Source organism: Trujillonella humicola (genome assembly GCF_046233715.1).
Classification (GTDB): domain Bacteria; phylum Actinomycetota; class Actinomycetes; order Mycobacteriales; family Geodermatophilaceae; genus Trujillonella; species Trujillonella humicola.
In genome coordinates, this window is record NZ_JBJNRJ010000008.1 from 1 (window position 1) to 55,216 (window position 55,216).

The following is a 55,216-nucleotide window of genomic DNA, read 5'->3' on the forward strand; positions in this document are numbered from 1 at the left end:
CCCAGACGTTCCACCCCGCCATTCCCCCAGCTCAGCGGGCCATCCTCGATGCGCTACCGCAGGTGGAAGTCACGCACTAAGCAAATGATCAAAGTCGGGTCCCGCGCGACGGCCACGTCACCGGCCCCCCAGCGGCCCGCGCCGCCGTAGAGGTTCAGTGACCCGACCACGCGGTGGTCCACCGGCATCCCCACCGACAGCACCCGGCCGATCCCCAGCCGGCGTGCCACGGCGGCGAACTCCGGGTACACGGGCTCCTCGGCGGTGTCCTCGACGAGGACCGGTTCGCCGGTGACGGCGGCCTCCAGGCAGGGCCCGAAGCCGCGGTCGTACTGGCGCTCGTCCAGCGCCGCCGCGCGCCGGTCGGTCACCCCCATGCTGCGCACCCTGCGCCCCTCGACGAGGGTGACCGACGCCGCGACCGCGCCCGGGACGGTGTCGCAGGCGAGCAGCGCGACCCGCCGGAGGACCGCCGACAGCGGCTCGGACCGCAACGAGATGCGGGTCAGCTCCTCCAGCAGACGACCGCGGTCCGGCAGCGGTCCGTCCGGTCCGCCGACGTCCGTCATCCCGGCTCCCGCGGCGTGGGCATCGCCCCAGCCTGGCGGCCGGGGCGCACCCCGGCCGCGGGCCAAGGGCGGCCGGCGGAGGGCCGGAGGTCCCGCGCCACCGGTCCCTCCGGCCGCGGCGGGGCCCGGCCGGCCCGGACAGCATCGACGGATCCCGCGGGACCGCACCGAGGAGGACGCCATGGGCAGCAGCACCCGACCGGGCACCGGGCAGCGCTCGGTCGCCACCTGGACGGTGACGATCGACATCGACGAGCACGACGGCCACACCCGGGCGGTGGCCCGGCTGCACACGCGGGACGGTGACCGGCTGGCCGGGGTCGGGCTGGCCCGCCTGGACCCGGCCGACCGCGACGTCCCCGAGATCGGCGACGAGATCGCCGCGGGCCGGGCCCTGACCGACCTCGGGCACCGGCTGCTGCGGACGGCGACCGAGGACGTCGAGCAGAACACCGGCGCGCCCGCACACCCGCTGCGCTGAACCCGGCTGCCGCGTCATGGAGCGCATGAGCCCGCTGGACGCCGCCTTCCTCCAGCTCGAGGACGCCCAGCCGGGCACGTCGCTGGCCATCGGGTCGGTCGCGGTCTTCGAGGGCCCGGCACCCCGGTTCGCGGAGTTCCGGGCCGTCCTCGCCGGCCGGCTGCCCCTGATCCCGCGCTACCGGCAGCTGGCCCGCGAGGTCCCGCTGGACCTCGGGCCGCCCGTGTGGGTCGACGCGCCCGCGTTCGACCTCGACGACCACCTGCGCCGTTCGCTGCTGCCGCCACCCGGCGGCGACCGGGAACTGGCCGCGCTCGTGGGGCGGGTCATGTCGGCACCGCTGGACCGGTCCCGGCCGCTGTGGGAGTACCGGCTGGTGGACGGGCTGGCCGGCGGCCGCTGGGCCCTGCTGTCCAAGGTGCACCACTGCATGGTCGACGGCGTCTCGGGCACCGACCTGTACCGCGTCGTCCTCGACACGACCCCGCAGCCGGCGCCCGGCGTGCCCGACCGGTGGTGCCCCCGCGAGCCGCCGTCGGCGCTCCGCCTCGCGTCGCTGGCCGCGCTCGACCTGGCCCGGCTGCCCGCGGCGCAGCTGCGCGGGCTGGCCTCCCTGGCCCGCCACCCGGTGTCCGTGGGCCGGCTCGCGGGGGCCACCGCGCGCGGCGCCGCCGCTCTGGCCACGGCGCTGCGCCCGACGTCGCGGTCGTCGCTGACCGGGCCGCTCTCCGGCAGCCGCCGGTTCGCGCTGGCGCGCGGCAGCGTCGACGACGTGGCGGCGGTGCGGCACCGGCTGGGCGGCACCTTCAACGACGTGGTGATCGCCGCGGTGACCGCCGGCTTCCGCGAGCTGCTGATCGGGCGGGGCGAGCGGCCCACCGGCCACCGCATCCGGTCGCTGGTGCCGGTCGACGTGCGGGCACCGGGCGAGGAGAGCATCCGGGACAACCGGGTGTCGTGCATGCTCGCCGACCTGCCGGTCGACGTCGCCGACCCGGCGGAGCGGCTGGCCGCCGTCCGGGAGCTGTTCGGCCGGCTCAAGGCCGAGCACGAGGCCGAGGCCGGGGCCGTGCTGGTCCGGCTGGCCGGCGCCGAGCCGTTCGCCGCCCTCGCCCCCGGGCTGCGGCTGGTCTGGCACCTGCCGCAGCGGAACATCACGACGGTCACCACCGACGTGCGGGGTCCGAGCGAACCCCTCTACGCGCTCGGCCGCCGGTGCGTGGAGATGATCCCCTACGTCCCGATCGCCTCCCGCCTCCGCACGGGGGTCGCGGTCTTCTCCTACGCCGGGCAGCTCACCGTCGGCATCACCGGTGACGCCGTCTCCGCGACCGACGTGTGGGCGCTGGCGCGGGGCACCGAGCGGGGCCTGGCCGAGCTGGTGGAGCTCGGCCGGGCCGTCGACCGGCCCGCGCCGGCCGGGGACGGCGCCCGGTGAGCCGCCGCCGGATGCCGGTCGAGGACTCGTTCTGGCTGACCCTCGACCGGCCGGAGAACCTCATGGCGGTCACCTCGCTGCTGTGGACCAGCGAGCCGGTCGACCCCGGCCGGCTGCGCGCCCTGGTGCAGGCGCGCCTGCTCGACCGCCACCCGGTGCTGCGGCAGCGGCCGGTCGTCCACCGCGGCCCGCTGCGCTGGGCCTCGTGGGTCGACGACCCGGCGTTCGACCTCGACCGCCACCTCGTCGTCCGCCCCGCCCCGGGCGGCGGCGACCGGGCGGCGCTGCAGCGGTTCGTCGGCGAGCAGCGCGGCACCCCGCTGGACCCGGCCCACCCCATGTGGCGGCTGTACCTCCTGCAGGGCGCCGGCGGCGGCAGCGCCCTGGTCTGCCGCTTCCACCACTCCCTCGCCGACGGCATCCGCGCCACGCAGCTGCTGCTCGGGCTCCTGGACCCCCTGGACGGGGCGGCGCCGGAGCTCAGCGCCCGGGTCGGCCGCGCGCGGCCGCTGCCGACCGGCTCCGGCCCGGCCGGGGCGGTCGGGACGCTGCTCAACACGCTGGTGTCCGTGCTCACCGTCGGGTTGTGGACCAATCCCCGGACGGTGCTGGAGGGCCGCCCGGGCGCGGCCAAGGCGGTGGCCTGGAGCGACCCCGTCCCGCTGGACCGGCTCAAGGCCGTCGCCGCGCGCACCGGGACGACGCTCAACGACGTCTGCACCGCCCTGGTGTGCGGCGCCCTGGCCCGCCACCTCGCGAGCGCCCCGGGGAGCGGGCCGCTGCCGCCCGGGGACGACCGGGTGGCCTGGATGGTGCCGGTCAACCTGGCGCCGCCGGGCCCGCTGCCGCCGCGGGAGCTGGGCAACCACTTCGCCCTCGTGCTGGTCCCGCTCCCCCACGGCCCGGCCGGGTTCCCCGACCGGCTGGCCGCCGTGCACCGGGCCGTCGCCCGCATCCGCGACTCCTGGGAGCCGGCGCTGACCTACGCGATCAGCCGCGGCATCGCGCTGAGCCCCACCCCGGTCGGGACCGCGCTCAACCGGTTCTTCGGCGCCAAGGCGGTCGGTGTCCTGACCGACGTCCCCGGCCCGCGACGGCGGATGGCGCTGGCCGGGGCGCCGGTCACCGGGATGGTCGGGTGGGCGCCGACGAGCATGCGCCAGGCCCTCACCGTGACGATCTTCAGCTACGCCGGCGCGGTCACCTTCGGTTTCGGCACCGACCGGGCGGTCGTGCCCGACGCCGACGCGCTGGTCACCGCGCTGCGCCAGGAGCTCGCCGCGGCCCTCCCCGCCGCCGAGGACGGCCCGGCGCGGCGCGCCGAGGACGGGGCGGCGCGGCGCGGCGGGTGAGGGCCGTTGGTCCCCGCCGGAGACGTCCTCCGGCTCCTGTCCCGCGGCGGCGTGCGGCCGACCCTGGTTCCCGGCAGCCCCACCGCCGACAGCGACCCCGCGGCACACCGGAGGTCCCCGTGGCCGTCCCCACCCCCGGCACCGACGACAGCATCCGGCTGGACCTGCAGGACGCCCGGGGGCGACTGCTCGCCGCCCGGTCGGCCCAGCGCGCCGCCGACACCCCCGCCACCCGCATCGAGGTGGAGCTGTGCCTGGCGCGGCTCGACCGGCTGCTGGACACGTGGAACGAGCGCGCGACCGCGGCCGGCCGGGGAGCGGCGCACGAGACGGTGACCGCGAGGTGACCGGGGGCGACCGCGGGGTGACCGCCTCCCCGCCGGACGTGCGGCCCGAGGGCCGACCGGTGGTCGTGGGCGTCGACGGCTCCCGGTCGGCCGGTGCCGCGGTGCGCGTGGCCGCCGCGGAGGCCCGTGCCCGGGGTGTCGGCCTGCGGCTGGTCATGGTCTTCCCCCGGGGGTTCGGCGAGCACGTGCCCGCCGCGGCCGGGGTCGATCCCCGGGTGGTGCTCCGGACGGCCGGCGAGCTGGTGCTCGACACCCTCGAGGCGGAGGTGGTGCGCGACTTCCCCGGGGTGCCGGTGGGCACCGCGCTCGTCGAGGGTCCGGCCGCCGAGGTCCTCGTCGCCGAGGGCGACGGAGCGCAGCTGCTGTGCGTGGGGTCGACGTCCTCCGGTGGCCTGGATGACCTCCTGCTCGGTTCCACCGCCGCGGCGGTGGCCGCGCACGCCCGGTGCCCGGTGCTGGTGGTCCCGCTGCGGCCGGCGACCGCGGTCACGGGCCGCTCCGGCGTCGTCGTCGGGCTGGCCGGGGACGACGGGGACGACGAGCTGCTGGCCTTCGCGGTGCAGGCGGCGACCAACCGGCGCAGCTCGGTGATCGCCGTGCACACCTGGCAGCACACCGTGCCCGGCCTGCTGCACCTCGCGCTCGAGCCGCTGGTGGACGAGCAGACCGCGCAGCGGCGCGAGGAGGCGCTGGTGACCGACGTGCTCGACCGCGCCGGCGAGCCCCCCGTCCCCGTGCACACGGTCGTGCGGCGGGCCGGTGCGGCCCAGACGCTGCTCGCGGCCGCGTTCACCGCCGAGCTGCTCGTCGTCGGGCACCGCCACCGGGTCGGCCCGATCGCCCGGTTGCGGTCGGTGACGTCGGCGGTGCTGCACCGGGCGGCGTGCCCGGTGGCGGTGCTGCCGCTCGGCGCCGGTGTCCCCGCGGCGGCACCGGCCGGGGGCTGACCGACCGGCGTGATCAGCCCGCGCCGGGCGGCGCGGTCACCCGTGCCCGGACGTCGAGGGCGAGGCAGCCGCCGCCGTCGACGCGCAGCGGGTTGATCTCGACCTCCGCGAGCCCGGGCAGCGCGTCGGCCAGCCAGCCGACGCGCCGGACGCAGTCCGCGACGCCGGCGCGGTCGAGGGTGCTCCCGTGGGCGGTGCCGAACAGGCCCGTCGCCGTCAGCATCGCCGCCGCCTCGTCCCCGGTGAGCGGAGCGAGGCGGTGCACGCGGTGCCCCAGGGCGTCGGCGGCGCGCCCGCCCGGACCCAGGGCCACCACGGCGCCGGCCGAGGGGTCCCGGACGGCGCCGACGAGCAGCTCGTCGCCGGGCGGCACGACCGGCTGCACGAGCGCCCCGCGCCAGTCCGGCCCGGCGCTCCGCGCCCACGCGGCGACCGTCCCGGCCACCTCGGCGGGGTCGGTGACCGGCATGCGCAGCAGGCCGGCGTCGCCCTTGTGCACCACCCCGGCCACCGTTCCCTTGACCGCCACCGGGCCGCCGAGGGCCGCGGCGGCGGCCGCCGCCTCCTCGGGGGTGGCCGTCCACCGGGTCGCGACCGCCGGTAGTCCGGCGGCCGCGCACAGCTGCCCGACCTCGTCGGGCAGCAGCCAGTCCCCGCCGGGCGCGCGCCGGAGCACGGTCTCCAGCACCGGGCGCGCCGCCCGGACGTCCACGGCGTCGGGGACCTCCACGGCCCCGGCGGGCCGAGCCAGCCAGTCCCGCCGCGCGACCGCCGCGGCGAGGGCGCGGGCGGCGGTCGCCGGCTCGGCCACCGAGACCAGGTACCGCCCGCCGGGCAGGTGCAGCCGCTCGAGCAGCGTGGCGCGCCCGAAGCGGACGTCGACGACCGGCGCGCCGTCCTCCACCGCGGCCGACGCACCCCCGACGACCCCGGGCGACGGGTCGCCGACGCCGGTCGCGACCGCGGAGGTGACCACGGCGGCGACCGCCGGGGATGCCCGCAGCAGCGACAGGGCGGCGGCGAAGGCGGCGGCGGAGACGGCGGCGCCGGTGTCGACGGGGTTGCCGGTCTCGGCCAGTGCGGGCAGGACGGCGGCCAGCGCCTGCCGGAGGTCGGCCGGCAGCGGGTCCACCGGCGCCCCGGCGGCGGCGCAGGCGTCGGCCAGCAGCACCCCGAGCCCGCCGGCGTTGGTGAGGACGGCGACCGTGCCCGACCGCGGCGGCGGCTGTCCCGCGAGCAGGGCGGCCGCCGCCGCGAGCGAGGCCAGGTCCGGGACCGTCTGCACCCCCGCGGCGCGGTAGGCCGCCTCCCGGACCACGGAGGGGGTGGCGGCGCGGGCCGTGTGCGAGCCGGCGGCCCGCGCACCGGCGCCCGAGGTCCCCGACGCGACGGCGAGCACAGGCACCCGGCGGGCGAGGTGCGCCGCCGTCCGCACCAGGCCGCGCAGGTCGGGCTCGGACTCGGCGTACAGCACGACCAGCCCGGTGCCGGGGTCCTCGTCGAACCAGGCGAGCAGGTCGCGGACGCCGACGTCGACGGCGTCGCCGATCGCCACCCCGGCGGCCAGGCCGAGGCCCAGCCGCTGCCAGGAGGCCAGCGCCGCGATGGCGATCCCCCCGGACTGCGCCACCAGGCCGACGTCCCCGGCGGCCGGCACCCGCCCGGCGAAGGACGCCACGAGGGACGAGGGCACCCCGGGCACGGCCAGGCCGAGGCTGTTGGGGCCCACCAGCCGCAGGCCGTACCGGTCGGCGAGCGCGCGCAGGCGGCCGCGGGCGGCGGCCAGGCCACCGCTGAGGACCAGGACGCCCGGGACACCGGCCTCGCCGCAGTCCGCGACGACGTCGGGCACCTCGGGCGCCGGCACGCACACCACGGCGAGGTCGACCGGACCCGGCAGCGACCGCACGTCCGGGGCGCACGCCACCCCCTCCACCGGGGTGCCGGCGGCGGCCGCCGCCGGGTTCACCGCGTGCACCGGGCCCGGGAAGCCGCCCACCCGCAGGCTGCGCAGCACGGCGCGGCCCACGGAGGCCGGCGACCGCCCGGCGCCGACGACCGCGACCGAGCGCGGTCGCAGCAGCGGCCGCAGGCTCGCCGCGGCGGCGGCCCGGAACCGGTCCTCGACCGCGTCCCGGTAGCGCTCCCCCGGCTGCAGGGCGAGCTCGATCCGCTGCGCGGTCCCCTCGCGGGTCGTGGCCAGCGGCAGGCCCAGCTCCTCGAGCACGCGCAGCATCGGCCCGTTCTCGGCCAGGACCAGGGCGACCAGGCGCCCGATCCCCAGCGGGAGGGCCCGGGCGGCGAGGTGCTCGAGCAGCGCGGTGGCCACCCCGTCGTGCCGGTCGGCGGCGTCCACCACGGCCGCCACCTCCGCGACCCCGTCCCCGCAGGGCAGCAGCTGGACCACGCCGACGAGGCGGCCGCGGACGCGCGCGCCCAGCGTGAGCGCCCCGGAACCGGGGTCGAGGGTGCGCTCGACGTACCCGGGGAGGTCCGCCGGGTGCGACGACGCGAAGCGGAGGTAGGTGTCGCGCTCACCGAGGCGGCGGTGCAGCTCGAGCACCTCGGCGGCGTCCCCCGGACCGAGGCCGGCGAGGACGGCGGTGCTGCCGTCGCGCAGCAGGGCGCGCTCCGGCCGCGCCTGCGGGACGGGCGGATCGCCGGGCCCGCTCACGCGCCGGCGTCCACCGGCCGGGGGGCCCGCGCGCGGAGGAAGGCGCGGGTCAGGCGGTCCATCACCGCCGCCTCGTCGACCGGCACGGCGAGCACCCGGACCCCGCTGGCGGACAGCCGCTCGCTGGGCGCACCGCTGAACCGGGCGGTGCCGGGCCGCAGGGCCAGCAGCCGCTCGCACACCCGCTCCCGGATCTCGCCGGAGTGCACCCCGATCCCGCCCGTGAAGACCAGGCCGTCCCAGGCGTCCAGTGCGGTGACCGCCGCGGCGACGGCCATCGCGACGTCGCGCACGAAGACCCGCAGCGCCAGGCCGGCGGCGGGGTCGTCGGCGGCCAGCAGCGTGCGGACGTCGCTGCGGCCACCGGACATCCCGGCCAGCCCCGACCGCCGGTCCAGCAGCTCGCGGACCTCCGCGACCGATCCGTCGTGCAGCTCGACCAGGCGCAGGACCACCTCGGGGTCCAGGTCGCCGCTGCGCGTCGGCGACGGGATCCCGCCGGCCGGGCTTAGCGCCGCCGTGGTGGATCGCGGGCGTCCGGCCTGCACCGCGGTCACGCTGCAGCCGCTGCCCAGGTGCACCACCACCGCCGACCCGAGGCCGGGGAGCAGGTCGACGACGCTCTGCACCGCCAGCCCGTGGGATCCCCACCGGCGCAGCCCGGCCGCGCGCAGGTCCAGCGGCAGCGGCAGCGTGACCGCCTCGTCGGGCAGTGCGGCGTGGAACCCGGTGTCGGGCACCAGCACGACCTCGGCGTCCGGCCACCACGTGCGGGCCTCCTCGACGACGGCGAGCTGGCGCGGCAGGTGCAGCGGATCGAGGTGCTCCTCGGCGCGCAGCCGGATGAGCAGGGCGTCGTCGGCCCAGCACGGCGCCCGCACCAGCGCGCTGCCGTGCACGACGCGGTGCGCCACCACGGCCGGCCGCAACCCGCGGCGGGCGATGGCCCCGGCGACCTCCGTCAGCGCCTCGGACCACCCCGTGTGCAGCAGGGCGTGCTCCACGAAGGAGCCGGTGCCCTCGATGGTCAGCCGGGCCTCGTCACCGTCGAGCCCGGAGATGTGCAGCTGCATCCGCAGGTCCGGGTCGCGCAGCGCCGCCCGCAGCGACGAGGAGCCCACGTCGAGGGTGAGCACGACCGGCGGGTCGAGCGAGGCTCCCGGGCGGGCGGTCCCGGGTCCCGGCGTCTCCAGCACGCCAGCAGACTGGGCGCTCGCGGTCGGCGCACGCAGGGCCGAACGGCCCGACCTGGCGGGTCCTGCGCAGGGACGCGCGGGCCGGGGCCGCGACCGGGGACTCCCGGCGGCCGACCGGGGACCATCGACCCGCTCGGTCCGGACGACCCGCCCGGCAGGGTCGGGCCATGCCCGTCAACGGATGGACCCACCACCCGGCGCCGACCCGGCCGTTCGCCTCCTCCTCGCGACCGCCCCTGCTCGTCGCCTTCGACGGCTCGGCACCGGCCCGCCGCGCCGTCCACTGGGCGGCCCGGGAGGCCGCCGCGTCAGGCCGGCGGCTGCGGCTCGTGCACGTCCTGCCGGCGGTCGCGCCCGCCGACGCCGCCCCCGGCGGCACACCTGCGGCCGGTGCCGCGACGGACACCGCACTCCTGCGCCGCGCCGCCGAGAACGGGCTGGCCGTCGCGGTCACCCGCGTGCGGCGCCAGGCGCCCGCGCTGCACGTCCTGCCCGAGGTGCGCACGGGCGATCCCGTCGAGGCGCTCGCGGAGCTGGCGACCGGCGCGGGAGCCCTGGCGCTGGGCGCCAGCGGCCAGTCCGGGTGCGACCGGGTGCTGCTGGGCTCCAGCGCCGCCGAGCTGCTGCGCGGTGCGACCGGCACGACGGTGGTCGTCGTGCGCGCGGCGCCGGCGGCCCGGCCGCGATCCGTCGTCATCGGCGTCGACGGCTCGGCGGCCTCCCTGGCCGCGCTCCGGTTCGGGTTCGCGCACGCCGCGCGGCTGGGGCTCCCCGTCGCCGCGGTGCACGCCGCCTCGGACCTGCCGCTGGCCGCGCTGGCGGGCACCGCCGATCCCGACAGCGGCGCGCTGCGGGAGCGGGGGTGGCCGCGCTCTCCTCGGCGGTCGCCGACGTCCACCACGAGCACCCGGAGGTGCCGGTCACCACCGTGGCCGTGCCGGACCGGCCGGTGGAGGCGCTCCTCGCCCGCGCGGAGGACGCCGAGCTGCTCGTCGTCGGCCGGCACGGCCGCGCGCGGTCGGCCCTGCCCCTGGGCAGCGTCGCGCACGCGGCCGCGTACTACGCGGCGTGCTCCGTCGCCGTGGTGGGTGCGCGGTGAGCCGCGGCCGGCATCACCGGACCCGCTGGGGCGACCTGCCCCGCGGGCGCCGGAGGGCGCTGCTGGTCCTGGCGGCCCTGCAGCTGGCGCTCGCCGTGGCCGCCTGGACCGACCTCGCCACCCGCCCCGCGGAGCAGGTCCAGGGACCGAAGGCGCGATGGGCCGCGGTGATCGCCGTCAACTGGGTCGGGCCGCTGGCGTGGTTCCGCTGGGGACGGCGCGCCCACCCGCCCCACGCGTGAGCGCGGCCGGCTCACCCCACCAGGGACCGGAGCGTGGTCGCGGCCAGCAGCCGGGCCCACCACGGGCGCCGGCCGGCCGGGATGCTGCTCCCCGGATGCCGGCGCCACAGCCGCCGGGCCGGACGGACCGACATGGCGCCGCCCTTCATGCTCACCCAGCCGCCCGGCCCCATGGTCACGTCGGCCCGCGCGCCGCTGGGACGCGCCGCGAGCTGCCGCGCGACCAGGACCGCGCCGACGACGACCTCGGCCGTCGTCAGCACCCGGGTCGCGTCGACGGCGGGATGCCAGCGCACGCGCCCCCCGCGGATGACGAAGGCGCCCAGCGGCCGGCCACCGGACAGCGCCGCGTCGAGGCCGCGCCCCCCGCGGCCCCCGCGGTCCCCGTCCGCGCTCCGCGTCGCGGTGTGCGTGCGCAGGACGGTCGCGGGGATCACCGTGGCACCGTCCCGCTCGACCGCCTGCTCGAAGCCCAGCAGCCGGCGGTCGCCGTCGGGACCGGTACTGGTCCGGGTCATGGGAACTCCTCGGTCTCGGCGGGACGGGTCCGAGGCTGGCAGACCATCGCCCGCCCCGCCCGGGCCGGAGGTCCCGGCGCCGGGGTCCGACGGCCGTCGCGCTCCGGGCCCCGGGTCCTTCCGGCCCTCCCCGGCGGGTCCTTCGCCCCGTCCCGCCCCCGCCGGTTCCCCCCTAGCGTCGGCCGGGACCGCACCACCACATCGAGCAGGGAGCAGCGATGAGCCGGGCCCTCGTCGTCTACGAGTCCGTCTTCGGTGACGCCCGGACGATCGCGCAGGCGGTCGCCGCCGGGCTGTCGGCCGCCGGGCTCGCCGCCGAGGTCTCCGACGCGGCGGGAGGTCCCGAGGAGGTCGGCCCCGACGTGGCCCTGCTCGTGGTCGGCGGTCCCAACCACGCCCTGTCCATGCCCCGGCCCTCCAGCCGCGAGGGGGCCGTGGCGCAGCACGGGGCGCAGATCGCCGACACCACGCGGGGGCTGCACGAGTGGCTCGACGCCGTCCGGATCACCGGCAGCGGCACGCTCGGCGCCGCCTTCGACACGCGCAGCGACCACCCGAAGCTGCTGGTGAAGCTGGACCACGCGGCCAGGACGGAGGAGAAGCTGCTCCGCGGCCACGGCCTCACGATCCTCGCGCCGGCCGAGCACTTCTCCGTGACCGGCACGAAGGGCCCCCTCGCCGCCGGTGAGGAGGACCGTGCCCGCCGGTGGGGAGCGGTCCTGGCCCAGCAGCTCGCGACCCGGCCGGCCGCGCGCGGCTGACCGGGAGGGACCGGCACGGGTCGGGGCCGGGCCGCCGCGGCCCGCCCGGCCGGGTCAGGCCGTGCTGCTCGGGAAGGCCGCCGGTCGCTTGGCGAGGAACGCGGCGACGCCCTCGCGCCCGTCGGGGCTGGCCGCCCGGGCCCGGATGGACAGGGTCTCCCGGCGCAGCGCCGCCTCGGCGCCCGGCGTCGCCGTCTCGCGGAGCAGCCGCTTGGCCGCCACCTGCGCGTCCCGGGACCCCGAGCGCAGCCGACCGACGACGTCCTCGACCGCCGCGGGCAGGTCCTCGTCGGGGTGGACCGCGGCGACGAGGCCGAGGGCGTGCGCCTCGCCGGCGGACAGGACCGGGTTGAGCAGCGCCAGGGCCAGCGCGCGGTGGAGACCGACCGACGCCGTCAGCAGGGAGCTGCCGCCGTCCGGCGAGAAGCCGATGCCGGTGTAGGCGAGGGTGAAGCGCGCGGACTCGGCCGCGAGCACCAGGTCGGCCGCCGCGGCCAGGGGGACGCCGGCCCCGGCGGCCGTGCCCTGCACCACCGACACGACGACGGCGGGCATCCGCTGCAGGTCGCTGACGACCCGGTGCAGCGCCTCCGCGAGGTCGTCGACCAGCTGCTCGGTGTCGTCGGCGGCGGCGAAGGCCGCCACGTCGCCGCCCACGCAGAAGGCCTTCCCGTCGGCGGACAGGACCACGACGTGCACGTCGTCGGCCCGCGCCCGCCGCACCGCCGCGGCCAGCTCGGCGACGCTCCCGGGACCGATGGCGTTGCCGCGCGCGGGGTCGGACAGGCGGATGCGCGCCACCCCGTCGCGCTGCTCGTACCGGACCGCGGTCATCCCTGCACCCGCGCCTGACCGGCCAGGTGCAGCCAGGTGTCGACGACGGTGTCGGGGTTGAGCGACATCGACCCGATGCCCTGGTCGAGCAGCCACCGCGCCAGATCGGGGTGGTCGCTGGGCCCCTGGCCGCAGATGCCGACGTACTTGTCGCGCTCCCGGCAGGCGCGGATGGCCATCTCGAGCAGGGCGAGCACGGCCGGGTCGCGCTCGTCGAAGCCCGCGGCGACCAGCGCGGAGTCGCGGTCCAGCCCGAGGGTCAGCTGGGTCATGTCGTTGGACCCGATGGAGAACCCGTCGACGTGCTCGAGGAAGTCCCCGGCCAGCAGCGCGTTGGACGGCAGCTCGCACATCATGACCACGGACAGGTCGTTCACCCCGCGCCGCAGCCCGTGCTGCCCGAGCAGCGCGACGACGGCCTCGATCTCCGCGACGGTCCGCACGAACGGGATCATGATCTCGACGTTGGTCAGGCCCATCTCGTCGCGGACGTACCGCAGGGCCTCGCACTCCATCGCGAAGCACTCGGCGAAGTCGGCCGACAGGTACCGGGAGGCCCCCCGGTAGCCCAGCATCGGGTTCTCCTCGTGCGGCTCGTAGACCTCCCCGCCGAGCAGGTTGGCGTACTCGTTGGACTTGAAGTCGCTCATCCGCACGATCACCGGCTCCGGCGCGAACGCCGCGGCGATCGTCGAGACGCCCTCGGCGACCCGCTGCACGAAGAAGTCGCGCGGCGAGGGGTAGGCCACGATCCGCTCCCGGATCTGGGCCTGCAGCGGGGCGTCCAGCGTGTCCAGCTCCAGCAGCGCCTTGGGGTGGATGCCGATCTGCCGGTTGATGATGAACTCCAGCCGGGCCAGCCCGACCCCGGCGTGCGGCAGCCGGGAGAAGGCGAACGCCTGCTCCGGCGTCCCCACGTTCATCATGATCTTCGTCGGGATCTCCGGCATCGCGTCCAGCCGGGTCTCCTCCACCTCGAAGCCCACCTCGCCGGCGTAGACCAGGCCGGTGTCGCCCTCGGCGCACGACACCGTGACCCGGTCCCCGTCGGTGAGCGCCCGGGTGGCGTTCCCGGTGCCGACGACGGCGGGGATGCCGAGCTCGCGGGCGATGATCGCCGCGTGGCAGGTGCGCCCGCCCCGGTTCGTCACGATCGCCGAGGCGCGCTTCATGATCGGCTCCCAGTCCGGGTCGGTCATGTCCGCGACCAGCACGTCCCCGGCCGAGAAGGAGCTCATCTGGTCCAGGTCGGTCAGGATCCGGACGGGGCCGGCGCCGATCTTCTGCCCGATCGCCCGTCCCTCGACCACCACCTCCCCGGTGCCGGTGAGCCGGTAGCGCACGCTGGTGCTGCCGGCGCGCGACTGCACGGTCTCCGGGCGGGCCTGCAGGATGCAGATCTGCCCGGTCAGCCCGTCCTTGCCCCACTCGATGTCCATCGGGCGGCCGTAGTGCTCCTCGATCCGCACCGCCTGCCGCGCCAGCTCGTGCACCTCGTCGTCGGTCAGCGACAGCAGCCGCCGCTGCGCCGGCTCGACGTCGACGAACGCCGTCGTCCGGCCGACCTCGGTGGAGTCGGTGTAGACCATCTTGGTGGCCTTCTCCCCCACCCCGCGCTTGAGGATCGCCGGCCGCCCCGCCGCCAGGGCCGGCTTGTAGACGTAGAACTCGTCGGGGTTGACCGCGCCCTGGACGACGCCCTCGCCCAGGCCGTAGGCCGCGGTCACGAAGACGGCGTCGCGGAAGCCGGACTCGGTGTCCATGGTGAACACCACCCCGGAGGCACCGACGTCGGAGCGCACCATCCGCTGCACCCCGGCCGACAGCGACACCGCCTCGTGCTCGAACCCGTGGTGCACCCGGTAGGCGATCGCCCGGTCGTTGTACAGCGAGGCGTAGACCTCGCGGATCGCCTGCAGCACCGCCTCGACGCCGCGGACGTTGAGGAACGTCTCCTGCTGCCCGGCGAAGGAGGCATCGGGCAGGTCCTCGGCGGTGGCCGACGAGCGCACCGCGAACGAGGCGGCGTCGTCGTCGCCGGCCAGCCGCGCGTACGCCGCCCGGATGTCGGCCTCCAGCGCCGGCGGGAACGGCTGCTCCACCACCGCCCGCCGGATCTCCGCACCCGCCGCCGCCAGGGCGACGACGTCGTCGGTGTCCAGCGACCGCAGCCGCTCGGCGATCCGGTCGGCCAGGCCGGTGTCGCCCAGGAAGCGCTGGTAGGCCGAGGCGGTGGTGGCGAAGCCGTCCGGCACGCTCACCCCGGCACCGGCCAGGTGGGAGATCATCTCCCCCAGCGAGGCGTTCTTGCCGCCGACCACCTCCAGGTCGCCCAGCCCCAGCTCGGCGAACCAGCGCACGTTGTCGCCGTCCCCCACGGACCCGGCCTGCGGTGCGGTCTGCGTGCTGCTCATGATGGGGAGGTCCTTCCTCGCCGGGGTCCGCGGTCGCCCGGTGGACGGGCGCCGGGACCGCGCTTCTGCCGGGCCAGCGTCTGGATCACCACGGTGGCGATCTCCTCCACGGAGGCAGCCGCAGTGTCCACCGTGGGCAGGCCGTGGGTCGCGTACATCGCCGCCGCGCGGCGCAGCTCGAAGCGGCACTGGTCCTCCGAGGCGTACTGCGAGTCCGGGCGGCGCTCCTGCCGGACCCGGCTCAGCCGCGCCACCGTGGTCGTCAGCCCGAAGCAGCGGTCCGCGATGCCGCGCACCGGCCGCGGCAGGTCGGTGGTCTCCAGGTCCTCGTCGACCAGCGGGTAGTTGGCGACGAACAACCCGTGCTGCAGCGCCAGGTACATCGCGGTCGGGGTCTTGCCGCACCGCGACGGCGCCAGCAGGACGACGTCGGCGCGCTCGAGCGCCCGCGAGCTCTGCCCGTCGTCGTGCTCGATCGCGAACTCGACCGCCGCCATCCGGTCGTTGTACCGGCGGACGTCGCCCACCCCGTGCAGCCGGCGCGCCTCGTGCAGCCCCCGGGCGCCGAGGTGCTCCTCCACCCGGGGCATGTGCAGCCCGAAGAAGTCGATGATCGGGGCCCGGGTCTTCAGCAGCTCCTCGCGGATCTCGTCGACCGCGGTCGTGGTGAACACCAGCGGGGTCACCGGGCCCTCCATCGCCGCGTCGAGCTGCGCCACCACCTCCCGCGCCTGCTCCACCGTGGAGATGAAGGGGATCAGGGTGCGCTCGAAAGGCACGTCGGGGAACTGGATGAGCAGCGCGTTGCCCATGGTCTCGGCACTGATGCCGGTGCTGTCGGACAGGAAGTAGACCGGGACGGCGGTGTCGGCGTCCCGGTCCTGCGGCGCCCCCGCCCCCTGGTCGGTCATCGGGCCTCCGCCGCGGTCAGACGATGTCCACCCGGTCGAGGACCCGCTCGGCGTACCCCCGGTCGCCGTCGACCCGGACCGAGTCCCGCCACGGCGTGCGCGTGGTGCCCCAGAGCACGAAGTCGGTCGCCGCCGAGGTGGCGGTGGCGGCGGGGTCCTGCAACCCCTCCACCACGGCGAGGGACGGCCCGCCGGGCACGAGGGTCCACTCCCCGCCCCCGGGACCGGTCAGCCGCAGCCCGAGGGGCCGGTCGAGCACCTCGGCCACGGAGGGGCACATCTGCGGCAGGCCGGTGAGCATCCAGCCGATCGCCGGGCCCAGCAGCGCGTCGTCGGCCGCCGGCGCCGGCCGGTCGACCGGCCCGCCGGGGGCCAGCAGGTCGACGGTGAGGTGGCACCACAGGTCGAAGGCAAAGGCGTCGGCCAGCGCGTGCATGGGGTAGGTGCCGAGGTCGGTGAGGGTGATGCCGGCCGAGGCGACCGGCTCCTCCTGCATCGCCGCCAGGGCCGCCAGCGCGGGCTCGAGGTTGTCCCGGAACTCGGCGGCGACCTCGGCGCTGGACCAGCTCCTGCGCTGCGCGACCAGGAGCTCCTGCAGCTGCTCGGCGGTCTCCACCTCCGGCGCGGCGGCGTCGGGGTCGGGCGGGACGACCAGCACCCGGAAGTTGGAGCCGGTGTGGGCGACGAGGTCCTGCACCGACCACCCCGCGCACCGGCTGGGGCTGCGCCACTCCCCGGGGGTCAGGTTCTCGACGACCTCCGCGTAGTGGGCACCCAGCTCCCGGGCCGCCGCGACGCCTGCCTCGCTCATGCCGGTCCTCCGACCCGTCCGCAGGGCGCGCCGAGCGTGCCGGCGACCCGTGCTCCTTACTTGATTGCGGCACCATAAAGTGTGACGTGCGACTCGGGCAAGCGGCTCGATCGCACGGCGCCGGAGAACCCCCTCCCGGCGACCTGGCTTTCTTGACGTGGTCTCCTATAAGTGTGACTATGCGCTGAGTCACACGTGCTCGCCGGTGGGACCATCCGCACCCGCCGGCCACCCGTCCAGAACCCCAGGAGTCCCCGGCATGAGCGACGCCGCTGCCCCCCAGTCCCTCGACGAGCCCACGCGTGAGGCGCTCGTCCACCTGGTCGTCCAGGGGATGCACCGCGGCGCTGCCTCCCCCGAGCAGCAGGCGCTGGTCGACGGCGGGCTGGCGATGGCCAAGGGCCCCCTGCTGATGCCCACCCCCGCGGGCACCGCCGCGGTCCAGGGGATGCTGCGGCTCCCCGAGGGCGGCGACGAGGAGAAGGCGCTGCGGCCGCTGTTCGAGAAGTTCCTGCCGGTCAACCACGAGCTGCGGGAGATCTGCTCGGCGTGGCAGCTGCGCCCCGACGGCTCGTCCAACGACCACTCCGACGCCGCCTACGACGCGAGCGTCCGGGACCGGCTGGACGACGTCGACGACGCCATCGGCCGCATCCTGCGGCGCATGTCCGACGCCCAGCCGCGGCTGGGCCACTACCGCGCCGACCTGACCGCCGCGCTGGAGCGGTTCGACGACGGCGACCAGTCCGCGCTGACCTCGCCGCTGCCGCACTCCTACCACTCCGTGTGGATGCACCTGCACCAGGAGCTGCTCCTGCTGCTCGGGATCAGCCGCGCGGAGGACGAGCGGCTGGAGGCGGAGCTCGTCCGCGGCCAGAAGGTCTGATGCCCGCGCCGTCCGGGCCACCGGCCCACATCGCACGGATCGTCCCCTTCGGCCAGGGCCGGGTGCGCGGGCTCGGCCCCGAGGAGCTCGGCGTCCACGGCGACCAGATGGACCGGCTGGTCGCCCTCGGCCTGCCGACGGTGCGGGGCCTCACCGCCCCGGTCAGCCGCGCCCGCGAGCTCACCGACGTCGCCGCCGCCCGCGAGGCCGTCGACCTGGTCGAGGAGCTCGCCGGCCGCGAGGTGGGCTCGCTGGACCGCCCGATGCTGCTGCGGCTGGTCCCCAGCGCGGCGGTGCCCGCAGCGGGGCTCCCGCCGGATCTGCCGGCCCTGGGCGTCACCCGGGCGAACGCCGCCGGGCTCGCCGCGCTCATCGGCCGCGACAGCCGGCTGCACGAGGTGTGGACGACGGTGCTGCGCTCGATCGCGGTCGACGCGCTCGACGTCGACCCCGACGACATCGACGACGCCCTGGCCGACGTCACGGGGCAGGCGCAGGTGACCGCCCTGCTCGACGTGATCGACCGGACCGGCACCGCCCCGTTCCCCGACGACCCCGCCGAGCAGCTGGCCCTGGCCGCGCGTGCGCTGCTGGGCCGCTGGGACTCCCCCCGGGGCCGGCGTGCCCGCCGCGCGCAGGGCCTGCCCGACGACCTCGGCCTGGCGCTGCACGTGCAGGCGCTGCACATCGGCCCCTGGGAGCGCTCCGGCCACGGCACGGCGAGCAGCCGCAACCCCGACACGGGGGCCCTGGAGCCGCACGGCACCTTCCACCGCGGGGTCCGCCGCAGCGCGCCCACCCTCCCCGGCGACGGCGAGCCCCTGTCGGCCCTGCCGGAGGGCACCGACCTCCTGCGGCACACGCTGGCCACCCTGGAGCACCACCTGCGCGCCGTCGCCCAGGTCACCTTCGAGCTGCGCGACGGCAAGCTGGCCCTGCTGAGCGCGGTCCCGGTGGACCACCCTTCTCCGCGGGCGGGCCTGCGCCTCGCGGTCGACCTCGCCAACGCCGGGACGATCGAGCGGTCGGCGGCCGTGCGGTCGGTGCGCCCCGCGGTCGTCTCCGAGCTCCTGCACCCGCAGCTGCGGCTCACCGGGGGCGAGGTGGAGCTCACCCAGGGGCTGGCCGCCTCCCCGGGCGCGGCCTCGGGGCTGCTGGCGCTGACCGCCCAGCGGGCGCTCGAGCTGGCCGCCGGCGGGGTGCCGGTCGTGCTCGCCTCCACCGAGACCACCCCGGGCGACGTCCCGGCGCTCGTGGCCTCCCAGGCGGTGGTGACGACCGCCGGCGGGCTCGCCTCGCACGCCGCCGTCGTGGCCCGCGGCGCCGGGAAGCCGGCCGTGTGCGGCGCGACCGGGCTGACCATCGACCGCGCCCGCGGCACGGTCAGCGCCAACGGGCACACCCTCCACGAGGGCGACGAGGTGACCGTGGACGGCCGCAGCGGTCGGGTGTACCTCGGCCGGATCGACGTCCGGCCGGCCGAGCCCTCGGCCGAGCTGGACTGCCTGCTCACCTGGGCCGACGGCGAGCGCCAGCTGGGCGTCCGCACCAACGCCGACACCGCCCGCGAGACCGAGGTCGCCATGCGGCTGGGCGCCGAGGGCATCGGCCTGTGCCGCACCGAGCACCAGTTCCTCGGCGACCGGCTGCCCGTCGTCCGCAGCTTCCTGCTCGCGTCCGACGACCGGGCGCACCGGGAGGCGCTGCAGGCGCTGACCGACGCCCAGCGCGAGGACTTCGAGGCGCTGCTGCGCGCCGTCGGCGACCGGCCGGTGACCGTGCGCCTGCTCGACGCGCCGCTGCACGAGTTCCTGCCGCACGACGAGGTGTACGAGGACGAGGAGCACGCCCGGCGCGCGGTGGAGCTGCGCGAGGTCAACCCGATGCTGGGCCTGCGCGGGGTGCGCCTGGCGCTGCTCAACGACGAGCTGTACACCGCGCAGGCCGAGGCGCTGTTCTCCGCCTGGGTCACCGTCACCCGCGAGGGGATCACCCCCGGCCTGGAGGTGATGATCCCGCTGGTGTCGATCCCGCAGGAGCTGGTGCTCGCCATCGGGCAGGTGCACCGGGCGGCCGACCGGGTGGAGCGGCTGACCGGCGTCCGCGTCCCGTACCTGGTGGGCAGCATGGTCGAGACGCCGCGGGCGGCGCTGATGGCCGACCGGCTGGCCGAGCACGCCGACTTCCTCTCCTTCGGCACCAACGACCTGACCCAGATGACCTTCGGCTTCTCCCGCGACGACGTGGAGAGCCGGCTGCTCACCCACTACATCGGCGAGGGGCTGCTCACCGCCAGCCCGTTCGCCGAGTTCGACCCCGACGGCGTGGGCGCCCTGGTCGCACTCGCGATCGAGCGGGCCCGGTCGGTCAAGCCGGGCATCAAGCTCGGCATCTGCGGGGAGCACGGGGGCGACGCCCCGTCGATCCTGCGCCTGGCACCGCTGGGCCTGGACTACGTCTCCTGCTCGCCGCAGCGGGTCCCGATCGCCCGGCTGGCGGCGGCGCAGGCCGCCGGCAAGGAGGACGCATGAGCTCACCGGTCCTGGACGCCGGGCGCGCCGCCGAGCTGGCCGACCTGCGGGCCACCGTCCGCGAGGTCTGCACCGACGCCGGCGGCCCGGAGGCCGTGCGCCGGCTGGCCCCCGACGGGCCCCGCGTGGACCTGGCGCTGTGGGACGTGCTCGCGACGCAGATCGGCCTGGCCGGCATCGGCCTGCCCGAGGACGCCGGCGGCATCGGCGGGCTGGCCGAGACGGCGGCGATCTGCGAGGAGCTCGGCCGGGCGCTGCTGCCGGTGCCCTTCTGGACCTCCACCGTGCTGGCCGGCCAGCTCCTCGCGGCCGCCGGGCCGGCCGGGCGCGAGGCGCTGGAGCGGACGGCCGCCGGGGAGATCGCCGCGGCGGCCGTCACCGGCCCGGCGGGGACCTGGGACGAGGGCGCCGTGCGGCTGCGCGCCGACGCGGAGGGCCGGGTGTCCGGCGTCGCGTCCGCGGTGCCCGACGGCGCGGCCGCGGCCCGGTTCGTCGTCGCCGCGACGACCGCCGAGGGCGTCGACCTCTTCCTCGTCGAGGCCGGCGGGCCGGGGGTGGGCGTGCGGTCGCTGGAGACCCTGGACCTGGCCCGCGGTGCGGCCGAGGTGGTGTTCACCGACGCGGCGGCCACCCGGCTGACCACCGGCGGGGCGGCCGCGGTGGTGGTGCCCGGGGCGCTCGACGTCGCCGCGGTGGCGCTGGCCGCCGAGCAGCTCGGCGGGGCCGAGGCCTGCCTGGAGCGGACCGTCGCCTACGTCAAGGACCGGTGGCAGTTCGGCCGCCCGATCGGCAGCTTCCAGGCCGTCAAGCACACCTGCGCGGACCTGCTGGTGCTCGTGGAGACCTGCCGCTCCGCCGTCGTCCGGGCGGTCGAGGCCGAGGGCTCACCCGACGCGCTGGCCGAGGCCGCCTCGGTGGCGCAGGCCTGGTGCTCGGAGGCCTACCGGACGGTGACCGCCGAGACCGTGCAGCTGCACGGCGGGATCGGCTTCACCTGGGAGCACGACGCGCACCTGTACTTCCGCCGGGCCCGCGCCGACGCGGTGCTGCTCGGCGGGTCCGCCCACCACCGCGAGCGACTGGCCCGCCTGCTCGGCTGGTAGCCGCCCCCACCGTTGATCATCGTCATCTGGCGGCTCGACACGCCGGCGCGACCCACCACATGACGATGATCAACGGCAGGGGTGGCGCCGGGACGTCAGCGGCGGGCCCGCTGGGACCAGGGCTGGTCCTTGTCCACCCGCGGCTCGGCCGGCAGCCCCAGCACCCGCTCGGCGATGATGTTCCGCTGGATCTGGTCGGTCCCACCGGCGAGCCGGTAGCCGGGTGCGCCGAGCAGGTGCTCGGTCCAGGCGAAGGTGCCCGGCTCCCCGGTGTCGGCGGTGCCGGCCGTGCCGAGCAGGTCGGCGGCCACCTCACCGGTGCGCACCAGCAGGTCGGAGGCCAGGAGCTTGCCGATCGAGGCCCCCGGCCCGGGGCTGACCCCCGCCGCCGCCGCGCGGGCCACCCGCTCGGCGGTGGCGGCGCGCAGCACGCTGCGCACGTACAGGTCGGCGACGGACTGCCGGACCACCGGGTCGCCGGTCGCGCCGCGCGACCGGGCCAGCGCCAGCACGTCGGCGAACGTCCCACCCTTGCGGCGCGTGCCCGAACCGGACGCGGTGCGCTCGAACGACAGCGTGGCGGTCGCGACCGACCAGCCCTGGCCGACCTCGCCGATGCGCAGGTCGTCGGGGACGCGGGCGCCGGAGAGGAAGACCTCGTTGAACGAGGCGCCGCCGCTCATCTGCCGGATCGGGCGGATCTCCAGGCCAGGGGTGCCCATCGGCACGAGGAAGGCGGTGATGCCGCGGTGCTTGGGCACGTCCGGGTCGGTACGGGCCAGCAGGAGACCGTAGTCGGCGTGCCGGGCACCCGACGTCCACACCTTCTGCCCGTCCAGCACCCACGAGTCGCCGTCGCGCACCGCGCGGCAGCCCAGGGCGGCGAGGTCCGAACCGGCCCCCGGCTCGCTGAACAGCTGGCAGGCCAGCAGGTCGGTGCGCAGGAAGCTCCGGGCGTACCGCTCGCGCTGCTCGGGCGTGCCGAACATCGCGACCGCCGGACCGACGAGCCCGGTGGTCACGCTGATGAGCTCCGAGGACGGCGGCGTGGCGAACGCCGCCTCCTCCTGGGCCATGACCATGGCGAAGGAGGCGGGCAGGCCGGCACCGCCCTGCTCGGCCGGGAGCGTGAGGGCCCCGTAGCCGGCGTCGTACCGGGCCCGGCGGTACTCCCGGACCGCGTCGAGCAGCCGCCGCTCCTCCTCGTCGGGGACGTTGCGGAAGACCGCGAAGTCCGCCGCCGGCTCCTCGGTGCCACCGGCGGAGGCCGGCGGCAGGGTGGCGGCCAGCCAGGCGCGCACCTCCAGCCGCCAGGTCCCGAGGTCGGGGACGGTTCCGGATCCGCTCATGCGCAGCCGCCTTAGGGAACGGTGAGGACGGCGCAGGCCGACAGGCCCGGCGCGCCGTAGACGTGGGTGAAGCCGACCCGGGGTCCACCGGGCACCTGGGCGCCGGGGGCGCGGCCCTGCAACTGCCGCACCACCTCGTGCACCTGGCGCAGCCCGGACGCGCCCACGGGCTCGCCGTTGGCCAGGCAGCCGCCGTCGGTGTTGACCGGCAGCCGACCCTCGACGTCGGTCGTGCCGTCGGCGAGGAGCTGCTCCTGCTCCCCGTGCGCGCACAACCCGGTCTCGGCCAGGTGGATCATCTCCGAGCCGCTGTCGGTGTCCTGCAGCTGGGCGACCTGGACGTCGGCCGGGCCGATCCCCGCCTCGGCGAAGGCGGCGGCCGCCGCGTCGATGCTCGGGCTGTTCCACGGCTCGGGCGACAGCCAGGGCGAGAACACCTCGAACGACCCGAACCGGCGGGTCCGCTGGGTCACCGCGGCCAGCCGGACCGGCCGGTCGCACAGGTCGCCCGCCCGGTCGCCACGGGTCAGCACCAGCGCGACCGCGCCCTGGCTGGGCTGGCAGAACATGTACTGGGTGAGCGGCTCGTTGACCGGGGCCGAGGCGAGCACCTCCTCCTCGGTCAGCGGCTTGCGCCGCCAGGCCAGCGGGTGCTCGGCGCCGTTGCGGAAGGCGCGGGCGGAGATCCGGGCCAGGGTGCGGCAGGAGACGCCGTGCTCGTGCTGGTAGCGACGGGTCTTCATCGCGAAGTACTGGGTGGTGACCATCATCCCGGTCCGGGCGTACCACTCCCCCAACCCGTAGGCGGCCGGGTCGGCGCCGAACGCGCCGCGCTCGTGCTTGTCGAAGCCGACGACGGCGACCACGTCGGCGCGCCGGGCCCGCAGCGCGCTCACCGCGGTGGCGAGGGCGACCCCGCCGGTGGCGCAGCCGTTCTTGACGGTCGTGAAGGGCACCCCGGTCAGCCCGAGCCGGGAGACCAGGGAGTCCGGCTTGCCGGACACGTTGCTGCCGCCGACGGCGAAGTCGACGTCGTCCCAGCCCACCCCGGCGTCGGCGAGCGCCTCCCGCAGCGCGACCTCGGCCATGTCCAGCCCGCTGGCGTCGTGCCGGCCGAAGGGGTGCATGCCCCCGCCGACCACGAAGACGTCGTCGGCCCTCACGCCCCTGCCTCCTCGGTGCCCGTGCCGGGGGTGTCGGCGGCGAAGGCGTAGGTGACCACGGGGCCGTCCGGGCCCTCACCGACCTGCTCGAGCACCAGGTGCACCGGGAGCCCGATCTCCAGCCCGGCCGGGTCGGCGACCAGCCGCCCCTCCACCAGGACCCCACCCAGGTCGACGTAGCCGACCGGGAAGGGCACGAACCCGCCGGGCGGCGGCACGTAGGGCGGCTTGGGCGGGAAGCCCTGCACCGTCCACGTCCACACCGTGCCGCGGTCGGGCAGCTCCACCGGCTCGACGGAGCTGCGCATGCAGCGCGGGCACGACCGCGCCGCCGGGAAGCTCAGCGTGCCGCAGTCCGGGCACCGGCTGCCGGCCAGCAGCGGCGGGTCGAGCGAGGCGAAGACGGTCGGGTCGACCGGCGTGACGCCGGGGACGGTGAGCGGTGCGTCGGTGGGCAACGGGACCTCCTGGGGAGCCGCGGTCGGCGGTCAGCCGGCGAGCAGCAGGTGCGGACGGGCGAGCAGCCCGCTCACGGTCTGCAGGAACTCCGCGGCCGGGGCGCCGTCCACCGCCCGGTGGTCGAAGGAGAGGCTGAGCGTCAGCACCGACGTCCGGTGCGGCACCTCCCCCTCCCACCGCACGCCGTCGCGGACCCGCCCCACCCCGAGGATCCCGGTGTTGCCGGGGTTCACCACGGGCGTGAAGAAGTCCACGCCGTAGGAGCCCAGCGAGGTCACCACGAACGTGGCGCCCTCGAGCTGCGCGAGCTGGAGCCGGCCCTCGCGGGCGGCGGCGGCCAGCTCCCGGGTCTGCTCGGCGATGTCGACCAGGCCCCGCCGGTCGGCGTCCCGGACGACGGGGACCAGCAGACCGTCGGGGACGGCCACGGCCACCCCGACGTGCACCTGCTCGTGCAGGTGGATGCCGCCGTCCCGGACGGTCGCGTTCAGGACCGGGTGCTCCAGCAGCGCGTGCGCGGCGGCGCGGACGACGAAGTCGTTGATCGTCGGCACCCGCAGGCCGGTGCCGGCCCACTCCCGCTTGAGGTGCTCGCGCAACGTGAGCAGTGCGCCCACCTCGGCCTCGTAGCCGTGGGTCAGCTGCGCCATCTCCTGCAGGCTGGCGTGCATGTTGCGGGCGATCGCCCCGCGCATGCCGGTGAGCGGGATGACGGTGCCCGGCTGCGGTCCGACCCGTTCGGTCGCCTGCGCCGGCTCGGGGGCCCTGCCCGCGGCCGCCGCGGCGGCGACGTCGGCGCGGCGGATCCGCCCGCCGAGGCCCGAGCCCCGCACCTGGCCGAGGTCGACGCCGAGCGCGGTGGCGTGCCGGCGCACCAGCGGGGAGACCGGCGGGCGCGCTCCCTCGCCGGCCGGCTGCGCCGCCGGTGCCGGCGCGGTTCCGGCGGGGGGCGCGGGAGCGGCGGCCGCGGGGGCGGTCGCCGCGGCGGCGACCGCCTCCTCGACGTCCTCGGAGACGATCCGGCCGCCGGGCCCCGTGCCGCGCAGCGCCCGCAGGTCCACCCCGTGCTCGCGGGCGACCCGCCGGGCGTTCGGCGAGACGGCCAGACGGCCGGCGGCCGGCTCGTCGAGCGGCGTCGCCGGGCCGGTCAGCTGGAGCTCCCCGACGTCCCCGGCGGCGGGCGCGGCCTGCTCGGCCACGGCCGCCTCGGACGCGCGGGCGGGCGGCTGCTCGTCGCCGTCGAGCAGCCAGGCGATGAGCGCGCCGGGCGGCAGGGTCATCCCCGCGTCGACGACCGGCTCGAAGCGCCCTGTGCCCTCGGCCTCGACCTCGGCGTCGACCTTGTCGGTGCCCAGCACCAGCAGCACGTCGCCGGGGTTGACCACGTCGCCGGGCTTGGCGACCCACTCGACGATGGTGCCTTCCTCCATCGTCAGCCCGAGCTTGGGCAGCAGGACCTCCTGTGCCACGGTCAGCTCCGGGCCAGGATGCGCCGGCAGGCGTCGGCGATGCTGCCGCGGTCGGGCACGTACACGTTCTCCAGCACCGGGCTGAAGGGGACCGGCGCGAACGGGGCGCCGACCCGCATGACCGGTGCGTCCAGGTGGTCGAAGGCGACGTCCTGGATCTGGGCGGCGATCTCGGCGCCGAGACCGCCGAAGGTGACCGCCTCGTGCACCACGACCACCCGGTTGGTGCGCCGCACCGACGCCACGATGGTGTCGGTGTCCAGCGGCTGGACCGTGCGCGGGTCGATGACCTCGGCGGAGATCCCCTCCGCGCGCAGCTGGTCGGCGGCGGCCGCGGCCTCCACGGCCATCCGGCCCAGCGCCACGACGGTCACGTCGTCGCCCTCGCGGAGGGTGGCGGCCTGGCCGAAGGGCACCGCGTAGATGTCCTCGGGCACCTCGCCCTTGGCCCCGAGCAGCTTCTTGTTGAGCATCATGATCACCGGGTTGTCGTCCCGGACCGCGGTGACCATGAGCCCCTTGGCGTCGTGGGCCGACGACGGCATCGCGACCTTGAGCCCGGGGGTGTGCGCCAGCCAGGCCTCGAGGCTCTGGCTGTGCTGGGCGCCGGCGGACAGGCCGGCCCCGGCGGCGACGGTGAGCACCATCGGGACGCGGACCTCGCCGCCGAACATGAACTTCATCTTCGCGGCCTGGTTGACCACCTGGTCCAGGCAGACCGCGAGGAAGTCCATGAACATGATGTCGACGACCGGCCGCAGGCCACGGGACGCCGCGCCCACGCCGAGCCCGACGATGGCCATCTCCGAGATCGGGGTGTCGACCATGCGCCGCTCGCCGAACTCGGCGAGCAGGCCGTCGTACATGTGGAAGACGCCGCCGTAGCCGGCCACGTCCTCGCCCACGACGAAGACGTCGTCGTCCTCGCGCATGACCTGGTGCAGGGCCTCGTTGTAGGCCTTGACGTAGGTCAGCTCGCGCACAGCCATGCGGGAGTCCTCTCGGATCAGCTCGGGGATCAGACGGTGTAGACGTTCTTGGTGAGCGTCGCGGGGTCGGGCTCGGGACTGGCCTGGGCGAAGGCGATCGCGTCGGCGGCGTCGGCCCGCGTCTCCTCCCACACCCGGGCGAACGCCGCCGCGTCGACCACGCCGTCGGCGGCGGCGCGGGCCTCGAGCAGCTCGATGGCGTCGCGCTTCTTCCAGGCGTCGATCTCCTCCTGGGTGCGGTAGGGCTTGCGCAGGCCCTTGACGCCCTGGTGGTCGTAGTACCGGTAGGTCTTGGCCTCCACCATCGACGGCCCCTCGCCCGCGCGGGCCCGGTCGACCGCCCGCTGGCAGGCCTGCCGGACGGCCACGGCGTCCATGCCGTCGCAGACCTCGGCGGGCATGCCGTAGGCCGCAGCCCGGTCGGCGACGTCGGTGAGCCGCATGTGCCGGGCCTGGGAGGTGAACTCGGCGTAGCCGTTGTTCTCGCAGACGAAGACGACCGGCAGCTCCAGGACGGCGGCCATGTTCGCCGCCTCGTGGAACGCCCCGATGTTGCTGGCGCCGTCCCCGAAGAAGGTCATCGCGACGGTGCCGTCCTCGCGGTACTTCCCGGCGAAGGCCGCGCCGACGGCGATCGGCAGGCCGGCGCCGACGATGCCGTTGGCGCCCAGCATCCCGATGGACAGGTCGTTGATGTGCATGCTGCCGCCGCGGCCGTGGCAGTAGCCGTCGACCCGGCCGAACAGCTCGGCGAACATCGGCCGGAACTGCGCGCCCTTGGCCACCGCGTGCCCGTGGCCCCGGTGGGTCGAGGTGATCTGGTCGGCGTCGGTCAGCGTCGCCATCGCGCCGGCGGCCACGGCCTCCTGGCCCACGTACAGGTGCAGGAACCCGGGCAGCAGGCCGTTCTCCATCAGCCGGCCGGCCTCGGTCTCGAAGACGCGGATCCGCACCATGCGCCGGTGCAGGTCCAGGACGTCCTCGGCGGTGAGGCCCTCGACGGTCGGAGTGCCGCCGGACAGGGTCGCCGTTCCCCCGGCCTTCGCCATGTGGTCGTCCGTTCTGCCGGTCCGGCGCGCCGCGCTCGGAGGTGGTGGGGACGCCGCGGCTCCTGTGAACCAGGTCACCGGGCTTTGTGGTCAGAGACTACAGTAACCCCGGGCGGCGGAACACCCCTGCCACCGGATGCCGAGGAGCGCGATGAGCGGGTCGACGACGGACGCGCCGCTGCGGGTGCTGGCGGTCACCGGGGGGCACCGGGTCGACCTGGACGCCTTCCTGGGCATGGTCGCGGCGCTGGCCGCCGAGCGCGGCTGGGTCTGGGCGCACGCCGTCCAGCCGACCGCGCAGGACTGGCTGCACCCCCGCCACGCCGACGCCTGGGACGCCCTGCTCCTGCACGACCTGCCCGGCCTGCACCTGCGCCGCGGCGAGCCACCCGCCCCGCGCGGCCCCGCGCCGGAGGTGGTCCGGGGAGTCGCCGGGCTGCTCGAGCGCGGGACGGGCGTGGTGGCGGTCCACCACGCCCTGGCCGGGTGGCCGGCCTGGGACGGGTGGGCCGACAGCCTCGGCGGCCGCTTCTCCTACGCCCCCGGCCCCCTGCACGGGGAGCCCTGGCCCTCGTCGGGCACGCGGATCACCGGGTACACCGCGCACGTCGTCGCGCCCGAGCACCCGGTCTGCGCCGGCCTGGCCGACCTCGCGCTGACCGACGAGCTCTACTGCTGCCCGGTGTTCGAGGACCGGGTCGTGCCGCTGCTGCGGCACGACGCCGGGGTCGACCCGGCGCTCTTCGTCCGCACCTACGAGCACGTGCTGCACGGGGAGGACGCCGCCCCCGACTGCACCGGGCACCCGCCGGCCAGCGACCTCGTGGCCTGGGCGACCAGCGCGGGGGCCAGCCCGGTGGTCTACGTCCAGCCCGGCGACAGCGGCGCCACGTTCGGCCTGCCCGGGTACCGGCAGCTGATCGGCAACGCGCTGGACTGGGTCGCCTCCGGGGACGCCCGCGCCTGGGCGCAGGAGCGCGCCGGGGCGCACCCGGCGCCGCACCCCGGGGAACCGGCGCCGGTCAGCGGCCGGTGAGCCGCTCGACGACCGGGGCGAAGGCGTCGATCGACCGGTCGCCCACGGTCACGTAGGAGAAGCCGTAGACCTCCCGGCGGCGCTCGAGCTCCTCGCAGATGGCGTCGACCGAGCCGACCAGGGCGTGCGGGAAGGTCCGCAGCTCCTCCCCCGCCAGGCCGGTCTGCGCGCTCAGCTGCTCCTCGGTGGTGGCGCCGCCCTCGACGCCGAGGAAGTAGGCGCCGATCTCCAGCTCCAGCTCGCCGTACCGCTCTCCCGCACCCTCGCGCACCCACCCGAGCTTGCGCACCGTCTCGTCGTGGCCGGAACTGGCGACGCTGTCGGCGCCGATGACACCCGAGCGGTTGTTGAAGTTGATGCTCACCACGTCGGCCTCCGCGCCGGCCAGCCGCAGGACCCGGGGCGCCCCGCCGCCGATCGTGATCGGCGGCGGGCTCTCCAGCAGCGGCAGCGGCGACATGTCGCGCACCCGCACGTGCTCGCCGCGGGTGTCGGCCGGCCGGCCGGCGAGGAAGTCCTTGAGCAGGCCGACGAACTCGGTCAGGTGCCCGATCCGCTGCCCGGCGGGCGGGAAGGGGATGCCCATCGCGTCGTACTCGGCCTCCAGCCAGCCCGCGCCCAGGCCGACCTCGGTGCGGCCGCCGGACAGCTCGGCCAGGGTGGCGATCTCCTTGGCGAGCACGTACGGCTGGTGGTAGCCGACGCAGAACATCCGGCAGCCGATCCGCAGGGTGGTGGTGGCCTCGGCGGCGACCGCCATCGCCGGGACCGGCGCCAGGGTGACCGGGCGGTGACCGGTGGCGTCGGAGACCGGGCCGGGTCCCAGGTAGTGGTCGGAGGTGTGCAGCGCCGAGTACCCCAGCGTCTCGACCCGGCGGGCCAGCTCCCGCCAGGCCCGTCCGGACTCCGGCCGGTAGGCCTGGACGGCGAACCGGAAGGGGCGCGTCGTGGTCATGGCGGCGGCTCCGCTCACCGGCGCCGGGGCACCGGGTTTCTTGACGTTGACTACAGTTGCCGGGACCATAACGCACCGGCGGAGGGAGCGGCCCGTGCATCGGCTGGCAGGGATCGGCGAGCGCGCCGGCGCGGACCCCGACGGCGTCGGCCTGGTCGACGACGCGGGCGCGCTCACCTGGGCGCAGGTGGCAGAGCAGGTGGACGCGGTCGGCGGCGAGCTGCTCGCGGTCGCCCCCGGGATCGGGGACCGGGTCGCCGTCGTCGGCGAGAACGTCTCGCCGACGCTGGTGGCGCACGCCGCCGGGATCCTCGCCGGCGTCGGCACCGTGGCGGTCTCGCGACAGCTGACGGCGGCGGAGATGGCCGACCAGTTCCGCGACGCGGGAGTGGTGGCCGTGGTGACCGGTCCGGCCGGGCTCTCCGCGGCCGCCGCCGCCGCCCGGGAGGCCGGCGTCGGGACGGTGGTCGTGCACGGCGCCGGCGACCTGCCGGAGGGGACGACGTCCTGGGCGGACTGGACCGGCGGCGGTCGCCGGCTGCCGGAGAGCACCGACCGGCCGGCGAGCCCGCCGCTGGTCTACACCTCCGGCACGACGGGCAAGGCCCGCGGCACGGCGGTCCGCTGGGCGCCCTCGACGGTGACCTCGGCCGCCGGCTACGCCGCCGCGCTGGCCGGCCGCTCCGGCTTTCCGGACGGCCCGCACCTGGTGGTCGGGCCGCTGCAGCACAACGGCCCGCTGACCTCGGTCCGCCACCTGCTCTCCGGCGGGACGGTCGTCGTCCTCGGGCGCTTCGACGCCGAGCGGGTGCTGCAGCTGGTCGAGCGGCACGGCGTGACGTCGTCGGTCATGGTGCCCACCCACTTCTCCCGGCTGCTGGCCCTGCCGCCGGAGGTCCGCGGTCGCTACGACGTCTCCAGCCTGAGCTCGGTGGCGCACACCGGCTCGGCCTGCCCGCCGGACGTCAAGCGGGCGATGATCGACTGGTTCGGCCCCGTGCTCGTGGAGAGCTACGGCGGCAGCGAGATCGGCACCGTCTGCCGGATCACCAGCGAGGAGTGGCTGGCCCACCCCGGCTCGGTGGGCCGCGTCGTCGAGCCCTTCCAGGTCGTCGTGCTGGACGAGGAAGGCCGTGAGCTGGGTCCCGGCGAGGTCGGCGTCCTCGGCTTCCGGACCCCGCCGGGCCGCGAGGTGAGCTACCACGCCGACGCGGAGAAGACCCGCTCGGCCTACGTCGCGCCGGGGGTGGCCACCCTGGGCGACGTCGGGTACGTGACCGCGGACGGGTTCGTCCACATCACCGACCGGGTGGCCGACATGGTGGTCTCCGGCGGCGTCAACCTGTACCCGGCCGAGAGCGAGAAGGTGCTGCTGGAGCACCCCCAGGTGGCCGACGTCGCGGTCATCGGCGTGCCCGACCGCGACCTGGGCGAGGCGTTGCGCGCCCTGGTGGTCGCCCGCGACCCGGCGCCGGGCGCCGACGAGCTCGCCGCCTGGTGCCGCGAGCGGCTGGCGTCCTACAAGTGCCCGAAGGGCTACGAGCTCGTCGACGCCCTGCCGCGCAACGTCATGGGCAAGCTCGACAAGCGCGCGCTGCGCCGTCCGTACTGGGACGGCGACCGCACCATCGCCGGCTGATCCGCGCATCCGCGGCGCCGGCCCGACCGAGAGGCACCATGACCGAGATCCTGCTCGTCCGCCACGGCCTGCCCGTCTCCGGGGATACCTCCCCCGGCCTGTCCGCGACGGGTGCCGAGCAGGCCCGCCGGCTCGGCGCCTGGCTCAAGCACGAGGAGGTCGACGCCCTGGTCACCTCCCCGATGCGCCGGGCCCGCGAGACGGCCGCCGCCCTCGCCGGCGAGATGGGCCGCGAGGTCGACGCCGTCGTCGACGACCTGCGGGAGTGGGACACCGACCTGCCGCCGGCTCCCTACACCGCCATCGAGGACATGGGCCCCAGCTCGCCCCGCGCGGTGGCCATCGCCGAGGGGCGCTACGACGACTTCGTCCCCGAGCTGGACCGCGAGGCGTTCCGCGCCCGGGTGGCCGGCTGCCTGGCCGAGCTGTTCGAGCGGTGGCCGGTGGACCGGCTGGTCGCCGTCGGCCACGGCGGCGCCATCAACGCCATGGTCGGCGGCGTGCTCGGCGTCCCCGCGCTGTTCTGGCACAACCCCGGCTACACCTCGGTGACCCGGTTGCGGCGGATGCCGGGCGGGCGGGTGGTGGTGCTGTCGGTCAACGAGACCGCGCACCTGTACGCCACCCGCGGCTGAGCCGGCTCAGGCCGGCGCGGGCAGCTCGCCGTACAGGCCCCAGGCCAGGCAGCGCTCGAGGACGGTGACGAACTCCGGCACCACCCAGCTGCCCCTGTCCTCCCGGCCGAGGTCGTCCACGAGGAGGTCCTGGACGTCGAAGCGGCCGCGGGCGTGGCCGAGGGTGAAGTAGCAGACCTCCCCCGCGCCCGACCTCTTCAGGTAGAGCACCGGCCGGGGGTCGTCGTCGGTCGTCCCGCCCTCCTCGAAGCCGCGGCACGGTCCGCTGTACCGGGTGTGCAGCAGCACCTCCAGCGGCGGGTGCAGCTCGCTGACGTACAGCTCGTCGGTCACCTCGAACGGCTCGACGCCCTGCACCAGCGGGTGGTCCGGGCGGGTGATCTCGATCCGGTGCGGGGCGATGGGCGGGTGGCCGAGGAACTGGCTGCCCAGCACCTCCGGCACCGGCCCGAGGACCCGCGGGGTCCGGTAGAGCTTCTCGGCGCCGGGCGCCGGGGCGTCGATCGCCGCGTTGGTGCCGTGCAGCGCCAGCCAGCGCCCGCCGGCCCGGACCCAGTCGACCAGCCGGTGCTGCTGGTCGGGGTCGGGCCGGCGGTCGCAGGTGTAGGTGATCAGCAGGTCGGCGCCCGCGAGGGCGTCCCCGGCGGCCGCGCTGCCCATCGCGTAGTCCTCGAACACCCGGGTGCGCGCCCGGGGATGGCGGCCCAGCGCCTCGAGCAGCCGCAGCCGCGCGTAGTCGAAGTCGTGCCAGCGTCCGCCGCACACGACGACGACGTCGAGGCGCCCCGCGGGACCGGCCACCTGGACGCTCCCGTCAGAACTGGACGCGGGTGACGATGCCGCCGTCCACCACGAGGTTCACGCCGTTGGTGAACGCCGACCGGGGGCTGGCGAGGAAGGCGACGGCGGCGGCGACGTCCTCGGGGCGGCCGTACCGGCCGACCGGGATCTTGGCGAGCACCTCGTCGTAGACCTCGCGCCGGCCCTCGCGGATCTTCTCCCAGTCACCGCCGGGGAACTCGATCGGGCCGGGCGAGACGGTGTTCACCCGGATGCCCCGGGGCGCCAGGGCCCGCGCCTGCGCCGCGGCGTGGTGGATGACCGCCGCCTTGAGCGCCGAGTAGGCGTTGGGCGAGGCCGGCCGGACCGTGTCGAAGGCGTTGGTGGTCCCGATCGAGATGATCGCCCCGCCCTGCCGCTCCAGGTGCGGGACGGCGGCCTCGATGAGCCGCACGAGCGGCAGCAGGTCGCCGTCGAGGCTCTGCTGCCACTGGTCGGGGCTCTTCGAGGCCCCCGCCGAGACGTTGGAGACGACGACGTCGAGGCCGCCGAGCTCGTCGGCGGCCCGGTCGACGAAGGCGGCCAGCGCGGCGGTGTCGGTGACGTCGACCGGCTGGGTGACCACCGTGGCGCCGCGCTCGCGCAGCTCCGCGGCCACCTTCTCCAGGGTCTCCGCGCCCCGCGCGCACAGGGCGAGGGCGCAGCCCTCGTCGGCGAGGGTCTCGGCGATGGCGCGGCCGATCCCCCGGCTCCCGCCGGTCACGAGGGCCCGCTTGCCGGTCAGCTGGAGGTCCATGTCGTCCTTCCCCGCCGGCGCGACGCCGGCCTCGGTCGGTGCACCGGCGCCGGCCGGCGCCGGGATGGGCGGTGGCTCAGGCGTCGACGTCGGGGTCGAGCCGGACGAGCATCTTGCCGACGTTCTCCCCGCGGAGCATGCCGAGGAACGCCTCGACGGCGTGCGACAGGTCGTCCACGACCGTCTGCTTGGCCACCAGCTCCCCGGACCGCAGCCAGCTCCCGACCCGCTGCTCGAACTCCGGCCGCAGGTCCTCGTGGTCGCGCACGATGAAGCCGCGCAGCGTGATCCGCTTGAGCACCGCCTGGATGAGGTGGTCGATGCTCGGCCGCGGCCCGTCGGTGTCGAACTGGGAGATCATCCCGCAGAGGGCGACCCGGCCCTCCTGCCGCAGGGCGTCCAGCGCCGCGACGAGGTGGTCCCCGCCGACGTTGTCGAAGTACAGGTCGATGCCGTCGGGCGCGACCCGGGCCAGTCCGTCGCGCACCCGCTCGCTGCGGTAGTCGATCGCCCCGTCGAGGCCGAGCTCCTCGGTCAGCAGCGCGGTCTTGCGCGCGCCGCCGGCGCTGCCGACCACGGCCGAGGCGCCGAGCAGCCGGGCCAGCTGCGCGGCGGCCGAGCCCACGGCCCCGGCCGCGGCCGACACGAAGACGACGTCCCCGGCGCGCAGCTCACCGGCCCGCACGAGCCCGGCGTAGGCGGTGAACCCGGTCTGGCCGAGGATCCCGAGCCAGTGCGGCAGGGGCGCCAGCTCCGCGTCGACGACGGTGGCCGTCGCCGCGTCGACGACGGCCAGGTCCCGCCAGCCCAGCCGGTGGCGCACCCAGGCGCCGACCGGCACGCCGTCGGCGCGGCTGGCGACCACGCGGCCCAGCGCCGAGCCGTCCAGCGGTTCCCCGACGCGGAAGTTCGTCGTGTAGTGCTTCTCGGTCTCCTCGAGCCGGCCACGCATCGACGGGTCGACGCTCATGAAGGCGTTGCGGACCAGCAGCTGGCCGTCGCCCGGCTCGGGGACGGGCCGCTCCTGCAGCTCGAAGTCCTCCGGCTCCGGAGCACCCGTGGGCCGGCGGGCGAGAGTGACCACGCGGGTCGTGGTGGTGGGTGCCGTCGTCACGCAGGGGCCTCCGCCGTCTCGACCGTTTGTTGACACCGAGCAGAGTAACTACATCTCCGGGCGAGGCAAGCCCCGGATGCGGAACCGGCCCGTCGCCAGTCTGTAGGGGCTGTTTCCCGCCTGGGTGACGTGCTTCACTGCAGCCCATCCCAAGTAAGTCGACCGCGCTGCGGCGCCGGAGGAGGAACCCCATGCAACTGCAGGACAAGGTCGCGGTGATCACGGGCGGGACGGCAGGGCTCGGCCTCGGAATCGCCGAGGCGTACCTGCGGGAGGGCGCGAAGGTGGTCCTCAACGGCCGCCGGGCGGAGAAGGGCGAGAAGGTCGTCGCGGACCTGGGCGCCGGGGACCGCGCCGTCTTCCGGCAGGGCGACGTCATGAACAAGGAGGACATCGAGTCGCTCGTCGACTTCGCCGCCGAGCACTTCGGCCGGGTCGACATCATGGTCAACAACGCCGGCGGGACGGCGGCCACCTTCCCGGTGGCCGAGATGCCCGACGACGAGTGGGACCTGAACATGAGGTGGAACCTCGACTCCACGTTCTACGGGACCCGCCGCGCGCTGAAGTACATGATCCCGCAGCAGTGGGGCCGGATCATCAACATGTCCTCGGTGGAGGGCAAGCACGGCAAGCCGATGCTCTGCGGCTACGTCACCGCCAAGCACGCGATCAACGGGCTCACCAAGGTCGCCGCCAAGGAGGTCGGCACCCAGGGGATCACCGTCAACGCGCTGTGCCCGGGTCTGGTGATCACCGAGATCGTCCGCGAGAACGGCCCCCGGACGGCAGCCAGCATGGGGCTGACGTTCGAGGGCATGGTCGACCTCTTCGCCCAGGAGTCGGCGATCAAGCGGCCGAACACCGTCGAGGAGGTCGCCGCGATGGCCGTCCTGCTCGCCTCGGACGCCGGCGCCGGCATCACCGGCGCGATGCTGTCGGTCGACGGCGGCACCGCCGCCTACTGACCCCCCGGGGGGTGGGGGGCGGGGGGGGGGGGGCGGGCGGGGGGCGCCGGGCCGGGGGGGGGGGGGGGGGGGGGGGGGCGGGGCGCGCGGCGGCCCCGCCGCCCGCCCCCCCCCCGGGGGGGCGGGGCCCCCCACCCGGGGGGCGGGGGGGGCGGCCGCGCCATGATCAGAGGAAGGACCCCGTCCCTCTCACCCCTCGCAGGCTCGGGGCGAGCCCCCGGACGGGGCCTCACGTTCAGTCGAGGGCGAGCATCCGCTGGTTGACCTCGTCGAGGGCCTCCCGCAGCGCCCGGGGCGAGCGCCGGCTCAGCGGTCCGCCGTCCAGCCGCATCGGGTGGATGGCGATCAGCGTGCTGATGAGCGTGCGGACGGCCAGCCGGGTGGCGGCCTGGGCGGCCGAGGCCGACCGCAGCCGGCGCTGGCCGGCCGGGGTCTGCCGGGCGTAGACGAACGCCCGGTCGATGTGCCGCTCCTCGAACTGCTGCCGGAGCAGCCGGGCCTGCGCGGTGGCGCCGGGCAGGTGGCTGTAGAGGATCCGGGCGTGGTCGGGCCGGCTCTCGATCCAGTCCCACACCGCCGCGGTGATGATCGGCAGCGCGGCGGCCTGGTCGGAGCCGCCCTCGGGACGGGAGCGGTCGACCACCTCGTCCAGCTCGGTGATGACCGTCTGCAGCGCGACGTCGAAGAGCTCGTCCTTGCCCGAGAAGTGGTAGTAGACCGCGGTGGGGACCACCCCGGCCTCGTCGGCGACGTCCTGCACGCTGGTCTCGGCGAAGCCCGTCCGGGCGAAGACCTTGATGGCGGCGTCGACGATCTCCTGGCGCCGCGAGGGCCGGTGCGCCGGCAGCTTGGCCGGCAGGCCGCCGGTCACCTCGGCCACGTCCGCCGGATCGAGCACGCGGTCCCCCTCGTTGTCAGGCGTCGGTGCCCCGGCGTCCGGCGGAGAGCCACTACTCTCCTGCTGTGACCGCCCAGGATAAGCGACCGGCGCACCGGCCGTCCCGGCGCACCGCCGTGGTGGACTCCGCGATGGAGCTGTTCGCCTCGCCGCGGTCGGACGTCATCACCGTGGCCGAGATCGCCGAGTCGGCGGGGATGACCTCCGCGGCGGTGTACTACCACTTCGCCTCCAAGGACGACATCCTGCTCGAGGGCCTGCGCGCGTTCGGCGGGGAGCTGGTCGCCGAGGCCCGCCGCGCACAGCTGGACATCACCGCCCGGGAGGCCTCGATCGGGGAGCTCCCGGTCGACCTGCTCGAGTGGATGGACCAGCGCCGCGCCGAGGCCACCGTCTGGTTCGTCAAGTCCTCGGGCGTGAGCCTCGCGGTCGAGCAGCTGCGCCGCGAGCAGCGCGGCGAGCTGATCACCGTGCTCACCCGCGCGGCGAAGGCCGCCCGGGCGAAGATCTCCGCGGCCGAGGCCGCCGTGGTGGCCACGGCCCTGCTGTCCCTGCTGGAGACCGCCGCCACCTCGTGGCTCACCGAGGACGAGTCGCTGACCGGACTGGGCCGGAAGAACTTCCTCGGGGAGACCGCCCGGCTGGCCGAGCGCATCACCGGCGTGTGACCACACTTACTATCCTGGCACTACAGTAAGCCGCGTGAGCGGTTTCGGGACGCCGGATCGTCGGCGGCTGGCCGTCGTGTCCGGCGGGGGCACCGGCATCGGCCGGGCGTGCGCCGCCGGCCTGGCCGAGGACGGCTTCGACGTCGTCCTCCTGGGTCGCCGCGCCGACGTCCTCCACGCCACCGCCGCCGAGCTGACCGCCCGGCCGGGCGCCGGGACGGTCACCGCGGCCCGGTGCGACGTCGCCGATCCCGACGAGGTCGCGCGGTGGACGGCGACGCTGGGGCCGGCGGTCGTGGACGTCGTGGTGAACAACGCCGGCGCCCCCGCGAGGCGCACCGGCCCGGCGGCCCCGCTGGCGGACGTGGCGCAGGCGTGGGAGGCGGCGTGGCGCGCGAACGTCCTCTCGGCCGTGCTGCTGACGACGGCGCTGGCGCCTCTCCTTCTCCGGCCGGGCGGCCGCGTCGTCCTCGTCGGGTCGCGCGCGGCGCTCACCGGCGGGTCGACCCCGGCCTACGTCGCGGCCAAGGCCGCGCTGCAGGGCTGGGTGCTGAGCCTGGCGGCCACCCTGGGCCCGGAGGGCGTCACCGCCAACCTCGTCGCCCCCGGCTACACGGAGGGCACGGAACTCGTGGCCGGGCGCATCCCGCCCGAGCGGCACGCCGCGCTCCTCGCCGGCACGGCGGCGGGCCGGCCCGGCCGGCCGGACGAGGTCGCGGCGGTGGTCCGCTTCCTCGCCGGGCCGACGGCCGGCTACGTCAACGGTCAGGTGCTGGGTGTCGACGGCGGGGTGCGCCCGCCCGGGATGTGAGGGCGCGGGCTCAGCGCCCGCCGGCCCGTTCGGCCCCCCGGACCAGCAGCTCCCGGTCGCCCTCCGTCCAGGTGACCGTGAGCGTCACGGCCGCGATCCGCCAGTCCTCGCCGTCCCGTACGACCCCGTGCTCGTACGTCCCGCCGAGGGAGTAGCGCTCACCGCCGAGGAAGTGGTCGGCCCGCATCGACGTCCGCACCCGGACGTCCCCGCCGTCGGCCTGCAGCCACGGGTTGACCAGCACGTGCTGGGTGGCGTCCAGCCCGGGGAACAGCCGGCGGGCACGGCCGACCCACTCGTCGGCCGGCATCCGCGCGCGCGAGCCCGGCCGGTAGGAGGTGTAGTCGACGTCGATCTCGTCGGTGAAGACCGAGCGGTACAGCTCCCAGTCCCGGCCGTCGATCCCGTGCGCGAAGCGGGCGAGCAGGTCGAGGACCGCGTCCCGGTCCGTGCGCACGAGACCCGTGCTCACCGTGCGGCGGCCAGCAGCGGCGCGAGCCGCTCGGGGAGCGCCGCCCAGGCCTGCGGCGAGTCCACGGTCCGGTCGAAGTTCGCGTCGACGATCACCTGCGCGATCCCCACCTCGCGGGCCCGGGCGACGTCGGCGGCCAGCTCGTCGACCGACAGCGGGCGCAGCCCCCGCACCGGCACCGGCGGCTCGGTGTACACCCGCCAGTAGACCTCCAGCGGCCCCCGGCCGGCCGGCCGGCGCTCCCTGAGCTGCTCCGCCGTCGCCAGGATGTCCTCGAGCGCACCGGAGGCCGGGTTCCAGATGTCGAAGCGCTCCGCGGTGCGCCGCAGCCCGGCCTCCGAGCGCATGCCGGACAGCAACCGCGGACGCGGCCGCTGCACCGGCTTGGGGCGGACGTCCGACGTCGGGATGGAGAAGAACTCACCGTCGAAGGCGACCGGGTCCTCGCCCCAGCAGGCCTCCAGCGCGTCGAGCATCTCGTCCAGCCGCCGGCCGCGGGTCCGCGGGTCGACGTCGGCCTGCCGGTGCTCGTCGTCGGACCAGCCCACGCTGAACCCGACCACCAGCCGCCCGCCCGACAGCAGGTCCAGGGTGGCCAGCCGCTGGGCCAGCTGCACCGGCCGGTGGTACCCGGCGACCAACACGCTGGTGCCGATCTCCGCGCGCGAGGACCAGGCCGCGGCCATGCTCAGGGTCTCCAGCGACGAGAGCGTGGTCCGGTAGGCCTCGGGCACCGCCAGCCCCGGCCGGGCGGCGTACCCGGAGACCGGCTCGTGCGGGTAGAACATGTGCTCCTGCACCCACAGCCCGCCGAAGCCCAGCTCCTCGGCGCTCTCGACGAAGGCGCGCAGCGCGTCGCGGGTGACGTGCCCGCCCAGCTGCGGCAGGCACAGCCCGACGGCGGTCGACCCGCCCGCCGCCGTCACGGCGCGGTGGGGACGGCGGTCGTCCCGGGCCCCTCGACCGGCAGCTGCAGGCTGACCAGCTCCGTGTACTCCGCCAGCCCGTGCGGCCCCAGCTCGCGGCCGACCCCGGACCGCTTGAACCCACCGAACGGCGCGAGCACGTTGAACCGGCCGCCGTTGACCGACACCTGGCCGGTGCGCAGCCGGCGCGCGACGGCGACCGCACCCTCGACGTCCCCGGCGAAGACCGCCCCGGACAGGCCGTAGTCGGAGTCGTTGGCCACCCGCACGGCCTCCTCGACGTCCTCGACCGGGATCACCGCGAGCACCGGACCGAAGATCTCCTCGCGGGCGATCCGTGCGCCGTTGTCCAGCCGGCTCACCACGGTGGGCCGGACGAACCAGCCGCGCTCCTGCTCCGGCACCCGGCCGGGGCCGCCGGTGAGCACGGTCCCCTCCCCGTCCGCGCCGTCCAGGTAGCCCTGGATCGTGCGGAACTGCGCGGCCGAGGCGACCGGGCCCAGGCCGGTGGCGGGGTCGAGCGGATCGCCGACGACCATCCCGCCCACGGCGGCGGCGAGCCGGTCCTCGACCTCGGCCAGCACGGCACGGGGCACCACCAGCCGGGTGGTCGCCGAGCAGGTCTGGCCGTTGTTGACGAACGCCGTCCGCACCGCGGCGTCGACGGCGGCCGCGAGGTCGGCGTCCGGGCAGATGACGAACGCCGACTTCCCGCCGAGCTCCAGGGTGGTGCGCTTGACCCCCGCCGCGGCCAGCGCGGCGACCCGTGCACCGGCCCCGGTCGAGCCGGTGAGGCTGACCAGGTCGACGTCGGGGTGCTGCACCAGCACCTCACCGGCCGAGGCCCCGCGGCCGGTGACGACGTTGAGCACGCCGGGGGGCAGGCCGATGTCGTGCGCGACGTCGGCCACCGCGAAGGCGGCCAGCGGCGCGACGCTGCTCGGCTTGACCACCGAGGTGCACCCGGCGGCCAGGGCAGGGCCGACCTTGGCCGCCAGCTGGTACAGCGGGTAGTTCCACGGCGTGATCGCGCCGACGACGCCGGCGGCGACCCGGAGCACCAGCGAGTTCCCGATCCGCTCCTGCGCCGGGACCTGCTCGGCCAGGTCGGCCATCGAGCGGAACACCGCCACGCCGAGGCCGACCTGCACCCGGTGCGCCGTGGCGATCGGGGTGCCGACCTCCCGCGCCATCACCGTGGCCAGGTCGTCCCCGCGGGCGTCCAGGCCGTCGGCGAGCTCCCGCAGCAGCCGGGCCCGCTCCCCCACCGGCGTCGCCGACCAGCCGGGGAACGCCTCGCGCGCGGCGGTGACCGCGGCACCGACGTCGGCGGCGTCACCACCGGGCACCGTGGCCAGGACCTCCTCGGTCGCGGCCTCGTGCACCTCGATCGGTGTCGCCCCGGCCGGGGTCCGCCACGCGCCGCCGACGTACAGGGCGTCCCGGGAGAGGGTCCCGGTCGTGGTCACGACACCTCCGCGGGGACGGCGTCCACCGAGACCGTGCCCGCCGTCCCGTCGACGGTGAGCAGCATGCCGTCGGTGATCATCGACGTCGCCCCGGTCACGGACAGCACGCAGGGCAGCCCGACCTCCCGCGAGACCACGACGGCGTGGCTGTTGAGCGCCCCCATGTCGACGACGACCGCACCGGCCACCAGGAACAGCGGCGTCCAGGCGGCGTCGGTGAGCGGGGCGACCATGACCTCGCCCGGCTCGAGGGCCGCGGCCTCCGAGAGGTCGCGGACCACGCGGGCCCGGCCGGTGTAGGTGCCGGCGCTGCCGCCGACCCCGGTGAGCAGGCTGCCCTCCGTGGCGGTGGCCTCGGCCGGTCGCGACCGGCGCTTCCACTGCGGGAGCGGGGGCAGCTCCTCGGCGATGATGAACGGCGGCTCCAGCTCGAACAGCGCCCGGTACCCGGCCAGCCGCTCGCGGATGACGTCGGTGAACGCGGCCGGGTCGGCCACGTAGTCGTCGAGCTCGCCGGCCTGCAGCATCGTGACGTCCTCGGGCTCGCCGAGCCGGCCGGCGGCGACCCCGCGCCGACCGAGCTCGCGCACGGCCAGCCGGACCTCGTTGATGACGACGGCGGAGTTGGCCTTCGTCTGCTCGCGCAGCGGGATGGTGTCCTTGGCCGAGCGCAGGGCCACCTCCAGCGTCCCGAGGGCCTCCTCGTTCCCGGCGAGCAGCCCGCGCAGCTCGTCGGCCACCTCCCGGCGCCGTGCGGCCAGCCGTTCCGCCCGGATCTGCGGGGACCCCTCGTCCGGGGACCGGCGCAGCGAGTCGACGTGCGCCAGCGCCTGCACCGGGTCGGCGTCCCACGAGCGGGCGCGGATGTCCCACTCGTTGGGGCCGCGCATGCCGTACTCGTCGAGGAAGGCGGTGAACGCCGCCCGGAAGCCGGCCACCTCCCCGTCGCCGTCCAGCGCGGCCGCGACCGCCGCCGGTCCCCGGTCGAACAGCGCCGTCAGCTCCGTCGAGGAACGCACCCGGCGGGACAGGTCCCACAGCCCCGCGCTGGGCGAGGCCGACTCGACGTCGCCCAGGCCGGAGATGAGGTCCAGCAGCATGTCCGGGCGGTCCACCGAGGCGCACAGCTGCGCGAGCATCGCCTGGCCGACGGTCGAGGCCAGCGACGAGTAGTCGTGCCGGGCGAAGGCGTTGTCCAGCTCGCCGAGGAAGGACCGGGCGTAGGAGACCAGCTCGGCGTCGGAGAGGCCGGCCAGGTCGGGCCGGGCACGCCGCAGCTCGCGCACCCGCCGGCTGTCCTCGTCGATCTCGGGGAACTCGGTCCGCCCCAGCACCTCGCCGATGGTCTGCGCCGTCTTGGCCGAGCACGCCTCGTCCACGTCGTCCGGGTGCGGCCGGTACGGCGGGGCGTCGGGGTGCGAGCCCAGCAGCGCGGCGTCGAACTGCTCCACGGTCATCCCCATGCGCATGCCCATGAGCCGCATGTGCGAGAGGTTCAGGTAGAAGTAGCCGCCGAACAGGCCGGCCACCGGAGGCGGGTCCGAGGGCAGCTCGCCCTCGGCGTACACCCCGAAGTCGACGAAACCGCGCAGCCAGCCCTTGAGCAGGCCCTGCTCGAAGACCAGCGTCCAGCCCAGCGGGCTGCACGGGTCGTTGAGCACCTCCCCGGCGTTCGCCCGGGTGTAGTACGGCAGCCGGTCCCACCGCTGCGAGTCGGTGATCCAGCGCTCCGGCACGGGCGCGCTCACCACGGCGACGTCCCGCCGTCGACGTTGATGGCGGTCCCGGTGACTCCCCCGCCGGCCTCGCTGCACAGCCAGACGGCGCAGGCCGCGACCTCCTCGACGGTGTTCAGCCGCTTGATCATCGACTCGTTCGCATAGCCCTGGAGGAAGTCCTCGTAGGTGATGCCGGACTGCTGGGCCACCAGCGGGCCGACCTCCATCATGAGGTCGGTCTCCACCGCGCCCGGGCAGATGGCGTTGCAGGTGATGCCCTGCTGGGCGTACTCGAACGCGGTGGCCTTGGTCAGCCCGTTGATGGCGTGCTTGTTGGTGATGTAGTGGCTCACCATCGGCTTGTTGGCCATCTTGCTCTCGACCGAGGACATGTTGATGATCCGGCCCCAGCCGCCGGCGACCATGTACCGCAGCGCCCGGCGGGTGCCCCAGAAGTGGGAGTTGAGGTTCCAGTCGAGCGCCTTCTGCCAGGCCTCGTCGGACAGGTCCCCGACCAGCGCCCAGCCGTCGGTGCCCCCGGAGTTGTTGACCATGATGTCCACCCGGCCGAAGCGCTGCGCCGCGAAGTCGACCAGCCCCTCGACCTGGTCCTGCCGGAGGGCGTCGCAGGCGAAGAAGTCGGCCCGGTCGCCGGCGCCCATCTCCGCCAGCGCCGCCTTGCCCTTCTCCTCGCTGCGCCCGCTGACCACCACGGAGGCGCCCTCGGCGAGGAAGGCCTCGGCGATGCCGCGGCCGATGCTGCGGGTGCTCGCCGTGATGACGGCGACCCTCCCCTGCAGCTTGCCCGGCCGGTCGCCGGCGGGCTGTCCCGCGAGCTCCTCGACCTCGTCGACGTCCGGTGCTCCGCCGGCACTCATCACAGTTCCTCCTCGATGGCCTGACCGATTGCACGGTGGAAGTGCTGCACGCCGGGCTCGTTGCGCCCGAACACGAATTCCTGGTCACCCATGGCCGCCAGGCCGCGCTGCACGCCGAAGCCGGCTCCGTAGTCCTCGTCGAGGACGACGTCGTGGAACCAGTCGCGGGTGTGGTCGGCGTTCTTGCGCTCCTCGTCGTCGACCGGCTCGTGGCGCAGCAGGATGTGCTGCTCGGTCTTCGAGCTGTCCCAGGTGCGGCCGGGGAAGACGAAGGAGACCGCCACCTGCTCGCGCCACCCGCCGGCGATCGCCAGGCCGGGGAAGAGCCAGTAGATGGCTCCCACGCACTTGCGCGGGTCCCAGGTCTCGGGCGGGGCGTCGGCGGCCTCGGCGATCGGGCGCAGCGCGAAGGAGTTCCGCTGGTGCGGGCCCCAGGAGTCGAAGGCCGCCATGTTCGACAGGTTGGTGCGGAAGACGGTGGTGCGGTGCAGCGCGGCGAAGTGGTAGCCCTCGAGGTAGCCGTCGACGACGACCTTCCAGTTGGGGCCCTCCAGGGTCCGGGTGGAGTGGTGGTAGCAGTCGGCGAGGCCGAGCGCCTCGAGCAGCTCGAGCAGCGGCGGCTCGATCCACGCGTCGAGGTCGAGGTCCGCGCCCGGGGTGAGGCAGACGAAGACGATGCCGGCGCGCTCGGCCACGGGCAGCCGGCGCAGCCCCATCTCGCTGCGCTCGACCGGGCCGAAGGTGTCCTCCCCGTAGACGCCGGTGAGGCAGCCGGCCAGGTCGTAGGACCAGGCGTGGTAGGGGCAGGTCAGGCGCCGGGTGTGCCCGGTCCCCTCCGGGAGGAGCTCCGCGCCGCGGTGGCGGCAGGAGTTGACCATCGCCCGCAGCTCGCCGTTGCGGTCGCGGGTCAGGACCACGGGGGTGCCGACGACGTCCAGGGCCTTGTACGACCCCGGCGTGGGCAGCTCGCAGGACAGCGCCACCGGCAGCGGCCGGGTCCGGTGGATGGCCTGGACCTCGCGCTCCCACAGCTCGGGGTCGGCGTAGTTGCCGACGGGCTCGCGCCACTGCGACTCGACCATGTCGGTCGAGGTGGCGCGGTAGTGCTCCACCAGGCGGGCCATGACGTCGGCGGCGTCCTGGCGGACCGCCGGGCTGGTGAAGTCGACGCCGGAGGCGTATCGGGGGACGGCGGTCATGGCCGGGGACTCCGTTTCAGGCGGTATCGGGTGCGGCGGAGGAGGTGGACCCCATCGGACGCGACGCCGCGAGGGTGTGGTGGGTCATCTCGCGGCCGGTCCGGGTCAGGCCGGCGATGGCGGCACGCAGCTCCTGCACGTGCGGGAGGGTCAGGTGCTCGGTCAGCGCCGCATCGCTGACCCAGTGCTCGAACACCCGCACCCGCCCGGGGACGTCGGCATCGGGGCTGAACGCGTAGTCGATGCAGCCCGGCTCCTCGCGACTGGCCGCGACCACCGAGGAGAAGGCGCGCAGCGCGACGTCCCGGTCGGCGGGCGCGAAGTCCATCCAGCCCGCGACGATGACGGGGGGGCCGTCCGGCTCAGGCATCGAGCATCTGCTGCACGACCTGGTGGAAGTGCGTGATCTTGCACTCGTGGTCGTTGAAGATGTTGCGCCGGTAGGCCGACGACCGCTTGGTCGCGCCGACCTCCTGGTAGATCTCCACGTCCTCGGCGACGACGTCCTTCAGCCGGTTCCAGTGGGCGCTGACCCCCGCGAGGTAGTCCTCGTCGCCCTGCGGGTCGTACTGCAGCTCCCAGGTCTCGAACCGGGTCCGGTCCACGGCCAGCGGCACCGAGCGGAACAGCTGGATGTGGTTGGGGTTGTTGTTGAACACCGCGGTCGGGAAGACGGTGTAGTGGCAGATCGCCAGGCTCTGGTGGTCCCGGGTCTCCTTGAGCCGGGGCAGCACGCCCTTGTAGGGGACGACCATCATCCCGTGCGGACCCATGGTGAAGAACGTGCTCTCCCGGCCGTCCTTCGCGTCCTGCGCGGACACCTTGTGCAGCGCCGGGGCGTGGTAGTTCTCGTTGAAGCCGTCGATGACGACCTTCCAGTTGACCGGCAGCTCCCAGGTCAGCTTCTCGACGAGGACCATGTCCTCCATCCGGTAGGCGCCGAGGTCGCCCACCAGCTCCTCGCCGAGGAAGTCCAGCAGCGGCGGGGCGACGCCGGGGCCCGCCAGGACGACCCACACCCAGCCGCCCCACTCGGCGCACTCGACCGACGGCGCGGCCAGCCCCTCGAGCTGCTCGGGGGCGAAGTCCTCGCGGTCGGGAACCCCGAGCACGTTGCCCTCGAAGTCGTAGGTCCAGTTGTGCCAGCGGCAGCTGAACCGGCGCGCACCGCAGCCGGACTCCTTCACGATCCGCGCACCCCGGTGCATGCAGACGTTGTGGAACCCGGCGACGCCGCCGTCACGGCGGCGGGTCACCACGATGGTCTCCCCGTGGCCGTCCCAGACGACGTGGTCGCCGGCGGCCGGGATCTCCGAGGACCGGCAGACGATCTGCCAGGTGCGGTTGAGGACCTTCTCCCGCTCCAGCTCGAACCGCTCGGGGTCGGTGTAGACCGAGGCCGGCAGCTCCGAGGGACGCGCGTCCGAGGGCAGCAGCGGCACCCCCGGACCATGGCGGTAGGGCAGATCGCCTCGGGTGGGGACGAAGACCACGCAGACCTCCGAAAGCGCTGGGGACGTCGGGACGGCCGGGGCTCGGGCGAGCCGACCCGGCCGCTGTGACACGGAGCACCATCCGACTCCGACGGTGCCTGAAAGCGGAGTCCGTGTCAAGTAAGTCGGCGGGGCCGCTCTTCCTCGACGAGGCCGCGGACGATCTGCTCGGCACGGACCGACGCGGCGTCGGCGGCGGCGTTGACCCGCCGTCCGGGACCGTCCCGGTCCACGGTCGCCTGGATGGCCTCGAGCAGCGGCTCGTCCTCCTCCATGGTGCGCTCGTGCACCCGGCGGAGGACCTCGTCGACGGCCCGGTCGCCGGGCGCCCAGTCGCGCGCCGACCACCAGTGCACCCGGGTGACCCCCGGGTCGACCGGGGTGAACGCCCGGACGAAGGCGGTACGGAAGACCCCGCCGTCGGCCTCGATGCGCATGTGGTCGACGTGCAGCGCCGGGGAGACGAAGACCCCGGACTCGTGCTGCACGCAGCGGGTGTCCGGGGGCAGTCCGGTGGCCGCGCTCTGCCAGGACGCCAGCGGCGCGGCCGGGAAGGTGCGGGCGTAGGAGACCGAGGTCTCGGTCACCTCGATCTCCAGGGGTGGCGGCTCCTCGAGGTAGCCGCGGTGGGAGGTGTCGGGGTGCACGGAGGCGAAGTGGGTGCGGTCGAGGGCGTTGTCATGCAGCAGCAGGTAGCCCGCCGCCACCGTGCGGACGCCGCCCAGCGCCGACCAGCCGTCGCCGGTGATCCAGGGCACCCGCGGTGGCGCCGCGCTGCCGGCCCGGCGCGGGTCACCGAGCCAGACCCACACCAGGGAGCCCTCCTCCCGGACGGGGTGGGCCGCGACCTCGGCGCCGTAGGGCACGTGCTCCTGCGAGGGCACCAGGACGCACGCGCCGGTGCCGTCGAAGGTGAAGCCGTGGTACCGGCAGACCACCCGGTCGTCGACGAGCCGGCCCATCGACAGCGGCAGCGCCCGGTGCGAGCAGCGGTCGTCGAGGGCGACGACGCGCCCGTCGCGCTGCCGGTACAGCAGGACCTGGCGGCCGAGCAACCGCCGGGCGGTCAGCTCGTCGGTGACCTCCTCGGCCGTGGCCGCGACGTACCAGCAGTCCAGGGGCGCGTCGGCCGGGGGCGGCGGCGCGGCGGCGTTGCCCGGCGGCCGGGCGGGCCCGCTCATACGTCGAGCACCAGCCGGGGCGATCTCGAGCGCGAGACGCAGATCATCATGTAGTCGCCCGCCTCCTTCTCCTCGTCGCTCAGCAGCGAGTCCCGGTGGTCGGGGGTGCCCTCGACGACCGGGGTCTCGCAGGTGCCGCAGACCCCCTCCAGGCACGAGGAGAGCGCGCTGACGCCGGCCTCCTGCACCACCTCGAGGATGGAGCGGTCCGCGGGCACGGTGACGGTGATCCCCGAGCGCTGGCACACCACCTCGAACGACGTCGACTCCGCGCCGGCCTCCACCGGCCGGGCGGCGAACCGCTCGACGTGCAGGCTGCCCGGCGGCCATGAGGCGCACTGCTGCTCGACCGCCTGCAGCAGCGCCTCGGGGCCGCACGCGTAGACCACGGTGCCCGGCCGGGGCGCGAGGACGGCCGGCAGGTCCAGCAGGCCGTACTCGTCCTCGGGACGCAGCACGACCCGGTCGCCGTAGCGGGCCAGCTCGTCGACGAAGGCCATGGAGCCGCGCCGGCGCCCGCCGTAGACCAGCGTCCAGTCCGCGCCCGCCCCCTCCGCCTCGGCGATCATCGGCAGGATGGGGGTGATCCCGATGCCCCCGGCGACGAACACGTAGCTCTGCGCGGAGACCAAGGGGAAGTGGTTGCGCGGACCCCGCACCCGCAGGCGGGACCCGACCTGCAGCTGCTCGTGGACGTGCCGGGACCCGCCGCGGCCGCCGGGGTCGAGCAGCACGCCCAGCCGCCAGCGCGACCGGTCGGCCGGCGAGCCGCACAGGGAGTACTGCCGGACCAGGTCGGGCGCGAGCAGGAGGTCCACGTGCGCGCCCGGCGTCCAGGCGGGGAGCTCCGCACCCTCGGGGTGCTCGAGGACCACGCCGACGACGCCGTCGGCCACCTCGTCCCGGCCTGCCACGACGAGCTCGTCCACGTGCTCGGAGTAGACGGTGGCCATCGCCGTGGACGGCTCGGCCGCGGTCATCCCTCGTCCCCCTCGTTTCTCGACTGCGCGCACAGTAAGTGACCGCGAGTGTCGTCGCGGCCGGAACGGCCGTCAACCGGCCGGGGCTGGCACTTCCTGTAGACGTTGTACAGAATGACCGCACGTACCGACGGCGGAGGGGTGGGCTCGTGGACGACCGCATCGCGCTCGTGGAGGCCCTGTTCGGGGCCTGGTCCAGCGGGGACCCCGATGCGCCCCGGCAGTACCTGACCGAGGACGCCGTCCTCGACGACGTCATCGGCGGCGTGCACCGCGGCTGGCCGGCGATCCGGGCCTACTTCGCGCGCGGTCTGGCCAGCTGGCCGGACCTGCGACTGGTGCCCAGCGGCGAGTGGTGGCAGCGCGACGACGGGCTGGCGTTCACGTGGGTCATGTCGGCGACCGTGCCCGACGACCGCTTCGGACCGGGCACGGCCGGCCGCCGCTGGGAGGCACCGGGCATGAGCTACGTCGTGTTCGACGGCGACCGCGTGCGGCTCGAGGTGGACTACCACGACGGCGGCTCGCGGGCCCGCTCCCTGCAGTAGGAGGACCCGCCCCGCCGCGGGGGCTCAGGGCCCGCCGAGGCGGTCCAGCAGGTCGGCGTGCAGCCGGCGGACGTCGGCCCGGGTGACCGTCTCCTGCTCCACCAGCCGGCGGTACAGGAAGGGGGCGAGGACGGCCTCCAGCGCCGTGCGCCGGTCCAGGTCGGCGCGCAGCCGGCCCGCGCGGACGCCGGCCTCCAGGATGGCCGCCACCCGGGACGAGCCCTCGGCGGAGACCTGCCGGCGCAGCTCGGCCAGCTGCGGATCGCGCCACGCGGCCTCGATCAGCGCGACCAGCACCGCGCCGTAGGTGGGGTCGTTGAGCCGGTCGGCGTAGTCCCGCAGGTAGTGCAGCAGCTCGCGGTCGGTGTCCCCCCGCGGCTCGGGCGCCGAGCGCCGGGCCAGCTGGGCGAAGGCCTCGTAGTACAGCCGCGGGAGGTCCGGCCACCGGCGGTAGACGGTGCTCCGCGAGACCCCGGCGCGCTCGGCGATGCGCTCCACCGTCGCCGAGGCCACCCCGCTCTCGGCGATGACGGCCAGCGTCGCCGCGTGCACCTGGGCGCGGGTCTGGGCGATCCGCGGGTCCACCCGGCCGGCGGGCTCCTCCCCCGGATCCCCCGCCGTGCCGTCGGCCGGCTCAGCCACCCACGACCGCGGGGTTGCCGTCGGTCCACCACGTCTCCAGCCGGCGGAAGGCGAACCGCCAGCCCTCCGGGGTGCGCACCAGCCGGTCGACGTAGCGGCCGGCGATCAGGTGCAGGTCCCCGCCCGGGGTGCCGGCCTTCACGTGCTGGGCGTGGAAGTAGCACTGCGCGGTGGCGGAGTCGCCGTCCACCTCGACCGTGACGTTGCCGATCAGGTGCTGGCTGCGGTCCAGCGGCCCGAGCGCCCCCTGGCAGACGCTCTGGATGGCCGGGTAGCCCTCGAACCGCCCGAGCCCCTCGTATTCGGTCACCGCGTCGTCGGTGAAGCAGGTCCGCAGCGCCGGCCAGTCGCGCTCGTCGAGCGCGGCGCCGTAGCGGTAGCAGAGCCGGGTGATGTCGTGCTCGTCGAGCAGTCGCCGGACGACGGCGTCCATGGGTCCTCCTCCTCGTCGGCGGCCGGCCGGCCGCCGCTGCTCATCCCGGCGGCTGCGCCACCAGGTCGGCCAGCCGGCGCAGGAAGCGGTAGTGCACCGCGGTCCCGATCGCCAGCAGGTTCGGCGTCGCGGCGACGCCGTCGCGGAACAGCCGCAGGGCCGTCAGGTTCGCGCAGGCCCCCTTGAACTGGTTGAACGCCTCCCAGGCGTGCCAGTCCGCGGGTGCGAGCCGGACGCCGGTGATCCGCTCGATCCGCGCGTACCACTGCTCCGGCGGCGCCAGCTTGCGACCGCGGATGATCGCGAGGTAGGCCCAGTCCTCCGCCGCGTCGCCGTGGTGCACGAACTCCCAGTCGGTGAGCGCCACGATCCGCCCGTCCTGCGACAGGAAGTTGCCCGGCCCCGGGTCCCCGTGCACCACGACCGTGGGCCCGGTGGGCCGCAGGTGCGCCCGCAGCCACGCCGCGGCCTCGTCGAGCAGGGGCACCGGCTCGGGCACCGATCCCCGGTACACCGCCTCCCAGCGGTCGATCTGCGCGGCCACGGCGTCGTCCGGGCCGGGCACGGGGCCCAGGGCCGCGGACACCACCGCCGGGTCGTTGCGGTGGACTCCGTGCAGCGCGGCGACGAAGGCGTCGAGGACCTGGTCGTCGACCGCGGAGCTGCCCGGCACGAGGTCCATGACGAAGAAGGGCCGGCCGAGGACCCCGGGTCCCTCGATCCACCGGACCGGCGGCACCGGCAGGCCGGCGTCGGCCAGCGCCCGCATGGCCCCGGCCTCCAGCGTGCCGTCGGTGCCGAAGGTGCCGCCCTGCTCGATGCGGACCATGTACCCGGCCGGGCCGGCGGGGCCGCGCAGCTCCACCCGGAGCATCCGGCGGCTGTGGCCCCCGGACACGACGGTGGCCTGGGTGACCTCGACCGGGCCACCGCAGGCGTCGGCGAACCACCGGGCGAGCCGGTCGAGCTCGGCCTCGGGCACGCCCCGCGGCACCGGCGCGACGTCGGTCGCCGGGTGGCCGCTGAAGGTCTCCAGGAGCGGAGCGGCGACGCGGATGTCCTCGTCGAGCTGGTCGAGCAGCACGGCGCGCACCGCCGGCACCGCGCGCTCGGGCCGGGTGACCGCGTCCACCAGCGCGGCCGACGCCTGCCGCAGGGCCGCACCCAGGTCCTCCTCCGCGGGGTCGCCGTCCGTCGCATCCGGACCGGGGCCGGCGCCCAGCGCGGCCCGCAGCCGCCGCGCCCGGCCCGCCGGGTCGGCCTCCGGCCGGGCCGCGGCGTAGCGGGCCAGGCCGGTCAGCTGCACGGCGGTGTCCGCCGCGTGCCCGGGGGGCAGCGCGGGCAGGACGGCGTCGGCGAGCGAGGCCGCGACCGCCCGCCACAGGACCGCGTCCTCCACCGGGCCGGCCGTCATGCCCGCAGCTCCGCCGCCACGCGGGCCTCGAGGTCCAGGTCGAAGCCGGCGCCCCAGAGCGGGTCGGACATCGCGGGGCCCGCGTCGGCCAGCGGCGACCCGAGGAACCACTCGTAGGTCTGCGCCATGCCGGTCGCGAAGTCCCGCTCGGCGGGCAGGCCGAGCAGGTGCCGGGCCTTCTCCGTGCTCACGATCCCGTGGTGCCGGGCGAGGAACAGGTGGCTGAACGGCAGGGGGGTCAGGCCGGGCAGCGCCTCGTCGGGCACGTGCACCACGTCCGGCTCGACGCCCACCACCTCGGCGGCGGTCGCCACGTACTGCGCGGCCGTGACGCCGTCCCCGCTCAGGTTCACGACCTCTCCCACCGCGGCCGGGTGCCGCGCCAGCGCCAGCAGCCCGGCGCACAGCTCGTCGACGTGGCCGTAGGAGGTGGCGACCAGGCCCTGGTGCGGCTCGAGCACCGGCAGCCCGCGGCGGAGGCGGGTGAACATCGCCGTCTCCATGTCGTAGATGTTGTTGGTGGGCCCGTAGATCGCCGCGGGCCGCCCGACCGTGGCGGGGAACCCCCGGTCGCGAGCGGCGGCGAGCAGCACCCGCTCGGCGTAGACCTTGAAGCCGCCGTAGGTGGTGGGCGGCTCGTCGCGGACGGGCCGGTCCTCGGTCCACGGGAACACGCCGGTGGGCGCGTAGGCCATCACCGAGGAGACGAACACGTAGCGGCCCACGCGCCCGTCCAGCAGCGCGACGAGGTCCTCGAAGGAGGAGCCGCCGGCGGCCTTGACGAACCCGGAGACGTCCACGACGGCGTCCCAGTCCCCGGAGGCGAGAGCGGCGCGCATGGAGTCCGCGTCCGTCCGGTCGGCCACCAGCTGGCCGACGCCGGGCGGCGGGGCCGAGCGGCCCCGGTTGAGCAGGGTGACGTCGGCGCCGTCGCGGAGCAGGTGGTCGACCAGCCGGCCACCCACGAAGCTCGTGCCGCCGAGGACCAGTGTGCGCACCGCACCTCCTCGCCCCGGGGAACGGGGCTTCCGGACTTGTGGGACAAAATGTTGCACAGATGCCCTCGGCCGACAAGACTGCCGGAGGATCCACGACGGGCCCGTCGGGGCTCGCGAGCCGCCGCAGCAGCCGGCCGGGGCAGCTGCCGGAGAGTCGGGAGAGGGCCATGACCACGCCTCCGGGAGGACGGCTGACCCGGGCCGACGAGTGGCCCCGCCACCAGGTGGCCCGGACCTTCGACTCGGTGCAGAGCGACTCGCCGCACTGGAGCGACGGCTACTACTTCACCGCCTCCGACGAGGCGGGGACGGCGTCGCTGTACACGGCGGTCCGGCTCTACGCCAACACCGACGTCATGGACGGCTACGCCTGCGTCGGCATCGACGGCCGCCAGCACAACCTGCGCTGGTCCCGGCGGCTGCGGCCGGCCATCGACGACCTGGCGGTCGGCCCGCTGGCGGTGGAGGTCGTGACCCCGCTGGAGGAGCTGCGCACCACGTGCGCGCCCAACCGCTACGGCGTCTCCTACGACCTGACCTGGTCCGGGCTGCACGAGCCCTACCTCGAGGCCCCGGTCGAGCGGTGGGCCGCCGGCCGGCTCACCGCGCAGCGCTGCAACTACGACCAGTGCTGCGACGTCTCCGGCTGGATCGAGGTGGACGGCCGCCGCCTGGAGGTCACCCCCGACCGCTGGGTCGGCGTGCGCGACCACTCCTGGGGACTGGGCCGCACCGGCGGGCCCCCCACCCGGGCCGCCGCTCCGCTGCCGCCCGGGGTCGGGGACCGCACCTTCGCCGTGCGGCAGTGGGTCGTGCTGCGGCTGCCCGAGCGGGTGGTGTTCTGGCAGCTGCAGCTCGACGAGGCCGGCGCCGCCACCATGTTCGAGACCCGGGTGCTGCCGCGCACCGGCGGGCAGCCGTGGTCGCACACCGAGCTGGTCGACCTGCAGCTGCGGCTGGTCCCGGGACACCGGCGGCTGCGCGAGGGGACGATCGCGCTGCGCCGGCCCGACGGCGGCGTGGACCGGTTCGGCTTCACGGTGGTCGGGACCCCGGTGTACCTGCAGGGCGGGGGCTACTGGCAGGGCTTCGACGACGGCCTCGGCCGCGGGGTCTACCGGGGCGAGGACCACGGCGAGGGCGAGGTGTGGGACGTCTCCTCGCCCAGCGCCGTGCACGACCCGGGCGGGCTGTTCCGCGCCCGGTCCGACGCGTGGGCCGAGCACTTCGCCGTCTTCGAGAACACCGACGACCCGGCCGAGCGCGGCACCGGCCACCTCGAGTGCGTGATCGCCGGCGCGCACCCCGACCTCAGCTGACGCGGGGCGGGAAGGCGGCCGGGCCCAGCGGGGCGCCGGTGCCGCGGTCCTCGCCGCCCTGCCGGAACAGCCCCGTGTCCGCCCGCATCGGCTCCCCCAGCGGCTGCCGGCGGGTCCACTCGTGCACGGTGATCCGGTGGGCGATCCCCCACCGGCCGTCGCGCCGCTCGTACCGGTCGGCGTAGCGCCCCCACCACGCGTCGTGCACCGGAGCCCCCTGGTCGTCCGTGCGCAGCGTGTGCGCCAGGACGTAGGCCTCGCCTCGGGCGTCGTCGGGCCCGTCGACCTCGACGAGGTGGTTGAGCACGCAGTGCATCGTGGCGTCGTAGCGCCGGTGGGAGGCCAGCACCCGCTCGCAGAACTCCGCGGCGTCGCCGACGAAGACCCCGTGGTCGTCGACGGCCCCCGGCAGGTAGGCGCTGCGCAGCAGGTCGGGGTCGAGGCGGTCCAGACCGCGGCAGTAGCGCAGCACGACGTCGCGGATCGCCTCGACGGCGACCAGGCGGGCGAGCGGGTCCACGACGGCCGGCGGCTCAGCGCGCCGACGGTGCCGCGGACGGCGCGGCGGCCCACATCTTGGCGCTGTCGAAGCCGATCCGGCGGTCGGGGACGATCTCGAGCACCACCCTGCCCGGGGAGTCCAGGTGGGCGGCGAAGGAGGCGGCCTTCGCCTCGTCGCCGGGCCGCAGCCGGGCCGCGAAGGCGGGGTAGAACCAGGCCTTGGTCTCCGCGTCCTCGTGGACGACGCAGGTGCCCTTGTAGGTCAGCGACTTGCTGACGGCGATGCCGGACCCCTTCGAGGTGATCGCGATGCTCACCCGGGGGTCCCGGCGCACCGCGGCGATGCGGGGCCGCCCCTCGGTGGCGGTCAGCCAGAACCGGCCGTCGCGGGGCAGGTAGTTCATGACCACCCCCATCGGGTGCCCGTCACGGCCGGCCCAGATGAAGGTGCACTCCGTCTGCCGGGCCAGCAGCTCGGCCTCCTGCTCCTCCTCGAGGGTGTAGGAGCGCACGTCCTCCCAGTCGCGGGCCGTGTCGCCACGCATCGGGTCCCCCGGCGCAGACGCCGTCGTCATCGCTGCCTCCCCTCGTTCCGGCCTGGCCCGAGTCTTGCGCTAACTGGAGACCGTGTCTAGTTTCGCGGCGGACGACGAGGAGGCCTCCGATGGCGGACGAGCTGCAGGACCTGCGGGACCGGATCGAGATCGGCGACCTGCTGGCGCGGTACTCGACCGCCCTCGACGCGCGCGAGTGGGAGCTGCTCGGCGAGGTCTTCACTCCCGACGCCACCTGCGACTACGGCACCCTCGGCCGGCCGCGCGGGGTCGAGGAGATCACCGCCCTGATCCGGGGCACCATCGGCGACCTGGACGCGACCCAGCACCTGGTGGGCAACGTCGTCGTCCGGGTGGACGGCGACGAGGCGAGCGCCGACTGCTACCTGATCTCGCAGCACGTCCGCGCCGGCACCCCCGGCGGTGACCACTACCTGCTGGGCGGCCGGTACGCCGATCACGTGGTCCGCACGCCGGCGGGCTGGCGGATCGCGCACCGCACGCTGCACCGCACGTGGACGTCGGGCAACCGGGACGTCGTCCGGCGTCCCGGCCGGTCCTGACCGGGGGGCGGAACGCATGGGGTACAGCGGCCGGGC

General features: G+C 75.8%; 55 protein-coding genes and 2 pseudogenes (1 of these 57 cut by a window edge). 22 read left to right on the forward strand and 35 right to left on the reverse strand.

All coding sequences use genetic code 11. From position 1 onward, the window contains the following. Positions 1-53: 53 nt before the first annotated feature. The gene (locus ACK586_RS06285) at positions 54-569 is read right to left on the reverse strand and encodes a GAF domain-containing protein (RefSeq protein ID WP_409329601.1); all 516 of its coding nucleotides are present in this window, start codon (positions 567-569) and stop codon (positions 54-56) included. A 181-nt stretch (positions 570-750) separates the two neighbouring features. Between ACK586_RS06285 and ACK586_RS06290 the strand changes: the two genes are divergently transcribed. The 5 genes from ACK586_RS06290 (at position 751) to ACK586_RS06310 (ending at position 5,134) form a co-directional block, all read left to right on the forward strand. Beyond that, the gene (locus ACK586_RS06290) at positions 751-1,050 is read left to right on the forward strand and encodes a DUF1876 domain-containing protein (RefSeq protein ID WP_409329602.1); all 300 of its coding nucleotides are present in this window, start codon (positions 751-753) and stop codon (positions 1,048-1,050) included. Positions 1,051-1,075: 25 nt separating this feature from the next. Further along, the gene (locus ACK586_RS06295) at positions 1,076-2,488 is read left to right on the forward strand and encodes a wax ester/triacylglycerol synthase family O-acyltransferase (protein WP_409329603.1); all 1,413 of its coding nucleotides are present in this window, start codon (positions 1,076-1,078) and stop codon (positions 2,486-2,488) included. Further along, on the forward strand, positions 2,485-3,840 hold the full coding sequence (locus tag ACK586_RS06300) for a WS/DGAT domain-containing protein (protein ID WP_409329604.1): 1,356 nt from the start codon (positions 2,485-2,487) through the stop codon (positions 3,838-3,840). The genes ACK586_RS06295 and ACK586_RS06300 overlap by 4 nt, the downstream gene beginning before the upstream one ends. Positions 3,841-3,959: 119 nt before the next feature. Continuing rightward, positions 3,960-4,187 carry a hypothetical protein gene (locus ACK586_RS06305; protein WP_409329605.1) on the forward strand — a complete coding sequence of 76 codons (228 nt, stop codon included), beginning with the start codon at positions 3,960-3,962 and terminating at the stop codon, positions 4,185-4,187. Next, positions 4,184-5,134 carry a universal stress protein gene (locus ACK586_RS06310; RefSeq protein ID WP_409329606.1) on the forward strand — a complete coding sequence of 317 codons (951 nt, stop codon included), beginning with the start codon at positions 4,184-4,186 and terminating at the stop codon, positions 5,132-5,134. The genes ACK586_RS06305 and ACK586_RS06310 overlap by 4 nt, the downstream gene beginning before the upstream one ends. A 13-nt stretch (positions 5,135-5,147) precedes the next feature. Here ACK586_RS06310 and ACK586_RS06315 read toward each other — a convergent pair whose 3' ends face one another. Both ACK586_RS06315 and ACK586_RS06320 read right to left on the reverse strand, forming a co-directional pair. Beyond that, positions 5,148-7,808 carry a GNAT family N-acetyltransferase gene (locus ACK586_RS06315; RefSeq protein ID WP_409329607.1) on the reverse strand — a complete coding sequence of 887 codons (2,661 nt, stop codon included), beginning with the start codon at positions 7,806-7,808 and terminating at the stop codon, positions 5,148-5,150. Then, complete coding sequence (locus ACK586_RS06320) at positions 7,805-9,004, reverse strand: hypothetical protein (RefSeq protein ID WP_409329608.1); 1,200 nt, start codon at positions 9,002-9,004, stop codon at positions 7,805-7,807. Before ACK586_RS06320 ends, ACK586_RS06315 begins: the two co-directional genes overlap by 4 nt. A gap of 167 nt (positions 9,005-9,171) precedes the next feature. On the opposite strand from ACK586_RS06320, the pseudogene ACK586_RS06325 reads away from it, so the two are divergent. The 3 genes and pseudogenes from ACK586_RS06325 to ACK586_RS06335 form a co-directional block, all read left to right on the forward strand. Further along, positions 9,172-9,375, forward strand: a pseudogene (locus tag ACK586_RS06325) (universal stress protein); the annotation flags it as partial. A 212-nt stretch (positions 9,376-9,587) separates the two neighbouring features. Next, complete coding sequence (locus tag ACK586_RS06330) at positions 9,588-10,103, forward strand: universal stress protein (protein ID WP_409329609.1); 516 nt, start codon at positions 9,588-9,590, stop codon at positions 10,101-10,103. After that, the gene (locus tag ACK586_RS06335; protein WP_409329610.1) at positions 10,100-10,345 is read left to right on the forward strand and encodes a PLDc N-terminal domain-containing protein; all 246 of its coding nucleotides are present in this window, start codon (positions 10,100-10,102) and stop codon (positions 10,343-10,345) included. The genes ACK586_RS06330 and ACK586_RS06335 overlap by 4 nt, the downstream gene beginning before the upstream one ends. A gap of 11 nt (positions 10,346-10,356) precedes the next feature. On the opposite strand, the gene ACK586_RS06340 is transcribed toward ACK586_RS06335, so the two are convergent. Continuing rightward, positions 10,357-10,863: a hypothetical protein gene (locus ACK586_RS06340; protein WP_409329611.1), complete on the reverse strand. Its 507-nt coding sequence runs from the start codon at positions 10,861-10,863 to the stop codon at positions 10,357-10,359. A 218-nt stretch (positions 10,864-11,081) separates the two neighbouring features. Here ACK586_RS06340 and ACK586_RS06345 point away from each other — a divergent pair, with 218 nt between their 5' ends. Beyond that, entirely contained in the window at positions 11,082-11,624 is a 543-nt protein-coding gene (locus ACK586_RS06345; RefSeq protein ID WP_409329612.1) for a hypothetical protein, read from the forward strand. 54 nt (positions 11,625-11,678) lie between these two features. Here the strand turns inward: ACK586_RS06345 and ACK586_RS06350 are convergent, their stop codons facing one another. Genes ACK586_RS06350 through ACK586_RS06365 form a run of 4 tightly spaced genes read right to left on the reverse strand, consistent with a single transcriptional unit; the run spans position 11,679 to position 16,594 of the window. Further along, the gene (locus ACK586_RS06350; RefSeq protein WP_409329613.1) at positions 11,679-12,458 is read right to left on the reverse strand and encodes an enoyl-CoA hydratase/isomerase family protein; all 780 of its coding nucleotides are present in this window, start codon (positions 12,456-12,458) and stop codon (positions 11,679-11,681) included. Next, positions 12,455-14,872: a phosphoenolpyruvate synthase gene (gene ppsA, locus ACK586_RS06355; RefSeq protein ID WP_409329614.1), complete on the reverse strand. Its 2,418-nt coding sequence runs from the start codon at positions 14,870-14,872 to the stop codon at positions 12,455-12,457. Before ppsA ends, ACK586_RS06350 begins: the two co-directional genes overlap by 4 nt. After that, positions 14,869-15,783, reverse strand: coding sequence for a pyruvate, water dikinase regulatory protein (locus ACK586_RS06360; protein ID WP_409329615.1), 915 nt, complete (start codon positions 15,781-15,783; stop codon positions 14,869-14,871). The genes ppsA and ACK586_RS06360 overlap by 4 nt, the downstream gene beginning before the upstream one ends. Before the next feature lie 16 nt (positions 15,784-15,799). After that, a complete protein-coding gene (locus ACK586_RS06365; protein ID WP_409329616.1) occupies positions 15,800-16,594 on the reverse strand; it encodes a maleylpyruvate isomerase family mycothiol-dependent enzyme in 795 nt (264 codons plus the stop codon). A 259-nt stretch (positions 16,595-16,853) separates the two neighbouring features. On the opposite strand from ACK586_RS06365, the gene ACK586_RS06370 reads away from it, so the two are divergent. Genes ACK586_RS06370 through ACK586_RS06380 form a run of 3 tightly spaced genes read left to right on the forward strand, consistent with a single transcriptional unit; the run spans position 16,854 to position 21,114 of the window. Then, positions 16,854-17,480, forward strand: a complete 627-nt coding sequence (locus ACK586_RS06370; RefSeq protein WP_409329617.1) for a hypothetical protein — start codon at positions 16,854-16,856, stop codon at positions 17,478-17,480. Then, the gene (locus ACK586_RS06375) at positions 17,480-20,011 is read left to right on the forward strand and encodes a putative PEP-binding protein (protein ID WP_409329618.1); all 2,532 of its coding nucleotides are present in this window, start codon (positions 17,480-17,482) and stop codon (positions 20,009-20,011) included. The genes ACK586_RS06370 and ACK586_RS06375 overlap by 1 nt, the downstream gene beginning before the upstream one ends. Then, the gene (locus ACK586_RS06380) at positions 20,008-21,114 is read left to right on the forward strand and encodes an acyl-CoA dehydrogenase family protein (RefSeq protein ID WP_409329619.1); all 1,107 of its coding nucleotides are present in this window, start codon (positions 20,008-20,010) and stop codon (positions 21,112-21,114) included. Before ACK586_RS06375 ends, ACK586_RS06380 begins: the two co-directional genes overlap by 4 nt. Before the next feature lie 95 nt (positions 21,115-21,209). On the opposite strand, the gene ACK586_RS06385 is transcribed toward ACK586_RS06380, so the two are convergent. Genes ACK586_RS06385 through ACK586_RS06410 form a run of 6 tightly spaced genes read right to left on the reverse strand, consistent with a single transcriptional unit; the run spans position 21,210 to position 27,592 of the window. Continuing rightward, positions 21,210-22,463 carry an acyl-CoA dehydrogenase family protein gene (locus ACK586_RS06385; protein ID WP_409329620.1) on the reverse strand — a complete coding sequence of 418 codons (1,254 nt, stop codon included), beginning with the start codon at positions 22,461-22,463 and terminating at the stop codon, positions 21,210-21,212. 11 nt (positions 22,464-22,474) lie between these two features. Further along, positions 22,475-23,626 (reverse strand): thiolase family protein, encoded by a 1,152-nt coding sequence (locus ACK586_RS06390; protein WP_409329621.1) that lies wholly within the window; start codon positions 23,624-23,626, stop codon positions 22,475-22,477. Continuing rightward, positions 23,623-24,084: a Zn-ribbon domain-containing OB-fold protein gene (locus ACK586_RS06395; protein ID WP_409329622.1), complete on the reverse strand. Its 462-nt coding sequence runs from the start codon at positions 24,082-24,084 to the stop codon at positions 23,623-23,625. Before ACK586_RS06395 ends, ACK586_RS06390 begins: the two co-directional genes overlap by 4 nt. Positions 24,085-24,114: 30 nt before the next feature. Then, positions 24,115-25,554 carry a 2-oxo acid dehydrogenase subunit E2 gene (locus ACK586_RS06400; RefSeq protein ID WP_409329623.1) on the reverse strand — a complete coding sequence of 480 codons (1,440 nt, stop codon included), beginning with the start codon at positions 25,552-25,554 and terminating at the stop codon, positions 24,115-24,117. Positions 25,555-25,556: 2 nt separating this feature from the next. Then, the gene (locus tag ACK586_RS06405; RefSeq protein WP_409329624.1) at positions 25,557-26,543 is read right to left on the reverse strand and encodes an alpha-ketoacid dehydrogenase subunit beta; all 987 of its coding nucleotides are present in this window, start codon (positions 26,541-26,543) and stop codon (positions 25,557-25,559) included. A 29-nt stretch (positions 26,544-26,572) separates the two neighbouring features. Then, positions 26,573-27,592, reverse strand: coding sequence for a thiamine pyrophosphate-dependent dehydrogenase E1 component subunit alpha (locus ACK586_RS06410; protein WP_409329625.1), 1,020 nt, complete (start codon positions 27,590-27,592; stop codon positions 26,573-26,575). 151 nt (positions 27,593-27,743) lie between these two features. On the opposite strand from ACK586_RS06410, the gene ACK586_RS06415 reads away from it, so the two are divergent. Continuing rightward, positions 27,744-28,628 (forward strand): ThuA domain-containing protein, encoded by an 885-nt coding sequence (locus ACK586_RS06415; protein ID WP_409329626.1) that lies wholly within the window; start codon positions 27,744-27,746, stop codon positions 28,626-28,628. Here the strand turns inward: ACK586_RS06415 and ACK586_RS06420 are convergent. Continuing rightward, the gene (locus ACK586_RS06420; RefSeq protein WP_409329627.1) at positions 28,615-29,583 is read right to left on the reverse strand and encodes a TIGR03621 family F420-dependent LLM class oxidoreductase; all 969 of its coding nucleotides are present in this window, start codon (positions 29,581-29,583) and stop codon (positions 28,615-28,617) included. The genes ACK586_RS06415 and ACK586_RS06420 overlap by 14 nt on opposite strands. Before the next feature lie 94 nt (positions 29,584-29,677). Here ACK586_RS06420 and ACK586_RS06425 point away from each other — a divergent pair, with 94 nt between their 5' ends. Both ACK586_RS06425 and ACK586_RS06430 read left to right on the forward strand, forming a co-directional pair. After that, positions 29,678-31,222 carry an AMP-binding protein gene (locus tag ACK586_RS06425; protein WP_409329628.1) on the forward strand — a complete coding sequence of 515 codons (1,545 nt, stop codon included), beginning with the start codon at positions 29,678-29,680 and terminating at the stop codon, positions 31,220-31,222. 38 nt (positions 31,223-31,260) lie between these two features. Beyond that, positions 31,261-31,857 carry a histidine phosphatase family protein gene (locus ACK586_RS06430; RefSeq protein WP_409329629.1) on the forward strand — a complete coding sequence of 199 codons (597 nt, stop codon included), beginning with the start codon at positions 31,261-31,263 and terminating at the stop codon, positions 31,855-31,857. Between the two features lie 6 nt (positions 31,858-31,863). On the opposite strand, the gene ACK586_RS06435 is transcribed toward ACK586_RS06430, so the two are convergent. From ACK586_RS06435 to ACK586_RS06445, 3 genes are all read right to left on the reverse strand, one after another. Next, positions 31,864-32,658, reverse strand: a complete 795-nt coding sequence (locus ACK586_RS06435; protein ID WP_409329630.1) for a ThuA domain-containing protein — start codon at positions 32,656-32,658, stop codon at positions 31,864-31,866. Between the two features lie 13 nt (positions 32,659-32,671). Next, positions 32,672-33,433: an SDR family NAD(P)-dependent oxidoreductase gene (locus ACK586_RS06440; RefSeq protein ID WP_409329631.1), complete on the reverse strand. Its 762-nt coding sequence runs from the start codon at positions 33,431-33,433 to the stop codon at positions 32,672-32,674. Positions 33,434-33,509: 76 nt separating this feature from the next. Continuing rightward, positions 33,510-34,547: an NADP-dependent oxidoreductase gene (locus ACK586_RS06445; RefSeq protein ID WP_409329632.1), complete on the reverse strand. Its 1,038-nt coding sequence runs from the start codon at positions 34,545-34,547 to the stop codon at positions 33,510-33,512. 191 nt (positions 34,548-34,738) lie between these two features. Between ACK586_RS06445 and ACK586_RS06450 the strand changes: the two genes are divergently transcribed. Further along, entirely contained in the window at positions 34,739-35,515 is a 777-nt protein-coding gene (locus ACK586_RS06450; protein WP_409329633.1) for an SDR family NAD(P)-dependent oxidoreductase, read from the forward strand. A gap of 235 nt (positions 35,516-35,750) precedes the next feature. Here ACK586_RS06450 and ACK586_RS06455 read toward each other — a convergent pair whose 3' ends face one another. Beyond that, positions 35,751-36,413: a TetR/AcrR family transcriptional regulator gene (locus tag ACK586_RS06455; protein WP_409329634.1), complete on the reverse strand. Its 663-nt coding sequence runs from the start codon at positions 36,411-36,413 to the stop codon at positions 35,751-35,753. A 65-nt stretch (positions 36,414-36,478) separates the two neighbouring features. On the opposite strand from ACK586_RS06455, the gene ACK586_RS06460 reads away from it, so the two are divergent. Next, the gene (locus ACK586_RS06460) at positions 36,479-37,081 is read left to right on the forward strand and encodes a TetR/AcrR family transcriptional regulator (RefSeq protein WP_409329635.1); all 603 of its coding nucleotides are present in this window, start codon (positions 36,479-36,481) and stop codon (positions 37,079-37,081) included. Positions 37,082-37,115: 34 nt separating this feature from the next. After that, positions 37,116-37,892 (forward strand): SDR family NAD(P)-dependent oxidoreductase, encoded by a 777-nt coding sequence (locus ACK586_RS06465; RefSeq protein WP_409329636.1) that lies wholly within the window; start codon positions 37,116-37,118, stop codon positions 37,890-37,892. Between the two features lie 10 nt (positions 37,893-37,902). On the opposite strand, the gene ACK586_RS06470 is transcribed toward ACK586_RS06465, so the two are convergent. The 10 genes and pseudogenes from ACK586_RS06470 to ACK586_RS06515 form a co-directional block, all read right to left on the reverse strand. Next, on the reverse strand, positions 37,903-38,349 hold the full coding sequence (locus ACK586_RS06470; RefSeq protein ID WP_409329637.1) for a nuclear transport factor 2 family protein: 447 nt from the start codon (positions 38,347-38,349) through the stop codon (positions 37,903-37,905). A gap of 11 nt (positions 38,350-38,360) precedes the next feature. Continuing rightward, entirely contained in the window at positions 38,361-39,290 is a 930-nt protein-coding gene (locus tag ACK586_RS06475) for a TIGR03619 family F420-dependent LLM class oxidoreductase (RefSeq protein WP_409329638.1), read from the reverse strand. After that, the gene (locus ACK586_RS06480) at positions 39,287-40,759 is read right to left on the reverse strand and encodes an aldehyde dehydrogenase family protein (protein WP_409329639.1); all 1,473 of its coding nucleotides are present in this window, start codon (positions 40,757-40,759) and stop codon (positions 39,287-39,289) included. Before ACK586_RS06480 ends, ACK586_RS06475 begins: the two co-directional genes overlap by 4 nt. Further along, the gene (locus ACK586_RS06485; protein WP_409329640.1) at positions 40,756-42,507 is read right to left on the reverse strand and encodes a PEP-utilizing enzyme; all 1,752 of its coding nucleotides are present in this window, start codon (positions 42,505-42,507) and stop codon (positions 40,756-40,758) included. The genes ACK586_RS06480 and ACK586_RS06485 overlap by 4 nt, the downstream gene beginning before the upstream one ends. Continuing rightward, positions 42,504-43,355, reverse strand: a complete 852-nt coding sequence (locus ACK586_RS06490) for an SDR family NAD(P)-dependent oxidoreductase (RefSeq protein WP_409329641.1) — start codon at positions 43,353-43,355, stop codon at positions 42,504-42,506. Before ACK586_RS06490 ends, ACK586_RS06485 begins: the two co-directional genes overlap by 4 nt. Continuing rightward, positions 43,355-44,554, reverse strand: a complete 1,200-nt coding sequence (locus ACK586_RS06495; protein ID WP_409329642.1) for an aromatic ring-hydroxylating oxygenase subunit alpha — start codon at positions 44,552-44,554, stop codon at positions 43,355-43,357. The genes ACK586_RS06490 and ACK586_RS06495 overlap by 1 nt, the downstream gene beginning before the upstream one ends. A 16-nt stretch (positions 44,555-44,570) precedes the next feature. Further along, on the reverse strand, positions 44,571-44,924 hold the full coding sequence (locus ACK586_RS06500) for a putative quinol monooxygenase (protein ID WP_409329643.1): 354 nt from the start codon (positions 44,922-44,924) through the stop codon (positions 44,571-44,573). Next, positions 44,917-45,996 (reverse strand): aromatic ring-hydroxylating oxygenase subunit alpha, encoded by a 1,080-nt coding sequence (locus ACK586_RS06505; RefSeq protein ID WP_409329644.1) that lies wholly within the window; start codon positions 45,994-45,996, stop codon positions 44,917-44,919. The genes ACK586_RS06500 and ACK586_RS06505 overlap by 8 nt, the downstream gene beginning before the upstream one ends. A gap of 167 nt (positions 45,997-46,163) precedes the next feature. Beyond that, positions 46,164-47,228, reverse strand: a complete 1,065-nt coding sequence (locus ACK586_RS06510; RefSeq protein ID WP_409329645.1) for a Rieske 2Fe-2S domain-containing protein — start codon at positions 47,226-47,228, stop codon at positions 46,164-46,166. Next, positions 47,225-48,127 (reverse strand): annotated as a pseudogene (locus ACK586_RS06515) (PDR/VanB family oxidoreductase); the annotation flags it as partial. The gene ACK586_RS06510 and the pseudogene ACK586_RS06515, both read right to left, overlap by 4 nt. Before the next feature lie 230 nt (positions 48,128-48,357). On the opposite strand from ACK586_RS06515, the gene ACK586_RS06520 reads away from it, so the two are divergent. Next, a complete protein-coding gene (locus ACK586_RS06520; protein WP_409329647.1) occupies positions 48,358-48,756 on the forward strand; it encodes a nuclear transport factor 2 family protein in 399 nt (132 codons plus the stop codon). 24 nt (positions 48,757-48,780) lie between these two features. On the opposite strand, the gene ACK586_RS06525 is transcribed toward ACK586_RS06520, so the two are convergent. From ACK586_RS06525 to ACK586_RS06540, 4 genes are read right to left on the reverse strand one after another with little or no spacing between them, the layout of a single operon-like run. Next, the gene (locus tag ACK586_RS06525) at positions 48,781-49,398 is read right to left on the reverse strand and encodes a TetR/AcrR family transcriptional regulator (RefSeq protein ID WP_409329648.1); all 618 of its coding nucleotides are present in this window, start codon (positions 49,396-49,398) and stop codon (positions 48,781-48,783) included. Next, positions 49,391-49,831, reverse strand: coding sequence for a nuclear transport factor 2 family protein (locus tag ACK586_RS06530; RefSeq protein ID WP_409329649.1), 441 nt, complete (start codon positions 49,829-49,831; stop codon positions 49,391-49,393). Before ACK586_RS06530 ends, ACK586_RS06525 begins: the two co-directional genes overlap by 8 nt. A gap of 40 nt (positions 49,832-49,871) precedes the next feature. Then, on the reverse strand, positions 49,872-51,245 hold the full coding sequence (locus ACK586_RS06535; protein ID WP_409329650.1) for a phosphotransferase family protein: 1,374 nt from the start codon (positions 51,243-51,245) through the stop codon (positions 49,872-49,874). Further along, positions 51,242-52,243, reverse strand: coding sequence for an NAD-dependent epimerase/dehydratase family protein (locus tag ACK586_RS06540; RefSeq protein WP_409329651.1), 1,002 nt, complete (start codon positions 52,241-52,243; stop codon positions 51,242-51,244). Before ACK586_RS06540 ends, ACK586_RS06535 begins: the two co-directional genes overlap by 4 nt. A 167-nt stretch (positions 52,244-52,410) precedes the next feature. Between ACK586_RS06540 and ACK586_RS06545 the strand changes: the two genes are divergently transcribed. Beyond that, entirely contained in the window at positions 52,411-53,562 is a 1,152-nt protein-coding gene (locus tag ACK586_RS06545; RefSeq protein WP_409329652.1) for an Rv3169 family protein, read from the forward strand. On the opposite strand, the gene ACK586_RS06550 is transcribed toward ACK586_RS06545, so the two are convergent. After that, a complete protein-coding gene (locus ACK586_RS06550) occupies positions 53,555-54,082 on the reverse strand; it encodes a nuclear transport factor 2 family protein (protein ID WP_409329653.1) in 528 nt (175 codons plus the stop codon). The two genes, ACK586_RS06545 and ACK586_RS06550, sit on opposite strands and share 8 nt — an antisense overlap. A gap of 13 nt (positions 54,083-54,095) precedes the next feature. After that, positions 54,096-54,638 (reverse strand): pyridoxamine 5'-phosphate oxidase family protein, encoded by a 543-nt coding sequence (locus tag ACK586_RS06555; RefSeq protein ID WP_409329654.1) that lies wholly within the window; start codon positions 54,636-54,638, stop codon positions 54,096-54,098. An 89-nt stretch (positions 54,639-54,727) separates the two neighbouring features. Here ACK586_RS06555 and ACK586_RS06560 point away from each other — a divergent pair, with 89 nt between their 5' ends. Further along, the gene (locus tag ACK586_RS06560) at positions 54,728-55,180 is read left to right on the forward strand and encodes a nuclear transport factor 2 family protein (RefSeq protein ID WP_409329655.1); all 453 of its coding nucleotides are present in this window, start codon (positions 54,728-54,730) and stop codon (positions 55,178-55,180) included. Between the two features lie 16 nt (positions 55,181-55,196). Beyond that, positions 55,197-55,216, forward strand: the 5' end (the start) of a protein-coding gene (locus ACK586_RS06565; protein ID WP_409329656.1) for an MBL fold metallo-hydrolase. It continues 649 nt past the right edge of the window; only the first 20 of its 669 coding nucleotides appear in the window; the start codon lies at positions 55,197-55,199; its stop codon lies off the right edge, out of view.

Excerpts from the sequence above, each read along its gene's own strand:
- ACK586_RS06285 (WP_409329601.1), bottom strand. The coding sequence starts at position 569 with ATGACGGACGTCGGCGGACCGGACGGACCGCTGCCGGACCGCGGTCGT.
- ACK586_RS06290 (WP_409329602.1), top strand. The coding sequence starts at position 751 with ATGGGCAGCAGCACCCGACCGGGCACCGGGCAGCGCTCGGTCGCCACC.
- ACK586_RS06295 (WP_409329603.1), top strand. The coding sequence starts at position 1,076 with ATGAGCCCGCTGGACGCCGCCTTCCTCCAGCTCGAGGACGCCCAGCCG.
- ACK586_RS06340 (WP_409329611.1), bottom strand. The coding sequence starts at position 10,863 with ATGACCCGGACCAGTACCGGTCCCGACGGCGACCGCCGGCTGCTGGGC.
- ACK586_RS06345 (WP_409329612.1), top strand. The coding sequence starts at position 11,082 with ATGAGCCGGGCCCTCGTCGTCTACGAGTCCGTCTTCGGTGACGCCCGG.
- ACK586_RS06350 (WP_409329613.1), bottom strand. The coding sequence starts at position 12,458 with ATGACCGCGGTCCGGTACGAGCAGCGCGACGGGGTGGCGCGCATCCGC.
- ppsA (WP_409329614.1), bottom strand. The coding sequence starts at position 14,872 with ATGAGCAGCACGCAGACCGCACCGCAGGCCGGGTCCGTGGGGGACGGC.
- ACK586_RS06360 (WP_409329615.1), bottom strand. The coding sequence starts at position 15,783 with ATGACCGACCAGGGGGCGGGGGCGCCGCAGGACCGGGACGCCGACACC.
- ACK586_RS06365 (WP_409329616.1), bottom strand. The coding sequence starts at position 16,594 with ATGAGCGAGGCAGGCGTCGCGGCGGCCCGGGAGCTGGGTGCCCACTAC.
- ACK586_RS06370 (WP_409329617.1), top strand. The coding sequence starts at position 16,854 with ATGAGCGACGCCGCTGCCCCCCAGTCCCTCGACGAGCCCACGCGTGAG.
- ACK586_RS06375 (WP_409329618.1), top strand. The coding sequence starts at position 17,480 with ATGCCCGCGCCGTCCGGGCCACCGGCCCACATCGCACGGATCGTCCCC.
- ACK586_RS06380 (WP_409329619.1), top strand. The coding sequence starts at position 20,008 with ATGAGCTCACCGGTCCTGGACGCCGGGCGCGCCGCCGAGCTGGCCGAC.
- ACK586_RS06385 (WP_409329620.1), bottom strand. The coding sequence starts at position 22,463 with ATGAGCGGATCCGGAACCGTCCCCGACCTCGGGACCTGGCGGCTGGAG.
- ACK586_RS06405 (WP_409329624.1), bottom strand. The coding sequence starts at position 26,543 with ATGGCTGTGCGCGAGCTGACCTACGTCAAGGCCTACAACGAGGCCCTG.
- ACK586_RS06410 (WP_409329625.1), bottom strand. The coding sequence starts at position 27,592 with ATGGCGAAGGCCGGGGGAACGGCGACCCTGTCCGGCGGCACTCCGACC.
- ACK586_RS06415 (WP_409329626.1), top strand. The coding sequence starts at position 27,744 with ATGAGCGGGTCGACGACGGACGCGCCGCTGCGGGTGCTGGCGGTCACC.
- ACK586_RS06420 (WP_409329627.1), bottom strand. The coding sequence starts at position 29,583 with ATGACCACGACGCGCCCCTTCCGGTTCGCCGTCCAGGCCTACCGGCCG.
- ACK586_RS06430 (WP_409329629.1), top strand. The coding sequence starts at position 31,261 with ATGACCGAGATCCTGCTCGTCCGCCACGGCCTGCCCGTCTCCGGGGAT.
- ACK586_RS06440 (WP_409329631.1), bottom strand. The coding sequence starts at position 33,433 with ATGGACCTCCAGCTGACCGGCAAGCGGGCCCTCGTGACCGGCGGGAGC.
- ACK586_RS06450 (WP_409329633.1), top strand. The coding sequence starts at position 34,739 with ATGCAACTGCAGGACAAGGTCGCGGTGATCACGGGCGGGACGGCAGGG.
- ACK586_RS06490 (WP_409329641.1), bottom strand. The coding sequence starts at position 43,355 with ATGAGTGCCGGCGGAGCACCGGACGTCGACGAGGTCGAGGAGCTCGCG.
- ACK586_RS06495 (WP_409329642.1), bottom strand. The coding sequence starts at position 44,554 with ATGACCGCCGTCCCCCGATACGCCTCCGGCGTCGACTTCACCAGCCCG.
- ACK586_RS06500 (WP_409329643.1), bottom strand. The coding sequence starts at position 44,924 with ATGCCTGAGCCGGACGGCCCCCCCGTCATCGTCGCGGGCTGGATGGAC.
- ACK586_RS06510 (WP_409329645.1), bottom strand. The coding sequence starts at position 47,228 with ATGAGCGGGCCCGCCCGGCCGCCGGGCAACGCCGCCGCGCCGCCGCCC.
- ACK586_RS06530 (WP_409329649.1), bottom strand. The coding sequence starts at position 49,831 with ATGGACGCCGTCGTCCGGCGACTGCTCGACGAGCACGACATCACCCGG.
- ACK586_RS06535 (WP_409329650.1), bottom strand. The coding sequence starts at position 51,245 with ATGACGGCCGGCCCGGTGGAGGACGCGGTCCTGTGGCGGGCGGTCGCG.
- ACK586_RS06545 (WP_409329652.1), top strand. The coding sequence starts at position 52,411 with ATGACCACGCCTCCGGGAGGACGGCTGACCCGGGCCGACGAGTGGCCC.
- ACK586_RS06555 (WP_409329654.1), bottom strand. The coding sequence starts at position 54,638 with ATGACGACGGCGTCTGCGCCGGGGGACCCGATGCGTGGCGACACGGCC.
- ACK586_RS06560 (WP_409329655.1), top strand. The coding sequence starts at position 54,728 with ATGGCGGACGAGCTGCAGGACCTGCGGGACCGGATCGAGATCGGCGAC.